Consider the following 55,455-nt stretch of genomic DNA (forward strand, 5'->3'; position numbering starts at 1 on the left):
AATCGGTGATATCTCGGCCTGTACAGCCATTTGCCCGATCACGTTACCGACACCGGTATCGACCAGCATTTGCTTGAAACCGCCGCCGGCGCCAACGATCAGGACGATGGCAGCCGTGGGCGCGAGGCTGTGATCGAGCATCTTCATGATCTGTTGGCGGTTGAAGCCGCGCGCCGAGCCAAAGGTGTAGAACGCCAGCAGCAAGGCGGCGAGCAGCGCAGTGATGGGGTGCCCGATCAGGTCCATCCATTGGCGCACGATGTGCTCAGCAGGCAATACCACATCGGCGAAGGTCTTGAGCAGCATCAGCACCACCGGCAGCAAGACGGTGATCAAGGTGACGCTGAAGCTCGGCAGGTTGGCCTGGTCCGATTCCTTGGCGATCTGGTCCATCAGCTCCTGTGAAGGGTGCCCAGGGATATAGCGCGAGATGAAGTTGCCGAACAGTGGGCCGGCGATGATGGCCGTGGGCAGGGCCACGATCAGGCCGTAGAAGATGGTCTTGCCGATGTCGGCATGGAAGATGCCGATGGCCAGCAACGGCCCCGGGTGCGGCGGTACCAGGCCGTGCACGACGGACAGACCTGCCAGCAAGGGGATGCCGATCTTGATCAGCGACACTCCGGAGCGCCGCGCGACGATGAAGACCAGTGGGATGAGCAGGACGAAGCCAATCTCGAAGAACAGCGGGATGCCCACCAGAAAGGCAGCGAACATCATGGCCCAGTGCACGTTCTTCTTGCCAAAGGCCCGAATGAGGGTCTGAGCGATCTGATCGGCCCCGCCGGAATCGGCCATCAGCTTGCCCAGCATCGTACCCAGTGCGAGCACGATGCCGACGAAGCCGAGCACGCCTCCGAAACCGTCCTGGAACGACTTCATGACCTTGGCTACCGGCATACCAGAGGTCAGGCCGAGGAAGCCGGCAGCCAGGGTGAGGGCAACGAAGGGGTGCACCTTGAAATGAGTGATAAGCAGGATCAGCCCGACGATGGTAACCAGCGCGTCGAGGAGCAGGAAAGTATCAGTAGCCAGTCCGAACATGGTGTATAGGCCTCGGTCTTATCGTTGTTTTTGGCGTAGCTTGTTGGGTAAGTCATTGCATGAATGGGCTAAGACAGCGCTGTCTTGACGGTCCGAAATGCGAGCAGACTCAGGCAGTCTGCGCAACACTGTGCTCGGCGCAGCGCTTGAGCCAGCCGTCGACCGCCTCGGCAAGCGCAACGATCGGCTGAGTGGCGTCCAGCGTCAGGGTGAGCGGTTCATCGTAGGGCGGCTCAAGGGCGGCGAACTGGCTCTGGATGAGGCTGGCCGGCATGAAATGCCCTGGTCGCGCCAGAACCCGTTGCTCAGCTTGGGCAGGGGTGAGCTCAAGAAAGACGAACTTCAGCCCAGGCATCGCGCAGCGCAATGTGTCGCGGTAGCTGCGCTTGAGTGCGGAACAGGTGAGAATCGGCCGCATGCCGGCCTCACTCGTCGCTTGCATCTCCTGGCCCAGGCGTACCAGCCAACCGGCACGGTCATCGTCATCCAAGGGAATACCGGCGCTCATCTTGTCGATATTGGCCTGCGGGTGGAACGCGTCACCTTCGATCAGGTGTCCGCCGCTGTAGGCCGCGATGGCAGACGCAATGCAGCTCTTGCCGCACCCGGCCACACCCATGACCACGATGGCGGGCAGTGGAGAATTCATCTGTACCTCCTGCTGGGTGGGACAGCGCTGTCTTGGGCTCGGGCAGCGCGGTCTCCCCAATGTTTATTGATCTTGTGCTTACGCAGTATGGACGCCGTGCGGCAATCACCTGAGAGCAACCGGCAAACAGCCGTTGCCTACGTCCTGAGACAGCGCTACCTTAGAGGCCGTTCCCAGTCCTTGCAAGTAGTAAAATTACAACATTATGGCCCGCATTGGTTCGCGCACAACTGGTCGTCCCACCCTGGCTGAAGTCGCCAGAATGTCCGGGGTTTCCCCCATCACTGCATCCCGGGCCTTGCGCGGCGTCAGTACCGTGGCCCCTGAACTCGCGGCCAAGGTTGTGGCTGCGGCCACCACCCTTGGCTATGTGGCCAATCCCGCCGCCCGCGCGTTGGCATCTGCCCGCAGCCACTCGGTCGTGGTGCTCATACCGTCGCTGTCCAATCAGTTGTTCATCGACACACTGGAAGCCATCCATGATGTGATGCGCCCACGAGGGCTGGAGGTGCTGATCGGCAACTACCACTACGATACCGCCGAGGAAGAAAACCTCATTCGCAATTACCTGGCCTATCAGCCTTGTGGCATGCTGCTGACCGGTTTCGAACGCACCGACGCTTCGCGTCAGATGCTCGCGGCCAGTGGCGTACCCTGCGTGCACATGATGGAACTGGACGGGGAGGCCGACGCGTTGGCGGTAGGCTTTTCCCAACACCAGGCTGGCCGGGCCGCAGCCCAACACCTGATCGAACGCGGTTGCACCCGGCCTGGATTTATTGCAGCACAGCTGGATCCCCGGGTCATGCAGCGGGCTGAGGGCTTTCGGCTAGCGCTGGCCGAAGCTGGATTGCACGCGCCCGAGCGGGAGGTCCTTACCCCGGCCCCGTCCTCGATCGCACTGGGAGGGGAGTTGTTCAGCCGCCTGATCAGGCAAGCCCCCGAGGTGGATGGCATCTTCTTTTGCAACGATGACCTTGCCCAAGGCGCGGTGCTTCAAGCGCTGCGCCAGGGCATCCGTGTCCCGCAGCAGGTGGCCATGGTCGGCTTCAACGATCTGCCGGCTTCGGCGCACATGGTGCCCAGGCTTACTTCCATTCGCACGCCAAGGGCTGCGGTGGGACGTGTCGCCGCCCAGGCGTTGTTGACGCTGCTCGATGGCAAAGCCGTGACGCCAGCCCGGCAGGACCTGGGGTTTGAGTTGATGGTGCGAGAAAGCTCCTGAGGTTTCACGCGCACCGGTTTCACGCGCACCTGGTGCGAGTGACTCAATTCGGCTCTGATGGTCTGGGCATGGCTTCCAAGGTAGCGATCAGGTCTTTGTGCAGTGTTTGCAGGGTGTCCTGGAGTACCCGACACAAGTTGTCTACAGGATCACCTGCTACAAGCGCCTGCTCGAGTGCTTCGCAGTCGGCGACCAAGTGACGTACCTTAAGCATCTTGGCCCCACCCTTGATGCGGTGAACCAATGCCTTGAGCGTCCCGTCCGGCGGCTGCCCATCCAGGGTGCGCAGCGTTGAAAGGTCTTCGGCCACGCTTTGCGACAATTGCTCGATCAGATGCCTGATCAAATCGTCGTCGTCGCGGGTCAAGTGACGCAGCTCGGCCAGGTTCAAGCCGCCGGGCCGGGCAGGTGCAGGGGCTGCTGGTGGCTTGCGAGCCGCCTGCGGCAGGTGTGCCTTGAGGCCATGCAGGCCGATAGGCTTGAACAGGCAGTCATCCATCCCGCTCGCCAGGCATCGCTCCCGCTCTTCGGCCTGGGCATTGGCGGTTACCCCCAGAATCGTCGCGGGCGACAGTCCTTGCTGGCGCTCTTGAGCACGGATACAGCAGGCCAGCTCATGACCGTCCATCACAGGCATGCTGCAGTCGGTGATCACCACGTCAAAGCGCGTTTCTCGCCACAGCTGCAACGCGATTTCGCCGTTCTGCGCCTGGGTCACCTGATGGCCCAAGGCGCGCAACTGACGTTCAAGCAACAGGAGATTGGCCGGGTAGTCGTCCACGACCAGGATGTGCAACGGGCAAGCATCAAGGCCCGTGGTTGGGTCCTGCCCGTCAGAAATGATCTGGGGCGTACACTGGGGCAGGGCCATGAGGATCTGGACCCTGGTACCCACTCCCTCCACACTCTGCAGTGTCAGCGTACCGCCCATGAGCTCGGCCAGGGCACGGCTGATGACCAGGCCCAGCCCAGTGCCCTGGCGCGCACGGGGCCCGTCGACCTGTACGAATGCATTGAACAGGCGTGCCTGGTCCGCAGGGCTTATGCCGATACCCGAATCGCGCACACAGAGCTCGACGCGCTGGAGTTCGCCCTGTACCGAGGTGCGCATCGCGGTGTGGACTTCACCACGGTCGGTGAACTTGATCGCATTGCTGATCAGGTTCGACAGCACCTGCTTCAGGCGCGCAGCATCTACCTGGACCCAGACCGGTTCGGTGGGTAGGTCACAGGCGAGCTCAAGGCCCTTGAACCTCGCATTGCCTTCGAACACGCGAAGGGTAGCGCGCACCAGGTCCACCAGGTCGGTGGGGATCGGCTGCAAACTGATGTGGCCTGACTCGATCCTGGAAATATCGAGAATATCGCCTATCAACCCTAGCAGCCCCAGTGCCGACTCATGGGCTGTCTCGAGCATGTGGGTATCGCATCGACCGGCGCGACTGTCCTCGAGCGCCAGTTCCAACAAGCCGAGCACGGCGTTCATGGGGGTGCGTATCTCATGGCTCATGGTGGCCAGGAACGTGCTTTTCATGAGGCTGGCCTGCTCGGCTTCATCCTTGGCATGGCGAAGTTGCTCCAGCAAGCCTCGGCTCAGCGCCAGTTGTGTCTGCAGGGCGCGCTCGGCTTCGACCCGCTTCTGGATCAGTTTGCGCAGGTAGCTGTTCCAGAAGACGACACCTGCGATCAGCAACGCGGCAATCACCAGCACCTGGAGCGCCAGTTCTCGGTAGTTGCGCCATGGGCTGTCGCTGACCACGGTGCTCGTCCTCCAGCGATTGATCAGTTGCTCAAGTTCTTCGGGCGCTATACTCAGCAATGCTTTGTCCAGGATCGATTGCAGTTGGGGTTGATCGGCCGCGACGGCAAACGCCGCAACGGCTGGGTCTTCGTCAAGGATGCTCGCGATCTGAAGGCGGTTCTTGAAGACGTGACTGATGTAATAGGCCGCGTTGATATGGCTACTCAACGCGGCATCAGCGCTGCGATTGACAACCGCCTCCATCAGGTCCAGCGGGTTGTCGACTTCGACAAGCCGCGCCCGGGGGTAGCGCTGCTGGAGCATGGCGCGTTGCGGAGAATTGCGAATAAATGCGATTCGTTGCGGTTCAAAGCGCTTGATGCCGGCTTGCGAAGGGTTATCGACGCGGGTAACGAGCACGCGCGGGCTGATCAGGTAGGGCCGTGTGTAGCGCACTTGTTTGGACCGTTCAGCGCCGTAACCCAATGCGCCGATCATCAGTGCGTCGCGCTGGCCCAGACGGTCGATCATGGACTGGGCAGACTCGGCTTGCCTGGTATGAAAATGCAGCCCGGTCCTTAGGGTAATTTGTTTAAGCAGGTCCAGGGTTATGCCACTGGGTCGCTGCTGATCATCGTAGAACGTCAAGGGTGCCAAGGCCGGATTGATCAACACGTCTACCACCGGGTGAGCCTTGATCCAGGCTTGCTCCTCATCTGTCAGTACGCTCAGGTGGCGCTGCAACAAAAGACTGGTATTGCTGTTGCTCCAGCGCTTGAGGATGGCCAGGCGCTCGCTTTCCCCAATCCGGCGCAGTGCCTTGTCGAGCAGTTGACGCAGCGCATCGTTATCGCGTGCCACTGCAAAGGCAAACGCTTCTGGGACGATGGGTGAGAAGTGATCGATCCGCAGGGCACCTCTGAAGGTCTTGCCGATCAGATAGTCTGTGCTGATTGCATCGCCCAGGTAGGCATCGGCTTCGCCCATAGCCACAGCGGCAAGGCCAGCCTGGGTGGAGCGATACAAAACCAGCTGCGCTGCCGGGTAAAGGGCGCGGGCACGATTGGCGGGTAGATAATGATCAACCATGGCCAGACGCAGCCCTGCAAGATCGTGGGCCGGTGCAAGACGCTGGCCTTCGCGCGTGACGATCACCGGCAGGTCATCGGCATACGATGTACTCAGACTCAACCCAGCGTCTGCAGCCTCAAAGCTGTTGGAGCTGCCCAGTACGTCCACACGTCCTTCATGCAGCGCCTCAATGGCCTGATAACGGCTATCGAAACGCTTTACTTCGACGGCTATACCCAACAACTCAGCGATGATGCCGACGTAATCCGCTGTTAGACCTTCGTAGTCACTGGGACTTACGTTGATATCAAATGGTGGATAGTCCGGCCGTGAGGTGCCCAGCACCAGGCGCTTGCGAGCGTCCAGCCACTGGCGCTCGGCCGTTTGCAGATTCAAGGGCTGCGTGGCGCTCACCGAACGGGCCAGCAAACTGCGCGTCTCGCTCGCCAGCGACTGCGCGACAGGCCCTGCCAGTACCATCAGCAGGAGGGTACTGGCCAGCAAACGTTTAATCGTCATGCACCGCTCATCAGTAGACGTGGTTGCGCTTGGCCAGGTCCACCATTTCCACCAGCGACTCGGTCTTGAGCTTATCCATGATCCGGCCACGGTAGGTGCTGATGGTCTTGGCGCTGAGGTTCATGCTACTGCCGATGTTCTTGTTGCTTTCTCCACGGGCCAGACGCCTGAGAACCTCCATTTCGCGGTTAGAAAGGCTCGCTAGGCGCATGGGCTCGCTTTCGAGCGAATTGCTGTTGACCGACATCTGCGGGAACGTCGAATAGCCTTTTACCAGGGCCTTGAGCGCGAACAGCAAGGCGTCGTGATCTTCATCCTTGGTCACGAATGCGCCGATGCCTGCGTCCAGACAGCGGCGTACATACAAGTCGGTCGCCTGGCCAGTGAGCACCATGATCTTGGGCACCTGATCGAGTGATTGCAGGCGCTTGATAACTTCCATTCCGTCCAGCCCAGGCAAACCGATGTCGAGAATCACCACGTCCGGTTTGAGCTCGCGTGCCATTTGCGCGACTTCACTGCCATTGCCCACTTCTGCAACGACATTGAAACGTTCATGTTCGAGCAGCATGCGCAGGGACATACGGACGACGGGGTGGTCGTCCACGATCAGCACATTGGTCATTGGGAAAACTCCTGTTCAGATATGGTCCGCTTCCTGGGACACTCAGGAATACTTCTGTAAGCGGGTTAGTCAGAAGCGCAGCAAGATACGACCATTACCGAACTTTGATAATGCCGAGTATAGAAGTGTTGAATAACCTTGAAGGAGCCGATGAAAAATCCTACAAAAAGGCGGGCGGTTCAGCAGCTTGTGGCCTCGCGTTGGCTGCCGAACCGTATGATCAGGTACAGGCAGTGTGTACTTTGTTTACGCGCAGTGAAGATGCAGGGTGTTCAGCCAACGATTTGCCCACGCGCGCGGGACGAATCGAAAGAACGCCCTGGCAGTTGGGGCATCGACCATGCAAGCGTCCCTGCGCACACCCTCGGCAAAACGTGCATTCGAAGGAGCAGATGAAGGCATCGAGGCTGTCACCGGGCAGGTCGGCATCGCAACACTCGCAGTTGGGGCGTAATTCCAGCATAGGCGTGGTTCCTGTCGGGAGGGTCTGGAGGCAGTGTGCTCCGGGCTGGAACTGGCTCGCAAGCTAGGCGCGGTACAGGTGCGCATGTCCGGCACGGTAAAGGGCCGATTCGGCGAACGGCGTGTCACCCAGCACTCGGCCCACCACAATCAACGCGGTGCGGCGATAACCTTTGAGGGCGGCGCGCTCGACGATGTCGTCCAGTGTGCCTCGCACCCAGTCCTGGTCCGGCCAGGTGGCGCGGTAAACCACGGCAATGGGGCAGTCGCCACCGTAGTGAGGCCGCAGCTGCTCAACGATGCGTGCCAGGTGCTTGACCCCCAGGTGAATGGCTAGCGTCGTGGCATGACGCGCAAGCGCCTCCAGCTGCTCGCCGGCTGGCATGGGCGAGCTGTCTGCGAAGCGGGTAAGGATCACGCTCTGAGCGACGTCGGGCAAGGTCAGTTCGCACCCCAGCAACGCGGCGCTCGCAGCCACGGCGGTGACGCCCGGCACAATCTGATAATCGATGCCAAGACGCTGTAGGTGGCGGATCTGCTCACCGATAGCGCCATAAAGACTCGGATCACCGCTGTGCACGCGTGCGACATCCTTGCCCTGGGCATGGGCGCACGCAATGGCGTCGATGATCTGCTCAAGATGCAGTTCTGCGCTGTTGATCAGGGTGTCGGCGCAGTGACCTTCCAGAACGGCAAGAGGGACCAGGGAACCGGCATAAATGATGACAGGGCAGGTGCGAATCAGGCGCTGCCCCTTGACCGTGATCAGCTCGGGGTCGCCGGGGCCGGCGCCGATGAAATAAACCGTCATGGTATTCCTGAATGATTGACAAGGGTGAGCGGGATCAATGAGCGATGGCGAGGGTCGCAGGGCCCAGGGTTTGACGCGTGATCAGAAGCTTCGTTTCGCCATTGTACTGGTCGGCCATTGCCAGTGCTGCACTCTCTGCCACGCCCCAGCACCCGCTGTGCGCAAAAGCGACGGCTGAGCGGTGGCTCAGATGCGCTTCGAAGCGATTCAAGTGCGGTGCAGGGTAGAACAACAGAGGCAGCGCCAGATGGCTCGCCAATGCATGCAGCCCCGGCTCGTGCGCCTTGAGATCGATGCTGGCGATACCGTGGAGGTACGCAGCGTCCAGGCCCCGCTGAGCGAGGCCTTGTTCGAGCAAGGTCAACAACCTGTCCATCGGGCAACCACCACGGCAGCCAAACCCTGCATAGAACGGCTTCACACCGAGCGGCTGAAGCGACGATACAGGCCTGCGCTGATCAGGCCAAGGGCGAGCCAGAATGCTGCATTGGTAAGCCAGGACGCCACCTGGAACTGGGTCTCCAGGGCTGCTGGAGCCAAACTCTGGTGCACTTCAGGCTGAGGGGCGCCTATGACGTGCGGCAACACCAGGACAATGACGCCCAACACCTTCAATGCCCAATGGCGGGCGAACACCAGCAGTGCGAGGCCTACGGCCGTGGCACCCGCAGCGCCAGCCCACCAAACCTGTCGCTGCGCCAGGTCCGCCGCCGCGGTTCCCGGGAGCTCCGGCGGCAATCCGAGCGTGGGCGCCAGACAGAACACGGCGAAACCAGCAAGGCCCCAGGCAGCACCGCTGGCCGTGGTGCGCGGTTGGCGCAGGCTGTACAAGCCAGCCAGTATCAAGGCGAACCCCACTGCCACCACCAGGTTGCCGCCGGTGGTCGAGAGCGTGCGCTGCCAGCCCTCTTCAGGCGACCAGGCCTCGTCACTGTGCTCATGGGCGGCCTCGGTACCTTGGGCATGCGAATGTGCCGGCGCCGACGCCTCGTATGTCTCCGCTTGCAGGATCAACGGGCTGACCCACAAACTTTGCAGTACGGTCAGCAACAGTGCCGCCAGCAGTCCGCTGAAGCCCGCCGTACGGGCGATGTGCGTGATCATGGGCGGCAACTCAGTGGCAGGGGAAGGCGGCGCTGTGACGGGTGTCATGCGCAGCATTATGAACGGCTTCGATGTGCGAGAAGCCGGCAAAGTAAACCAGGCACAGGCCCAGCAGGCCGGCGCTTGCAGCCACGACAATGCGTTGACTGAGGGATACGGGTGCAACGATGCTGCTAACGTGCGGGCGGGTAGTGACGGGCATTGGCGCCTTCCTCTGCGTGTAGGCGACGGGCAGGCGCGGCAGCTGCGGGCGATACCCGCAGGAGTGCGACAGCGCCCGCCCACCGCGGGGTGTTGATGAACGTCAGGCCGGTCTCCGGGCTTGCGAGGAGGAGGGTATCTCCTGGGCAGCGTCACCTTCCCATGCCGTATCTGCTGGCACAGTGGTAAAGACGCCTCACTCGCTTACCGTTGCGGGGGCAGCACCGGAATAGTCCAGGCCTATAAGGCAAGCCTGCGACGCACCGATTTCCCGTTTCACCCTCTAGGGGCACCTGACGCAATGCGATAGAAAAGCACGCGGCCCGCGTTGCGTCAAATGCACAGGCTACGCTCGATCATTGCTGGGCGAAGGCAATCAGCCGCTCGCCATCGAGCCGATAACGCAGCCACTCCGTTTGCGGTTGCGCCCCCAGTGCGTCATAGAACCCGATGGCCGGCTCGTTCCAATCCAGCACACTCCATTCAAGGCGACCGCAGCCTTTGGCAACCGCCTGCTTGGCAATGTACCTGATCAACTGGCGCCCGGCGCCATCGCCACGGTCGTTGGGCGAGATGTAAAGGTCTTCCAGGTAGATGCCATTGCGCCCGAGCCAGGTCGAGTAATTGTAGAAGTAGATGGCAAAACCAATCGCACGGCCTTCACGTTCGGCCATCAGGCAATGAACGGTGCTGTCGGCGTCGAACAGGCTGCGCTCGATGTCCTGGGTAGTGGCCAGTACCTCTTCTCGGGCGCGTTCGTACTCGGCCAATTCGGTAATGAAGTCCAGAATTTGTTGGGCATCGGTGCGTAGGGCAGGGCGAATTACAAGACTCATCGAGCGCTTATCCTTTGTCGGCTGCGAGTGATACAGCTATGTGTATCTGCAAAATTCTCTATATCTGTACTGCTAGGGGGCAAAGGGCTATGGGCTAGTGTGAACCCTTTCCTGAACCCAGTGGAATACCCGTCATGTTCGCCTCGCTCGACCTCTTGATCGCCTTCGTGCTGTTCGCTTTCGTTTCTTCCATCACCCCCGGGCCCAACAACACCATGCTGTTGGCTTCGGGCGTGAATTTCGGTGTGCGCCGCTCGGTGCCACACGCGCTGGGCGTCAGCGTCGGGTTCATGGTCATGGTCCTTGCCGTCGGCTTGGGTCTGGGAGAGGTCTTCAAGGCCTGGCCTGCGCTCTATACCGTGTTGCGCTATGCCGGAGCGGCCTATCTGCTGTACCTGGCCTGGAAAATTGCCACCTCAGGGCCGGTTGGCACCGCCTCTACGGCAGAGCCAAAGCCGATTGGCTTTTGGGCCGCGGCTGCCTTCCAATGGGTCAACCCAAAGGCTTGGGTGATGGCCATAGGTGCGATAACGACCTACACCCCAGCGCAAGGCTACGTTGCCAACGTGGTGGTCATCGCCGCCGTGTTTGCCTTGGTGAACTTGCCCAGCGTCGGTGTGTGGGTCATGTTCGGCAGTGCCCTTCGTGGCCTGCTGCAAAACCCACGCTGGCTGATGCTGTTCAATGTCCTGATGGCTGCACTGCTGGTCGTTTCGCTCTACCCGCTGCTGTTTGTAGAATCTACGTTCCACCCTTGAGGCAGAAGGCAGCGCCCACCATGCAACTGACACCGTGGTCCCACGATTGTAGCGAAGGGTTCACCCTGCGCGGCTGGCGCAGCGAGCCTACAGGGCGGCCCCTCCTGCACTTTCTGCACGGCAACGGGTTTTGCTCGCTCGCCTACCAACCGCTGCTGATGCAACTGGGACAACACTTCGATCTCTGGCTCAGCGACGTTCAGGGGCACGGAGACAGTGACCACGCAGGCCCATTCCGTGGCTGGAACCGCACGGCAGCGCTGGCGGCTGAAGCTTTCAGCGCGCATGTGGCTGAGTACGCAGATGTACCCCGCCTTGCCATCGGCCACAGCTTCGGCGGGGTGCTCACCGGGTTGTTGCTGGCCAGTGAGCCGCAGTTGTTCGAGCGCGCTGTGCTGCTCGACCCGGTGATTTTCAGTAGGCGCATGCTGTTTTCGATGAAGCTGGCCGCCTGCTTCGGGCTGAACCGGCACCATGCGCTGGCGCGCAAAACGGCCGGCAGGCGCAGCACCTGGCCCGACCGCCACTCAGCCATGATTTCCCTGCAAGGGCGGGGCATCTTCAAAGGCTGGAGCGACGCGGCATTGCAGGCCTATGTGTCGCATGCGATCGCCGAAGGCGAGGGCGGCGTGCTGCTCAAGTGTCGCCCAAGCCGCGAAGTGGACATCTTCAGTACCTATCCGTCCCACCTGTGGTCAAGCCTGTCGCGTATCGGCGTGTCGACGCGTGTGCTGTACGGCAGCCAGACCTACCCTTATGTGCGGGCCTCGGCGTTACGGCTGGCAGCGCTCAACCCTCATGTCAGTGTTCAGGAGGTGGGCGGCGGACACTGTTTCATGCAGGAATACCCTGAGGCTGCGGCGCAGGAGGTGCTGGCTTTCCTTCGACCCAGCGTCCTACCGGTAGAACAGGCTGGACCGTTTCAGGTAGCTAGCCCGTGAGTCGATGCAACGTTAAGGTGGCACCCGGACGTTGAGGAGCGCACGATGAAGACGATTTTGCATACCCATTCCAATCCTGCCGGGCACTGGGTAGGCGATGGCTTTCCGGTGCGAAGCCTGTTCACCTATGACGACGACGTCAGTCGCACCAGCCCGTTTCTGCTTCTCGATTACGCCGGGCCCCACACCTTCGCCCCCACCTCGACGCGTCGCGGCGTAGGGGCTCATCCGCACCGGGGTTTCGAGACAGTCACGATCGTTTACCAAGGCGAACTGGAGCATCGCGACTCAACGGGCGCCGGCGGAGTAATAGGACCGGGTGACGTTCAGTGGATGACCGCTGCAGACGGCATCGTTCATGAAGAGTTTCACTCACCTGGATTCGCCCGCAGCGCAGGCGTTTTGGAGTCAGTGCAACTGTGGGTGAACCTTCCGGCCCGATTCAAGCGCGCTCCGGCCGGCTATCAGACCCTGGGCAGCGCCGATATCCCCACGGTGAATCTGGGTGCGGGCGCGGGCAGCCTGCGTGTGATCGCAGGTGAGTACCAGGGGGTGAGCGGGCCGGCGCGCACGTTTACGCCGATGGACGTGTGGGACCTGGACCTTGAGGCCGGCGCTAAACTGGTGCTCCCTATCCCGGCAGGCCGCACGGCTGCGGTGGTGACCCTGCAAGGCGGTTTGCGGTTGAACCAGGTCAGCGAGGCCGGCCCGTGCTCAGTGACGGTATTGGCCCGTGACGGTGCCGATGTGCTGCTTGAAGCCCTGCAGCCCGCCCGTGTGCTGGTGCTGAGCGGTGAGCCTATCGACGAGCCTGTGGTGGCATACGGTCCCTTCGTGATGAACACGCGGGAAGAAATCATCGAGTCCATCGAAGGCTTTCAGTTGGGGAAGTTCGGCCGTATGCCCTGAACGCGCACCGTCCTGGAGCGCGAAGAACCACCCGTCGCACCGATTCGACACGGCTCGAACTACCCAGCACCGCTCGGGTTCTTCAGCTAAGGTGCAGATGGAACCCCGCACGATCGATAACGCATATCCACATGCGCACCGACAGGTTCCTCTTCCTGTGGCCCTGTGCCTGGCCCCAGGCCTGTCCCACCGCAAGTTAATCCAGAGAGGGCTCTCTGCCATGTCACTGTTAGGCGTATCGACACTGGAACTGCGACAGATGATCGAACAGGCATGCTTGCCAGATCGTTGTGAAATCAACTGTGCCGATGGCTCACACCTGACCATCCGGCTCGGCAATGGTCAGGATCTGACAGAGGCCGTCACGCTTTGCGATGTTCCGCTGAGCAGTCTGAACAGCAGCAGGGACTTGGTTAACCTGGTCGGCCAATTACACGCAATGCGTGACAGTGCTCCCATGCACTCGAAGAAATTAGCCTGACCGCGCGGCGCAAAGCTCGCTTCTAACCTGCCGTCACTGCAACTCAAGCAGAAGATTGAGCCCACCGTCGCCGCACTTGCCCTGGTCTCTGACAACGCCATGGTAACTGCGCCCGTCCCAGATGAACGCGACACTGTGCGCACGGTGCACCTTATTAGGCAGAGGCGGGCAGATGTGCAGACGCAGTGCAGGCCGACCTTGCAGGTTGAGCGGCGCAAGCTGGCACTGGCACTCGACGCTTTGCGCCACGGGACCGAACAGGGTGTCGCGGACGTAGTCGAGTTGCACCGATGCATTTGGAGCGCGGCCTGGCATTCTCATGATCGCTGCTCTCTGATCGAAGTACGTGCTAGGGCATGCAGATTTGTCATGACGATCTCCTGTAGGAAAGGCATTCGAGGAGGTTGCAGGCTGCATGGGAGCCCGGTCCTGCTCCATGCGTTCAATTCGATTGCTTCGTCGTTCAGGCCCCTGCCTTGCGAAACGTCAGGTTGATGCGCCGCGGGCCCATGCGTGGGTGCACGCCAGGCTTGATGGGCAGGACGCCATGAAAGCGTAGACGGTCTTCACCACCCCACACCAGCACATCGCCATGATTCAAGGCAATACGCTGGGTCTTGTCCGCGCGTTGCAAGCCACCCAACAGGAACACGGCAGGCAAACCCAGGGAAAGGGACACGATGGGTTGGCTGAAATCCTGCTCATCACGATCCTGATGCAGGCTCAGACGAATGCCCGGCAGGTAATGATTGATCAGGCACGCATCCGGTACGAAGCCATCGAACCCTGCACGCGCAGCGCACTGCGTGGCCAAGGCCAGAAGCACGGGCGGCATCATCGGCCAGGGTCTGCCGGACAGCGGGTCCACGGGGCTGTATCGGTAACCGCGTTCGTCACTGATCCAACCGAGTGCGCCGCAGTTGGTCAGGCCCACAGCCATGCTCAAACCGCCAGGCGTACGCATGTGCCGCCATGGCGCTGATCGCAGGATCGGGCGAAGCGCATCCAGTACGTGCTCGACGTCATCTAGCGCGACGCCAGGCAACAGTATCGTGCGGGGTGCCAGCTGCTGCGGTTGGGCCCCGAACAGGTCCAGATCGGATTGGATCATCAGTCTGACTATTCCAGTAAGCCTGTTATCCAGCAGAAGAAAGCTGGCGTCTTTGAGCGTTCACTATCAGTCAGTCGCCAAATAATTCAAAACGTTTCTGAACGCCATTCGTCCGTTGATGGTCTTCATCGTGCCGTGGCCGCGGTAGCCGATTGACGATGAGGATTACATATGTCTGAGCATGTACCGGACAACCCCCGCAGGGACTTCCTGCGCAAGACCTTGACCTTGATACCGGTGGTAACGGTGGCCAGTACCGGTATTGGGCTGGGCGCAGCCACCGCCCTGGCCGAGCCGGTACGCCCGCCTGAGCAGCCTGAAGCCAAACCCGCTGACACTGCCTACCATCCTGCGTTCTTCACCCCAGAGGAGTTCGCCTTCGTCCAGGCAGCGGTCAGCCGGCTCATTCCAGCCGACGCGCTAGGGCCTGGTGCCCTCGAGGCCGGCGCTGCGCAGTATATCGACCGTCAGATGGGCACGGCCTACGCCAGCGGCGGGCTCTGGTACATGCAAGGCCCGTTCGAGGCCGATGCGGCACCCGAGCTTGGCTATCAATTGCAACTGACCCCGCAGCAGATCTACCGCTTGGGAATTGCAGGTGTGCACCAATGGTGCCTGGCCAACGGCAACAAGGCGTTTCACGCGCGCAGCCCCGAGCAGCAGGACGAGGTGCTGGCGCAGTTGGAGTCTGGTGAGCTGGCGTTGAAGGAGGTGCCGGCCAAAGCATTTTTCAGCCTGCTGCTGCAGAACACGCGCGAAGGCTTTTTCTGCGACCCGGTGCATGGGGGCAACCAGGGCATGGTCGGCTGGAAACTGATCGGTTTTCCCGGCGCGCGCGCCGACTTCATGGATTGGGCAGAGCGTAACGAGCGCTACCCGTTCCCTCCTGTGTCCATCCGCGGCGAGAGGGCTTGAGCCATGGCCAATGCATTGAAGAAGGTCGACGCAGTGATCGTCGGCTTTGGCTGGACGGGGGCAATCATGGCCAAGGAACTGACCGAGGCCGGCCTGCACGTGGTGGCGCTGGAGCGCGGGCCCATGCAGGACACTTACCCCGATGGCAGCTACCCGCAAGTGATCGACGAACTGACTTACAGCGTGCGCAAGAAGCTGTTCGTGGACCTTTCCAAGGAAACGGTGACCATACGCCATACCGTCAACGATGTAGCGTTGCCGTACCGCCAGCTGGGCGCGTTCCTGCCCGGCAAGGGCGTAGGCGGTGCCGGTTTGCACTGGTCGGGCGTACACTTTCGTGTCGACCCGATGGAGCTGCGCATGCGCAGCCACTACGAAGAACGCTACGGCAAGTCCTTCATCCCCCAGGACATGACCATTCAGGATTTCGGCGTCAGTTACGAAGAGTTGGAACCCTACTTCGACTTCGCCGAGAAGGTGTTCGGCACCTCGGGGCAGGCCTGGACGGTCAAGGGTGAACTGGTCGGGCAGGGCAAGGGCGGCAATCCGTTTGCCCCGGACCGTTCCAATCCGTTCCCGCTGCCCTCGCAGAAGAACGTGGTGTCGGCTCAGGTTTTCCAGAAGGCCACCTCGTCGTTGGGCTACCACCCTTACAACCTGCCCTCGGCCAACACATCCGGCCCTTACACCAACCCGTATGGCGCTCAGATGGGACCGTGCAATTTCTGCGGATTTTGCAGCGGCTACGTGTGCTACATGTACTCCAAGGCATCGCCGAACGTAAACATCCTGCCCGCGCTGCGCCAGGTGGAGCACTTCGAGCTAAGGCCCAATGCCCATGTACTGAAGGTGAACCTGGACGACAGCAAGCAGCGTGCGACCGGGGTGACCTACATCGACGCCCAGGGCCGTGAGATGGAACAGCCGGCCGACCTGGTGATCCTGTCGGCTTTTCAGTTCAACAATGTGCGCCTGATGCTGCTTTCTGGCATCGGCAAGCCCTACGACCCGGTCAAGAACGAAGGGGTGGTCGGGCGCAATTTCGCCTATCAGAACATGGGCACGGTCAAGGCCTTTTTCGACAAGGACTTGCACACCAACAACTTCATCGGCGCCGGTGGCAATGGCGTGGCGATCGACGACTTCAATGCCGACAATTTCGACCATGGCCCTCACGGCTTCGTGGGTGGCTCACCGATGTGGGTCAACCAAGCGGGGACCCGGCCCATCGCAGGTGTAGGCAACCCGCCGGGCACGCCTGCATGGGGCAGCGCCTGGAAAAAGGCCACCGCCGACTATTACACCCACCAGATATCCATGGATGCCCACGGCGCGCACCAGTCCTACCGCGGCAATTACCTGGACCTGGACCCTACCTACCGTGATGCCTATGGCTTGCCGCTGCTGCGCATGACCTTCGATTGGCAGGAAAACGACATCCGAATGAACCAGTTCATGGTCGGCAAGCTGAGCGCCATCGCCAAGGCCATGAACCCCAAGGCCATTGCGGTGCTGGGCAAGCAGGTAAAGGAGCATTTCAATACTGCTACCTACCAGACGACTCACCTCAACGGTGGGGCGATCATGGGGACCGACCCCAAAACCAGCGCTTTGAACCGCTATTTACAGTGTTGGGATGTACACAACGTGTTCGTACCTGGGGCCTCGGCGTTCCCGCAGGGGCTTGGCTACAACCCGACCGGTCTGGTCGCTGCGCTGACCTACTGGTCGGCACGGGCCATTCGTGAACGGTACCTGAAGAATCCCGGCCCCCTGGTGGCGGTGTAAGGAGCGATGAGCATGAACAGAATGTTGATCGCCACTGTGCTGGTGGGTATGGGCATGACGGCGCAGACAACGCAGGCAGCGCAGGCCGAACAGACGCTGGTTAGCCAGGGTGAGTACCTGGCGCGTGCAGGGGACTGTGTGGCTTGCCACACGGCCAAGGACGGCAAGCCCTTTGCGGGTGGGTTGCCGATGGAAACGCCCATTGGCACGATCTACTCGACCAACATCACCCCCTCATCCGAGGGCATCGGTCAGTACAGTTTCGAAGACTTCGACCGAGCCCTTCGCCGTGGGATCCGCAAGGATGGCAGTACACTGTACCCGGCCATGCCGTACCCGTCCTATGCGCGGTTGACCGAACCCGACATGCAGGCGTTGTACGCCTACTTCATGAAGGGCGTAACTCCCGTGCAGGAGCCGAACAAGGACACGGACATTCCTTGGCCCCTGAGCATGCGCTGGCCGTTGTCGATCTGGCGCGGTGTATTCGCCCCGAAGCCTGAACATTGGCAGCCGTTGCCCGAGCGAGATCCGGTGATCGATCGCGGCGCTTACCTGGTCGAAGGCCTGGGCCACTGCGGTGCCTGCCATACCCCAAGGGCCCTGACCATGCAGGAAAAAGCGTTGAGTGCAAAGGAGGGCGATGCTTTCCTGGCCGGCAGCGCGCCGCTCGAAGGCTGGGTGGCGAAGAATCTGCGAGGCGATCACAAGGATGGTCTGGGCAGTTGGAGCGAGGCACAGCTGGTGCAGTTTCTCAAGACTGGCCGCAGCGACACCAGTGCCGTGTTCGGTGGCATGAGCGATGTGGTGGAGCACAGCATGCAGTACATGAGCGACGCCGACCTGACAGCCATAGCGCGCTACTTGAAGACCTTGCCGCCCAGCAATCCGAATGACACGCCCCACGTCTACGATCGGCAAGTGGCGGATGCGCTGTGGAAAGGCGACGACAGCAAGCCAGGGGCTGGGGTATATATCGACAATTGCGCCGCCTGCCACCGCACCGATGGCAAGGGGTACACGCGCGTCTTCCCAGCGCTTGCCGGTAACCCGGTGGTGCAGACCCAGGATGCTACCTCGTTGATTCATTTGGTACTCAAGGGTGGGACCCTGCCCGCGACCCGCACGGCGCCCTCGAACTTCACCATGCCGGCCTATGGCTGGCGCCTGAGCGATCAGGAGGTGACTGACGTGGTCAACTTTATCCGCACCAGCTGGGGTAACCAGGGTGAGCCTATCGAGGTCAAGGCGGTGAAAAAGCTTCGCACAAGCGACATGAAGCAGACATCGGGTGATGATCTCGGACAGGTGACCGAGCACTAGCGCTGCAGGGCTATGCCGCTGCCAGGGGCCCTGTGTTTGCACTGCCCCTGCAGCCTGGAATCCCGAGAGTCAAAGCCCTTCCGGCCGCGATAGACCGCGCAGCGGCCCCCAGATTTTAGCTTCGTATCTTACATCGCTGGGGCTTCTGGGCGGCCCATCACGGCTGGTCCGGCGCCCCGGCTAGGCCGCTTCCACAGGGCCCTCCTACTGTTTGAACCGGCAGTAAACAGCATTCCCGATCAACGGTGGATTGACGCGTATAGGCATTTTTTGTTCTAGTGAAACCGGTTTCATCATGATCACAACAACCATAAGGTCCCATCATGAGCCCAGCACCCGCGCCAGCGCGCGACCGTGTCACCATCAGCGAGGTGGCCCGTGTCGCAGGTGTCTCCAAGGCCACCGTTTCCCGGTACATCGGAGGCGATCGCCAGTTGCTGGCCGATGCCACGGCCCAACGCCTGGGCGAGGTGATCGAGCAGCTTGGCTATCGGCCGAACCAGATGGCGCGCGGGCTCAAGCGCGGGCAGACACGACTGATCGGCATGCTGGTCGCCGATATTCTCAATCCCTATTCGGTCGCAGTCATGCACGGCGTGGAGACGGCTTGTCGCCAGCATGGCTACAGCCTTGTAGTGTGCAACACCAACCGCGATGACGAGCAAGAGCGCCACCATCTGCGCGCGTTGCAGTCCTACAACGTGGAAGGGCTGATCGTGAACACCCTGGGCCACCACCCAGGTGAGTTGCTTACCGTCATGCGTGACCTGCCCATCGTGCTGGTCGACCGGCAGTTACCTGAGATTAACGCCGACCTGGTCGGCCTGGACAACGCTCAAGCGATGCAGCAGGGTGTCGAGCATCTGCACGCTCGGGGTTACCGGGACATTCTCGCCGTCACCGAGCCGCTGGACGGTACCAGCTCGCGAGCCGAGCGGGTCCAGGCATTGACAGCCTGTGTCCAAAGCCGCGCCGACATGCAGTGCGAGGTCGTGCGGACCGGCCCGGGATTGTCACAAGCGCTCATCCGTTTCCTGGGCAGCAACGGCACCCGTCCCAAGGCACTTTTCACCCTCAACGGCGTTGCAACGCTGGCGGTCACCACAGCATTGCGCGAGGCCGGGCATGCGCTGTTCGGTAATGTTGGGGTGATCGCCTTGGACGACCTTGACTGGTACCCCTTGGTAGGCAACGGCATCACGGCCCTGGCGCAGCCCACCGAACGCATCGGCATGGCAGCGTTCGAGCACTTGCTCAGTCGCCTGCACGGTGAACAAGGCGCCGCCCGGCGCATCGATTTCAAAGCGTCGCTGATCATACGAGGTTCCACCCCCCTACGTTGAACATAACGGCGGCTAGCGGCCTATCCGCAATGCCTGACGTTCAAAAATGAAACCGGTTTCATAGGACAATAACAATGCATGCAAATCCTGTTTCCATCAGCCTGTCCAGCTACGGCGCAGACTTCGTCCGACAACGCGGTCAGGAGCAGTTCATCGATCTGCTGGCAAGCGCTGGGGCAAGCCGCGTTGAGTTACGTGAGGAATTGTTCTCATGCCAGCCCGACCCGACTGCCTTGGGTGCATTCATCGCCGGTGCAGGGCTGCAGTGCCTCTATTCCACACCGCTGGAGCTTTGGTGCGCAGAGGGTACGCCCGCGCCCGAACTGGGTGCCAAGCTGCGCATCGCCAAGGCACTTGGGGCTGTAGCGGTGAAGGTGTCTTTGGGGCATTACCGAGCTGGCGTCGACATGCAGGTATTGCGGGCGGTGCTACCCGAGGACGGCCCCGTGTTGCTGGTCGAGAACGACCAGACTGAGCACGGTGGGCGGATCGCGCCGCTCGTGGGCTTTTTCGAACAGGCACACGCGTGCGGCGTGCGGGTCGGCATGACGTTCGACATCGGCAACTGGCAGTGGCTGGACGAGCCGGTGCTGGAAGCCGCCAGCCGGCTTGGGCGGTGGGTTGAGTATGTGCACTGCAAAGCAGTGACTCGCCATGGTGGTGGGCGACTGGCTGCCGCTGCACCTCAGGCGCCCGATCTTGAGCACTGGCAGCAGATCCTGGCCCATTTCACACCTGGGGTCATGCGTGCTGTGGAATACCCGCTGCTTGGCGAAGACTTGCTGACCGTGACGCGCAGCCACGTACATCAACTGTCCGCACTGGGTGCGCGCCACTGCGCACGGGAGCTGAGCCATGCCTGATCATGACGTGCTGTGCTTCGGCGAGACCATGGCCATGTTCGTGGCCGATGATGGGGGGGATCTTGCACAGGTCGGGCGTTTCGGCAAACGCATTGCCGGCGCCGACAGCAATGTCGCCATCGGCTTGTCGCGGCTTGGCTTTGGCGTGCGCTGGATCAGCCGGGTCGGCAACGACTCGCTGGGGCGCTTCGTACTCGACAGTTTGCGCGCAGAGGGGATCGACTGCGCGGATGTGCAGGTTGACCCAACGCATCCGACGGGTTTTCAACTGAAGGCGCGCTGCGATGACGGCAGTGACCCTGTCGTCGAGTATTTCCGGCGTGGCTCTGCAGCCAGCCACATGAGCGCTTCGATGCTGGATCCGGCCTGGTTGCGCGCGGACCACCTGCACGTAACCGGCATTCCGCTGGCGCTGTCGGACGGCTGTCGGGGGCTTGCCCATGCGTTGGTCAGCCAGATGCGCAAAGCCGGTCGCACCCTTTCATTCGACCCCAATCTGCGCCCGACGCTATGGCCCGACAAACAGCGCATGATCACCGAGATCAACGCCATTGCTGCCCAGGCCAATTGGGTGCTGCCGGGGCTGGAGGAGGGCCGCCTGCTCACGGGCAGGCAGACACCTGCCGAGATCGCCGGCTTTTACCTGGACCTTGGTGTGGACCTGGTGGTGATCAAGCTGGGCGAGGCGGGCGCCTACTACCGCAGTGCCAACGAGGAGGGCCAAGTCGCGGCCGTACCTGCGCCCTGCGTGGTCGATACCGTGGGCGCTGGCGATGCCTTCGCCGTCGGTGTGCTCAGCGCCTTGCTTGAAGGCCAGCCCGTCGAGCACGCCGTTGCCCGCGGCAATTGGTGCGGCAGCCGCGCGGTGCAGTCGCGCGGTGATATGGAGGGCTTGCCGCACCGGCAGGACCTGACGGCATACGAATCCCCACAAAACCCTGAAATACGCACGGCCTGAATCACCTGTCGCACAAAAACAACAAGCTCAGGAGAAACTCACCATGAAACGTACAAGCCTGGCGCCACGCCGCTGGTGGTACATCATCCCCATCGTGTTCGTCACCTACAGCCTTGCCTATCTGGACCGTGCCAACTACGGCTTCGCAGCCGCATCGGGCATGGCCGAAGACCTGCACATCACCCCTGTGCTGTCCTCGCTACTGGGTGCGCTGTTCTTTCTGGGCTACTTCTTCTTCCAGGTACCGGGGGCTATCTACGCCCAAAAGCGCAGCGTCAAGAAGCTCATTTTCGTCTGCCTGATCCTGTGGGGTGGGCTGGCCACGCTGACCGGCATGGTCAGCAACGTGTACATGCTGATTGGCATCCGTTTTCTGCTGGGTGTGGTAGAGGCGGCGGTGATGCCGGCCATGCTGGTCTACCTGTGCCACTGGTTCACCCGGGCGGAACGTTCGCGCGCCAATACCTTCCTGATGCTGGGCAATCCAGTGACCATACTGTGGATGTCGGTGGTGTCCGGCTACCTGATCAAGCATTTCGACTGGCGCTGGATGTTCATCATCGAGGGTTTGCCGGCGGTCATCTGGGCGTTTTGCTGGTGGCGCCTGGTCGATGACCGGCCTGCGCAGGTTTCATGGCTGAGCGAGCAGGAGAAGAATGATCTGCAACAGGCGCTGGCGGCGGAGCAGCAGGGCATCAAGCCGGTCAAGAACTACCGAGAGGCGTTCCGCTCGCCGCAGGTGATCATTCTGTCACTGCAGTATTTCTGCTGGAGCATTGGCGTGTACGGCTTTGTGCTGTGGCTGCCCTCGATCCTCAAGCAGGCAGCCAACGTCGACATCGTCGAGGCCGGGTGGCTGGCCTCGGTACCCTACCTGGCAGCAGTGATCGCGATGGTGGGCGTCTCCTGGGCCTCCGATCGGATGCAACGGCGCAAGCGCTTCGTGTGGCCACCGCTGCTGGTGGCAGCGCTCGCGTTCTATGGCTCCTACGCTTTGGGGACCGAGCACTTCTGGCTGTCGTATGCACTGCTGGTGGTCGCCGGGGCCTGCATGTATGCCCCCTACGGCCCGTTTTTCGCGATCGTGCCCGAGATTCTGCCGGCCAACGTGGCCGGTGGCGCCATGGCCTTGATCAACAGCATGGGCGCGCTGGGCTCGTTCGGTGGTTCGTGGCTGGTGGGTTACCTCAATGGTGCCACGGGTAGCCCTGCGGCCTCGTACCTGTTCATGTGCGGCGCGCTGCTGTGCGCCGTCGCCCTGACCGCGGCGCTGAACAACTCAACGACCTCCGGGCGTGCCAAGACACCTTGCCTGCGCCCGGCCATCCCTTCCAGGAACCCGACATGAAAAAACGCATCGTGCTGTACAAGGCGTTGTCCCCCGACTTGCTCGCTCGCCTTCAGGCCGCGGCAGAGGTCACCACCGTCGACCTGGCCCGTCCCGATGGCATGGCGCGCTTGCGTGATGCGCTGCCTGGCGCCCACGGGTTGCTGGGCGCCAGTGTGCGCCTGGATGCCAGCCTGCTTGACCTAGCGCCCGAGCTCGAGGTCATTTCCAGTGTCTCGGTGGGCGTGGACAACTATGACATCGCCGACCTTGATCGACGCGGTATCGTGCTTACCAACACCCCCGATGTGTTGACCGAAACCACGGCCGACACCGGCTTCGCACTGATCCTGGCCACCGCCAGGCGGGTGGTGGAACTGGCCAACTGGGTACGCGACGGTCACTGGCGATCGGGCCTTGGTCCTGCGCAGTTCGGCAGCGACGTGCACGGCAAGACGCTGGGCATCGTCGGCATGGGACGGATCGGTGAGGCGCTGGCGCGGCGAGCGGCCGCTGGTTTCGGCATGCAGGTGATCTACCACAGCCAGCGACCCAAGCCTGACGTCGAGGCCCGCTACGGGGCCAGACGCTTTGCTCTGGACGAGCTATTGGCGCAGGCAGATTTCGTCTGCCTCACCGTCCCGTTGAGCGCAGCTACCGAAGGGCTGATCGGGCGCGGGGAGCTGGCGCTGATGAAGCCTGAGGCCATCCTGATCAATATCTCCCGAGGGCGGGTCGTGGACGAACAGGCACTGATCGATGCCCTTGAAACACGGCGCATCCGCGGCGCGGGCCTGGATGTATTCGTCCAGGAGCCATTGGCGGCCGACTCGCCTTTGCTTCGGCTGGACAACGTAGTGGCCACCCCGCACATAGGTTCGGCCACAGAAGAAACTCGGCAAGCGATGGCGCGTCGCGCCGTGGACAACCTGCTCGCCGCGCTGGCGGGTAGGCGCCCGGCCAACGCGGTCAATGGCTGATAAGCCGCCGCTGAGGGTGGTGGATCAACGGCAGTTGCCGGCTTTTCGGTAGCCCGCCGCCTGGGCTTCTACCTCGGTCGCGAACGCGATCTGGTTCTTGGGCGCGACCTGGTGATAGCCCGGGCACCCGGCAGCCAAGTGATACACGTGGCTGTTGCGGTTGCCCAGCACGGCGCCCACCGGGGCTTGGCTAGCGGCGGAGGTACGGACTGGCGCCGCCAATGACGGCTGCACGCCATCGCCCGTGGGTGTGTAGTTCAGCGTCCATTGGCGTTCGCCCGTGACGAACGGATTGGCGTGGCCCATGATGGCGGAGATGCGTCGGTCGCGCTCTTTTTCCCAGGCTGAGACGGGGTGCTGGCGGTCCCATGCCATCAGCAGTTGTTGCTGTTGGCGCGACATGTTCAGGCGGTAACGATCGAACATGTAGAACGTGGTACGGGCGACCAGGCCTTTGACCTCATCCCTTGGCTCGGCCGCGCGTTGGGCGAAATCCACCTTGGTCGTGCACTGGCCATACTCGCCTTGATTACCACTGACCATGCCATAGTTGAAATTGCTGCGGTCCCCGTTCACCTCACCCACGGCTGGGTAGAGGTTGAAGAGGTCGGCCTCCATGGCGCGGAATACCGGGTCGCTGTCCACGCAATGCTCCCGACCGCCGTTTTTCCAACACTGGCGTTGGTTACCGAAGGTATGGGCTGGCACGATGTGCTCCCACTCGGTGCGCTCGGCGCGGTTTTGCTGTTTTCGGGTCTGGTACCCACACGAAGCCGCGTCGATCCGTCCGCCTGACTTGCCTACCCATGTCCATCGGCAGCCGCAGTACAGCTCGCCCATGGCGCTCTTGCCTTGGTCCATGTAGACCTGCTGCTTTGCCACGACCTTGGCTTCAGCAAAGGTGGAGGGCGGATTAGCCCAGGTATAGCCACTTAGAATCAGCAGTAGATGAAGGGCGTAACGCAATGATTTCATGGGTAAACAGCACACAGATTACAGGGGCGTGCATTGTAGTACTTCTACCCAGAGCAGACAGCACACATTGACCACCACGTGTAGGAAAAGGGGTGGCCAATGGGTTTTATCGCACGCTGAGGCTACTTGAAACCGGTGACTGCATGGGGCACGTAGGGTGCTTCGAGCCGAGCGGTTTCCTCAGCCGTCAGGTGCAGGTCAATAGCGGCCAACGCGTCGTCCAGGTGCGCAGGCTTGGACGCACCTACGATGGGCGAGCTGACCCCTTGCTTACCCAGTACCCAGGCAAGCGCCACCTGCGCCATCGGCACGCCGCGTTCCTGGGCAATCTGTTCGACCACGTCGATGACCCGTCCGTCTTGTTCCTCGCTGTTTTCGAAGAATGACTGTCCGGACAGATCAGTGCGAGTCCGCTCGGTCTGCTGGCCATTGGGGCGTGTCAGGCGACCCCGTGCCATAGGGCTCCAGGGCATCAGCCCGACGCCCTGATCCAGGCACAGCGGAATCATTTCGCGCTCTTCCTCGCGGTACAGCAGGTTCAGGAAGTTCTGCATCGACACGAAACGGCTCCAGCCGTTGCTGGCGGCTACCTGTTGCGCCTTGGCAAATTGCCAGGCGTACATCGACGAAGCGCCGATATAGCGCGCTTTGCCCGCCCTGACCACGTCGTTGAGCGCTTCCATGGTCTCTTCGATGGGCGTGGTGTAGTCCCAGCGATGGATCTGGTAAAGGTCGACGTAGTCGGTGCCCAAACGCGAGAGGCTGGCGTCGATACTGGTCATGATCGCCTTGCGCGACAGCCCTTGCTCGTTGAGACGGCTGGCGCCTTGCCACATATTGGCTGGGTAGAAGACCTTGGTGGCGATCACCGTCTCGTCACGCCGGGTGAACTCCTTGAGCAGTTTGCCGAGGATCACCTCGGAAGTGCCCGCTGAATAGCTGTTGGCCGTGTCGAAAAAGTTGATGCCTTGCTCAACGGCGTGGCGAATGATAGGTCTGCTCGCTTCTTCGCCCAGTGTCCAGGGGTGCGTGCCGGCATCCGGCTCGCCGAAGGTCATGCAGCCCAGGCACAACCTGGAAATGTCCAACCCGGTGGTACCCAGTTTCACGTATTGCATCAGTGTGTCCTCGTCAGCCTTTGAATAGGTGCAGCGTACCCTTGTTGGCCATGCAGGCACATTCCCTGTTGCTGCAAGTGGGACATGCAGGAATTCACAAGCGCAACAGGGGCTTGACCTGCTGGTGCAGGAAATCGGTCACTGCCTTTATGCGCGGCGTGGCGCGCACGTCTTCGTGCACCGCCAGCCAGATCTCGATGCTCATGGTCTGCTCAGGCAGCCCCACCACGATCAACCCTTGCTCATGGGCCATGAAGGCGGGCAGGCAAGCGATGCCGATCCCCCCGGCACAGGCCTGGGCCTGAATGCGCAGGTCGTTGCTCAGCAGGGCGAAGGGTTGCGCGCCCGCCTGGCGGTTGAGCCACTGCTGCTGCGGCGAATGGGCCTGGGAGGCGTCATAACCGATGTATCGCCGTGCCGAACCGCTGGCTTGGTAATCGGCACTGGCATACAAACGGTAGTCCAGGTGACCGAGCAGACTGACCACCAGGGTGGGCTCGGTGGGCCGTGACAAGACGACGCTGATGTCGGCCTCGCGCCTGGCCAAGGATGCCCGGGACTTGCTGCCGACCAACCGCAGCCGCAGTTGGGGGTATTGCTGGTAGAGGTCCCCGAGGCGCCTGGCGATGATGCTGCCCAGCAGGGCGGGCGGCGCCGAAAGGATCACTTCACCTTCTACCGTCTGTTGACCGGCGCTGGCGAAGTGTTCGAGGGCGAAGGACGACGCGGCCATCTGGCCGGCCAACTCACCTACGCGTTCGCCTTCGTCGGTGAGTACATAGGCCCGTGCGCGGCGGTCGACCAGCTTCAGATTCAGCGAAGCTTCGAGGGAGGCGATCCGCCGAGCGACGGTGGCGTGGTCGACTGACAGAACCCTGGCGGCGGCAGACAGCGACCCGGTGGCGCAGAAAGTCGAGAAATGGCGTAGGTCTTCCCAATCGAACATGAGCAGGCTCGGCAGTGGTGGGTTTGAGAGGGGTAGGTGGGGTTTAGGGTACTAGCCCGTGCCGGCCGTTTGGCAAGGCCCGCTTCTGGCAACGGGCTGTACTGGTGCGCCGGCCACGCCACCGCCAGGCACACCATCAGCGCGGTGCTGTCCTCTGTCTCAAGCGCCGCCTTTCATGCGCCGCGCCACCGCATAGAGTCCCAGGCCCAGCAGCGCCATGGCGGCGCCGATGTAGCCTGTACTGGTCCAGCCCAACCCCGCCGTGATAGCCATGCCACCCAGCCATGGGCCCAGGGCGTTGGCCAGGTTGAAGGCGGCATGGTTCGAGGCCGCTGCAAGGCTTGGGGCTTCGTGCGCGATGTCCATCAGGCGGATTTGCAAAGGCGCTGCCAGGGCGATCATGGTGCCCACCAAGCCAATGCCCAACAGCAGGCTCCACAGGTTCGCCGCGGCAAAGGTGAAGAACAGCAGGACCAACACTGACCACGCCAGCACCAGCCCCACGGCGCGGAACTGCAAGCGGTCGAATAATTTGCCGCCCACGATGTTGCCGACGATGCCGCCCAGGCCGAAGGCTGCCAGGCCGAACGGGATCCACTGGGGCGCCACGCGGGTCACCTCAAGCATGGTCGGGGCCAGGTAGCTGAACACGCAGAACATGCCGGCAAAGCCGATGGACGCAATGCCCAGCGCCATCCATACCTGGGGCAGGGTGAAGGCCTTGAGTTCCTTGCGCGGGTCACTGCGCACCTCATCATGACGCTGGGGCACAAAGCGCCACACCATCGCGATGGTGCAAACGGCGATCAGGCCGACCAACACGAACGCCGAACGCCAGCCGAAGTACTGGCCCAGAAATGTGGCGATCGGGTTGCCCAGCAACATGGCCAGGGTAAGCCCCATCATGACCCGGGCCACGGCGCCCGCGCGCTGGTTGTTGGGCACCATGCTGGAGGCTACGACTGCGGCGATGCCGAAGTACGCGCCGTGGGGCAGGCCGCTGATGAAGCGAAACGCGATCAGACCGCCAAACGACGGTGCGAAGGCAGTGGCCAGGTTGCCCAGGGCGTACAGGGCCATCAGCATCAGCAGCATGTGCTTGCGCAGAACCTTGGCGCCCAGAATGGCCAAGGTAGGTGCGCCTACCATCACCCCCAGCGCATAAGCGCTGATAGCGTGACCGACCTGGGGTTCGCTCAGGTTCAGGTTGCTGGCGATATCCGGCATCAGACCCATGATGGCGAACTCGCCGGTACCAATGGCGAAGCTGCCCAATGCCATGGCGGCTTCCATCTTTACGACGGTACTTTTACCGGGCAGTGGGGAGGGTTCTAAAACAGACATCTGGCTCCTTGAAATATGCTGAAACGTTCAAGTGATGATAATGGAGACGCGAACGGTGCGTCGAGGCGCGCTGACTCACTAGCCGATCCAATTAGCGAAGCTATGTGGGCGCGTACAGCGTCGAGCGAGCTGGAGTACAGATGTACTCCAGGCCGCTAGCGATCCAGATATTGACTCTGTCCGGCAAAATCGATGAAGCGCTGGCTGGCCAGCGACAAGTACTCACCCGAGCGCCAGCACAGCCGAAAACTCATCTGCTGGGCAGGCTCGAACGGCACGCCAACGATCCCTGGTGTTCTCAATTGCACAGAGCGCAGCAATGTGGCCACGCCCATGTTGTCCAGGGCGGCCTGGACCACCAACGAGACGAAATTGCTCTGCAATGCCACTTGGTAAGTGATGCCGTGTTCGGCAAAGAAGGCGTCAAGCAGCTGACGCTGTACGAATGTGCGGTCGAACACCACCATGTCAGTGTTGCGCAGATCTTCGGCGGTCAGGCTTGCCTTGTTGGCGTAGGGGTGATCCGGGTGCATGCAGGCCAGCATCTCATCGCTACCCAACAGGATCGACTCCTTGTCCGAGGGCACTCGGCGAGACTCGAGCAGCGCCAGGTCGATTTCCCGTTGCTCAAGGCGTTGGCCAATGTCTTCGGCGCTGCCCTCGAAAACCGTCATGGCGATGCCGGGATAAAGCCGGCGAAAGGCGTTCATCAGCCCGGGCACATAGTGCAGGCCGAACATTGGCGGGATCCCCAGCCTCACTTCGCCGCGCTTGAGGTCGGCCATGTCGCGCAACGCCTGGCGGGCCACGTCCATCTCCCGCAACGCTGATGCGATGCGGGGCAGAAACTGCTCGCCTTCCACCGTCAGCACCACCTTGCGTGTGGTGCGGTTGAACAGACTGACGCCCAGTTCTTCTTCAAGACGCGTCACAGCCATGCTCAGCGCCGGCTGGGCGATGTGCAGGTGCTGAGCGGCCTTGGTGAAGCTGCCCTGGCGGACGATTTCAACGCAACAACGCAGCGCCTTGAGATTCATTTGAGGTATTCCGGAATTGATAACGTTTTGTGATGCTCAGCATCATAACAATATATTTACTATTATTAACGCCAAGGCCTACGATGCGCGGCACTGAGACATCCTGCAACATCTCAGTCACGCAGCCAGCCGGCTGCATCCTCCCTGGATCTTGAGGTAGTACATTAAATGGCCAAGGCCGCCGATGTCGTTGTGCAATGCCTGGAAAACGAAGGTGTCGAGTATGTGTTCGGCATTCCCGGTGAAGAAAACCTCGACCTGCTCGAATCCCTGCGCAAGTCGAAGATCAAGCTGGTACTGACCCGCCATGAACAGTCTGCAGGCTTCATGGCCGCCACCTACGGTCGGCTGACCGGCAAGACCGGCGTCAGCCTGTCCACCCTGGGCCCCGGCGCCACCAACCTGGTCACCGCCAGCGCCTATGCTTATCTCGGCGGCATGCCGATGATGATGATCACCGGGCAGAAGCCGATCAAGAAGTCCAAGCAGGGCCGTTTCCAGATCATCGACGTGTGCGGCATGATGGACCCCATCACCAAGTACACCCACCAGTTCGCCTCGGCCGACAACATCCCGGCCCGCATGCGCGAAGCCTTCCGCCTGGCCGAGGAAGAAAAGCCGGGTGCTGTGCACCTGGAACTGCCTGAAGACATCGCCGCCGAGCAGACCGATGCCCTGCCTATCCCGCGCAGCCTGCACCGTCGCCCGCTGGCCGAGCACGTGGCCATCGACGCAGCCGTGGAAAAATTGCATAAAGCGCGCAGCCCGATTCTGGTGATCGGTGCCGGCGCCAACCGCAAGATGACCGCCAAGGTGCTCAAGCAGCTGATCGACAAGACCGGCATCCCGTTCATCACCACCCAGATGGGTAAGGGCGTGGTCGATGAGCGTCACCCACGCTTCCTGGGCAACGCGGCGTTGTCGTCCGGCGATTTCGTGCACCGTGCGATCGAGGCGGCCGACCTGATCATCAACATCGGTCACGACGTGATCGAGAAGCCACCGTTCTTCATGGTCCGTGGCGGCACCGAAGTCATCCACATCAGCTTCCGCTCCGCCGAAGTCGATGCCGTGTACTTCCCTCAGGTCGAAGTGATCGGTGACATCGCCAACGCCGTGTGGCAGATCAGCGAGCAACTGACCGACACCGCGCACTGGGACTTCACCCGCCTGATGGCGATTCGTGAAGCCAACGAGGCGCAGATCGCCGAAGGCGGCGACGACGACCGCTTCCCGGTCTACCCACAACGCCTGGTGGCCGACATCCGCCGCGTACTGCCTTCCGAGGGCATCGTGGCCCTGGACAATGGCATCTACAAGATCTGGTTCGCTCGTAACTACAAGGCTCACAAGCCCAACACGGTGCTGCTGGACAACGCCCTGGCGACCATGGGTGCCGGCTTGCCATCGGCCATGGCCTCGCATCTGGTCTACCCGGACCGCCCGGTGATCTCGGTATGCGGCGACGGCGGCTTCATGATGAACAGCCAGGAACTGGAAACCGCAGTGCGCTTAGGGATGCACATCACCGTGGTCATTCTGCGTGACGACGGCTACGGCATGATCCGCTGGAAGCAGGCCAACATGGGCTTCACCGACTTCGGCCTGGACTATGGCAACCCGGACTTCGTCAAGTACGCCGAAGCCTACGGCGCCACCGGCCACCGTGTCGAAAGCGCCGAGGGCCTGCTGCCCTTGCTGGAGCACTGCATCACCACCCCAGGCGTTCATGTGATCGACTGCCCGGTCGACTACAGCGAGAACGACCGCATTCTTAACAGCGAGCTGCGCGAGCGGGCGCTGGCGATCTGAAGCGTGCCCATACGCTGCGTCTGATCGCCGAGTCGATCATCCTGCTGCATTGACCAGCTGCAGCAGGATGCGTGGATGTGATCTCAGGCTGTGTACGGCGGCCGCAATGGCCGCCGTCTTGAGCGTCTTCAGTCCTGCGGTTCGAGCAGGCCACGAAGGCTCATCACGATGGTACTCATGTCATAAGGTTTGCGTGTGACCGGAATGTGCTTCAGGTGCGCGGGAATACTGATGCCATCGCCATAACCGGTTGCGAACAGGAAAGGGATGCGCCGACGCATCAATGCCTCGGCCACCGCAATGGACGTACCGCGCCCCAGGTTCACATCGAGAATGGCGGCGTCGGGTGAGTGCCGCTCCAAAACCTGCAAAGCTTCCTGCTCGGAACTGGCCGTGATGACATGCTCGATGTGGGCGTCGTTGAGAATTTGCTCGAGGCCGATGGCAATGACCAACTGATCCTCCAGGATCATCACGCTCAGGCCAGGTCGTGCGGCGAATGGGTCAGAGGAATCGATCATGGGCGCGGCAGCAGCAGGCGCAGGCTCGGACTCGGCAACCGCCAGGTGCCTGGCTGGCAGCGTGAACAAGCCCTGCACCCCATCAGGGTAGTACTCCACGCTACTGGTACCGCCCAGATCGAACGGGATGCTGCGCTCGATGAGTACCGAGCCGAAGCCGCGGCGCCGGGGTACCTGCACCTGCGGGCCGCCGCTTTCCTGCCAGATGATGGCGCAGGCGCCTGCAGCATCGATCGCCCAGCTCACAGACAGCCGCCCCCCTGGACTCGACAGCGCACCGTACTTGGCCGCGTTGGTCGCCAGCTCGTGCAGCACCAGCGCCATCACCGAATAGGCCCTGGCATCGAGAATCACGTTGGGTCCTTGCATGACGATGTCGGCAATAGCCGTGCGGTAAGGCGACAATTCGGCATCGAGCAACATCGCCAGGCGCCCACCGCCATCACCCCGCACGACCTGGTCGTGGGCCAGCGACAGGGCCTGGATGCGGCCCTGCAAGGTGTTCACGTAACCCTTGAGCGTCTGGCCCTCGGCCGTGGGATGGGCAACCAGTGCGCCAATCAGCGACAGGATATTCTTGACCCTGTGGTTGAGCTCTTCGTTGAGCACCCGCTGGCGCACCTCGGCCTTGGAGCGTTCGCTGGCCAGCAGTTCGCTGTTGTGCAGCAACACCTCGACGATGGCCGTACGAATGGCGTCCCCGAACTGTCGATCCTGCTCCGTCCATGGCGCAGACTGCTGGTGCACAGTCTGTTTCCAGATGGAAAAACTCGTGCGCGGCGTCAGCCGGTCGCCCATCGCGCCACTGGTATAGGTCTTGTTGGGGTCGCCCGCCCAGTCGAGGGTCTGCACCACCTCCTTGCGAAAGAACATGATGTAGTCTTGCGGGCGCTGCGAAATGGGGATGAGCAGCACGCCCGACACGTCGCTGAAGTAGGCCTGGGCCGCCGGATGGGCCAGTGAAAGGCTGTTCGATGCCCACGTCCTGGCTTCGGCCACGCTTTCGGCGAAGCGCAGCAGTTCAGGCACGCAAGCTCTAGGCGGAACGGTACCGGCACTCGACCAACGCCCTTGCAGGGAGATGCCGATGCCATCACACGGGATCAGCGACATCAGCCTTGGCAGCCGGTCTTCGAAGAAGCTGTGCATGTCGGCGGCATGGTTGGCATCGCGCAGCATCAGGTCGAGCGTGTCGTGCACCTGCACGGCCGCTTCGAGTTGTTGCCGGCTGCGCACTGTTTCGATGTGCAGGGCGAAGAACTCGCCAAACATCTCGGCCGCCACGCGTCGCCCCATGGTCAGGTTGCGTGATGAGTAGTGATGGCAGGCGATCAACCCCCACAGCGCGCCATTGACGATGATCGAGATGGACATGGTGGCGCCCACGCCCATGTTCTGCAGGTATTCGCAGTGGATGGGAGACACGCTGCGCAGGTGGGCATAGGACAGGTCCAACGGCTCGCCCGAAGGGTCCAGCACAGGCTCCAGGGCCACCGCCTCGAACTGCACGTCAGGGATGACCCTGATCGGATTGCGCAGGTACAAGGCGCGAGCCTGCTGCGGGATGTCCGATGCGGGAAAATACTGCCCCAGGAAGCTCTCGAGCGTGCTGCGCTTGGCCTCGGCAATCACTTTGCCGGCGCCATCGCTTCCCAGTTGGTAGATCATTACCCGATCGTAGCCCAGTACTGCACGCACAAAACGCGCGGCATCGCGGAACAGGCGGTCGGTCTGGTCGATTTCGCGCAGCTGCGCGATCAAAGTGCGCGCAAGCTCGATGGGTTCTGCAACGTTTTGGCCCGCAGGCTCGAACTCCAGGAGAGTGCTGCCCTTGAAGCGGTGCGCCGACACATCTACACGCCGGCCATCGGGCAGGGCGACTGCAAAGCTCAACGCCGGGCGCGATCCTTCGCGGATACGGGCCAGCGCATTGCGCAAGGTATGGGCGAGTTCCCCGCCAATCACGTCATCGAGTTTACTGCCATTGAGCGGCAGCGTGACCCCCAGTAATTTCGGCGCATTGACCGAGTGACGCAGGACCACGGTTGCGGTGGCGTCGCAGGCCAGCAAGCAGCCATGGGGCTGGATGCTGCCGGGAATCTGAATGGGTTCGCGGTCGCAATTACTCAGGTTTACCTGTGGGTCGAGGGTCATTAGCCATGCCTGTAGATGATGTAAAGGCTGCCTGCGCGGCTGCCGCCGTCAGCCTATCAGCACACCCGCGTACGGCATAGCCAGTGAGTGCCCCGGATAGCAGTTTTGTGGGTGTCAGTCGTCTGCACGCGGTGCCAGCGCTTGTGTGTGACTGGCCTCGGTGGTTTCATGCGGCCCTTGATTTTGGAGGTACACGCACATGAGTCGCCCGCTTTTCATCGCCATGGACGGGCCGAAGGGTACTGGCAAGACCACGCTGCTCGAAGCACTCACCCAGGCGTTACGGGCCCGAGGCAACAAAGTGGTCAGGCTGTGCGAGCGCAACAATGATCCACAGCGCGCGCAGACCATGGCGTTGGTCAATCAGCTGGCCAGGCAGCCTTCGCCAACGCTTGAGTGGCAGGTCTGCGAGCGATTGGCCGAAAGCCGCGCCTGGATCACCCGCCACGTACTGCCGCGCCAACCTGGCGACAGCATTGTCCTGATTGACCGTTGGTACCCCTCGGACGCGGCGTTTCGCCGAAACGTGCCATTCGACCAGGTGTTGCGTTTGAACATCGAACGCGGCGTGCAGGTGCCTGACCTGCACATCGCGGTGCTCACCACGGCGCAAACGTCCTGGACGAGGGCTGCGTCCCGCCGTCGGGGCCTGGGCAGCACGGTCATCCATACCTTGGAGGAGCAGATCGCGAGTACCCAGGCGTTCAACCACGCTGCACACGAGCACGGCTGGCTGCTTTGTCAAAATGAAGGCACCGTGGCGGACGCCGTCGATCAGTTGGTGGAGGCCGTCACGCCGCTGCTGCACGCCTGAACCCGTCGTTCAGGCCACTGGGTTCAGAAGCCTTCCAGCACGATCTTGCCCCTGGCCTTGCCGCTCTCGATGACCGCGTGCGCCCGTTTCAGGTTGCTCGCATTGATCGTCCCGAAATGTTCGCCCACCGTCGTCTTGAGCACACCGGTGTCGACCATTTCGCTGATGCGGTTGAGCAGTTGGTGCTGCTTGATCATGTCGTGCGTCTGATAGAGCGAACGGGTAAACATCAGCTCCCAGTGCAGCGACAAGGATTTGCGCTTGAGTGGGACCACATCCAGCTGCGCAGGGTCATCGATCAAGGCAAGCTGCCCTTGCGGGCGCAGTACCTCGATCAGTTGCTCAAGGTAAGTGTCGGTATGGGTCAGGCTGATCACGTGATCGACCGCTGCAACACCGTGTGCGCTGAGCTGGGCGGCCAGTGGGGCCGAGTGGTCGATCACCAGGTGCGCGCCCAGGTCCTTCACCCAGGCTTGCGTCTGGGCCCTGGAAGCCGTAGCGATCACGGTCAGCCCAGTCAACTGGCGGGCCAATTGCACCAGGATCGAACCCACTCCACCGGCCGCGCCGATGATGAGCAGGTGCTGACCCTGACCGCCGTTTTCTTCGAGGCGCAGGCGGTCGAACAGCAGCTCCCACGCAGTGATGGACGTCAATGGCAGCGCAGCGGCGCTGGCAGCATCCAGGCTAGATGGCTTGCGCCCAACGAGGCGCTCGTCCACCCGATGGAATTCGCTGTAGCAGCCGGGGCGGTCGATGGCGCCGGCGTAGAACACCTCATCCCCTGGTTGGAACAGGGTCACCTGCTCGCCCACTTCACGGACGATGCCGACCGCGTCCCAACCCAGCACTTGCGGCTGGTCACCGCCACGGCTGGCGCGAATCTTGGTGTCGACCGGGTTGACTGCGATGGCCTTGACTTCGACCAGCAGGTCTCGCGCACCGGGGGACGGTACGGGCAGGTCTGCATCATAGAGAGATTGAGGGTCTTGCAGGGGCAAGCCAGGCTGCGAGTAAACGACAGATTTCATGGGGGAGGGCTTTGGTTGAAAAGGTACCTGCCTAGGCTATTACTATCGATTGCGCAGAAAAACAGGCTTGAAGAATTAATACTTTCTTTTCAGGAGTGAAAACGCGTTGGTGCTCGATCCGTGAGCATTCAAACCAGAGGCCTGCAACAATTTGAAGTCGTGAAGCGCCCGGCTCAACGGCGATGGGCTGCGGGGCAGCCCTGAACGGTGCATGACGCAACGCTCGCCGTCGGGGAACCCCCAGGTTGTGCGACTTTGGCGCGATCAGAAATCGACCGAGGCACTCAGAGAAAGCGTACGTGGTGCACCGAGTACCAGGTAGTTCGAGCCTGGATACCCGCCAGCGGAGGCCCAATAGTCACGACCGGCCACGTTGTCCAGACGCGCTCGCAGGGTGACGTCCTTCTCGTCTACCTTGAAGCCGTAGCGGGCCCCCAGGTCCAATCGCGTCCACGAAGGAATCTCGAGGTTGTTGGCGTTGTTGATGTACTGACGGCCGGTGTAGACCACGCGGCTGGTCAGGGTCAGGCCGTTCACACCCGGCACGTCCCATTCGCCGCCGATGTTGGCCTGGGTTTTAGGCACGCCGATGGCCTGGTTGCCGTCGTCCTGACCGTTCTGGGTCTTGCTGAGTTCGGCATCGAGCAGGGTGACGCCACCGAGCAGACGCACGCCGGGCGTCGGCTCACCGAACACCGACAACTCGATCCCGCGGTTGCGTTGTTCACCGCCATCTTTGAACACCTGATCCTCGACGATGCCGACCGGCTTGCGCGTCTCGAACACCGCCAGGCTGCCACCCAGGCCACCGCCGTCGTACTTCACGCCCACTTCGGTCTGTTTGGCCACGTAGGGCGCCAGCGAGGCGCCGGCATTGAGCACCGGGGCTCTGGAACCATCAGGCAGGGTCGTGGTGGCGCCGGCCGTATCGCCTTTGGTCAAGCCTTCGATGTAGTTGGCGTAAACCGAGAACTGCTCGTTGATCTGGTACACCGCGCCAGCAACGGGCGTGGTTTCATAGCGGTTGTACTTGGATGTCTTGTCGCCGGAATTGTAATCGTAACCTGTCACGTCGAGCCCTTGTCGACGGGCCCCCAGGGTGATCTGCAACTGGTCGTTGAAGAACCCCAGGGTGTCGGCGATGGCCAGGCTCTGGGTACGGGTCCTGGCGGTCACATGCGGGTCGGACATGTCGCCACTGAAACTGGTGTTGTCGGGTTTGGGAACGTAGACAGGGTCATAGAGATCGTTGGCGAAACCACTGAAATTGCCCGCCCAGGCATTACGGTCCTTGTTGTCGAACATCGAACCGGACAGCACCCACTGATGCGACACCGGACCTGTCTGCAGGGTGTAGCGCATGCCCACCTCACCGGTAGCCACTGTCTCTTCCCGGTAATTATCGAAGCGCGTCGATCGGGTCACGCCGTTGGCGTCGGAGGAGGGGTTGGCCAGCACGTTCTTCTCTTCACCTTTGCGCATGCCGATGGCAGCCCAGGTGGTGAGCGCATCGGAGAGGTCATACTCGGCTCGGAAGGTGCCGAATGTTTGCTTTTCCTTGGAGTACGTCCAGGGCTGGCCGTAGTTCTTGTCGGCATCCGGCGGGCTAGGTACGCGGCCCGTAGGGGTGACGCTGGGCAGCGGGTTATCGATGAAATGGTACTGGTGGCCAATGTCGGCCGAAAGCCGCAGGCGTTCGCCCTGGTAGTCCAGGCCCAGGGCGAACATGTCCAGGGAGCGGTCCTGGTCCTGTACCGACGTTTCCCCGTCGCGCTTGGCCACGTTCATGCGAACGCCAAAACGATCCTGCTCCCCGAAGCGGCGCGCCACGTCAGCCGAAACGGTACCGAAGCCGCGATTTTCAACCCCAGCGGTCAAGCGGGTAAGGGGTTCGTTCGGGGCGCGCTTGGGCAGGATGTTGATGGCGCCGCCAATGCCGGTACCGCCGGGGGCGGCGCCATTAAGGAAGGCGTTGGCCCCGCGGAATACCTCGACCCGTTCGATGAACTCCGCTGCCACGTATTGACGCGGAAGCAGGCCATACAGGCCGTTATAGGCGATGTCGTCGGAATACAGCGGGAAGCCCCGCATGACATACAGTTCCTGGAAGTTGCCGAAACCACGGGCGACCCGCACGGAGGGGTCGTTCTGCAGTATGTCCGCCACGCTGTGCGCCTGCTGATCCTGGATCAGCTGGTTGGTATAGGACGTGGATGTGAAGGGCGTTTCCATGTAGTCCTTGTTGCCCAGGATACCCACGCGCCCGCCCCGGGCCACTTGCCCCCCTTCATACTCAGGAACCAAGCCATCCTTGGAGGCGTCGGCGCTGGCCGAAACTGCGGTTTCTTCAAGCTCCAGGACCGCGCCAGTGGTACCAGCCGTATTCACAGGTTGTGCAACTGGCACCGGGATTTCCAGCGCGTTCTGAGCAAGTGCGAGCGGTGACGCCACGCTTGCGACCAACCCCAGGGGCAACCAGACAACGGTGTGCAGCGCAGGCTTGCGGGCAAAATTCGGGAAGGGCATGTGAGAACCTGATCAAGGAATTGGGACGACAGGGAATTGGCGTGCTACAAAGCGCAGAATTATAGCGAGTGGGAATCGTTATCGCTAAGCTTTTGTTTGCAGCTCCAGCCCAAGTTGTAACCTGGCGCTTGCTCAACAACCTTGAGGGTCTGGACGGTTAACGGTTGCGCGTTGTCTGCAGGGCAGGTGACCAACTGCGATGACCGCAGCGCATGCAGGCAATCACGTCATGCAGCTGATGCTGCACTGGCAGGCCACAGCTAACGCAGCAATACAGGCCTGGATAAGGTGGAGAGTCGTATTCTGGACGGTGCTCGGGCGGCAGCACGGACAAACCTGGCCGAGTGTCTTTGGCCTCGTAAAAATACAGGCTCAGTTCGCCGTCCGTCTCCAGCAAACCCAATCGCACCTGGCCAAGGTGCTCAACCCCTTGTTGACGCAGTTCCATGAACAACTCGTTGGAGGAGATGTTCAGGTTGCGCAACGAGTGAATTTCATATTGGCCGTCCTTGACGACGGTGATCGGGACCCCGTCAATCCAGGCTTCGCACATCTTGCTGCGACGCATCAGATAGATCGTGCCGCGATACAGGAGCAGTAGCGTGACGAACACCAGGGCCACTGGTAACAATGGCACATCTTCGTAGAAGGTCACATCGCCTGCAGCAGAACCCAAGGTCAGGATGACGACGAGTTCGAAGCGCGAGAGCTGCTTGATGCCACGCCTGCCGCTGAACTTCAGAAACAGAAACACGGCGATAAAGGCCGCAACCACGCGCATCATCACTTCCATCAGAAACGTGACGGGCAAGTCACCCAGCAGCATCCTTTGCAGATCGAATGACTCCATCGAGCGCCCTCCGTCGCCACCTTGTGATCAATTGACCTGAGTTCATTAACTACGGTTCAGCCTGGCCTTCGCCATGGGCCAGGCAAGGAAGGGGGGATTTCAGGAAGGGGGCTTGTCGAGCGGGCAAAAGAAAGCCCGCTGCTAGTCGGGCTTAAGTCTTTCTCATGGGGATGAGTTGATAATCCACTCGGCAACGTGAAAATTCGGTGAAATAAAAGTCCCCATTGTGTGGAGTGCTCATTTATGCGGCACAGGCGATGAACGGTCAGATCCTCAGGTAATTTCAGGACAGCCGTGCCCGGGGCCATTCCAAACTTCGGACCAGCGCCTGCAAGCGCTGCTTGTCCTCCTCCAACGGTAATGCCTGTTCGGCCCGCTTGAGCAACAGATCCACATGCGTGATGCAAGCTTGGCCAAACCGATCGGGCGCGATCTGCGCCAGGCTCGCCAAAGCCTTCACCAGGCGGATGTCCACTTCCAGCAAGCCAGCACCGTCCCGTGCAATCAGGGTGAAGAAGTCATCGAACATGTCGTCGACTGTCAACCCGCGCACATGCACGTTCTGCCACTGGCCGTCGGTCGTGGTGTCGGGCGCTTGCCGTGCCCAGGTGGAAAAGCAGCGTACCCCACGGCCTATGACGTCAATGACCGTGCCAGAGTCGTTGGTCGCGGGAGACAATGCGCGTGAGGCGATCTCTGCCAGCACCGAGAGCCCGAAGCGCGGGTCCTGGCCATAGGTGCGCCGTGCACCGAGCGTTACTGCAGCCAGCACCTCATCTTCAAGGTCTGTGGTTTCGGCGGCCTGGCTTGCGCGGACGGCGCGCGCCAGCACCGTACCGTGGTGCACGAAGCTGCCCGGCAGCACCTCCAGGTAGATCACGGCATTGTGCTTGTCAGCTGCGTGGGCGAGGGCACTGACATCGACGTGTTGTACATAGCCGATGTCCTCGCAAAGGACTGGGATTGCCGACGGGGCAACCTGCGTTGCATCGGTGTAGGGCTGCGCACCCAGGTAAGGCCACTGCGCACGGCGCTTGAGCGCTGCAATGGCCGCGTCTTCCACCCGATCGATAGTTTCCCCAACGCGGCCAAGCTTGGACAAGTGGTCGATCCAGCGCAGCAGGGTGTACACGATCAGTACGATCATCACCAGGGTCACTGCAAACAGCACCACACGGCCCTGAGCGCCGTAAATTCCCGTACTCAGGGCAATGATGCCCACCAGGCTGAACAGGAAAGAGCCGATGAACGTCGCCAGGGCATTCTGAGTCGTGGCGTCCTCCATCACCAGGCTGGTCGCACGAGGCGTGACGCCGCTGCTGGCGGCGCTGTAGGCCGACACCATGGTGCTGAGCGAAAACGTGGTGACGGCCAGCATGCTGGAGGCGATGATGCCCAGGATCTTGTCGACCGAGTCGGCCCCGACTTTCGCCGGCAACGACGCTGGCACCATGTCGCGCAAGGCGATGGCCAGCAGCGCGGTGAGTACGCCGATCAGGGAAAACAGGCTGGCGCGAAACCACAGCCTTTTCGTCGTTTGCGCAAGTGCCCAACGCCAGCGAGCGATCATGGTGGTTATTCTTCCTCAATAGATAGGCCGTATGCAGGCTGGAGCGCTGCGGCATCGCCACGATTGAGTCCTAGCCCGTGCAGATAGTTTCGCGACCCTGGGTTGAGTTTTGCAATCGATACGGAACGACCGCGGCGCGTCGGCATCCTTATACAAGGCGCTGGATTTGTATAAGTGCACGCGCTCGACATTTTCCATCAAGCCCGATGCAGGCCGCGCCTGCCGGATGGAGTACCTGCCATGAACCTAGAGCAACTGAAGCAACTGGCCACTGCCGGCACTGTCAATGAACTCGAATTGCTGTCGCTCGAAGGCGGCTTTTACGTCCTGCGTGCGTTGACGGCCGACGGGCCGCAGACGTTCAGCGATGCCCAAGGGCAGGCAGTGCGACTGCGGTCAATGACGGAGGTGCGCGAGCTGCTGGCCGATGTACCGCCTGTGCCGTGCATGCTGGTGCAGCATGTGGTGCATGACGAGATGTGCGGTCAGCGCGATGGCCCGCTGGCGCCGCTGCGCGTGCCCGTGACGCTAGCAGAGCAGTGGTAGTACCACCCGATGCAAAGGGTAGACGAGAGCCGCCTGCACGCTTGGCAAGCCCTGTCGCAGTTCTTCCTGGACACCGAACTGACCGAGGCGAGCCTGGCGTGGGTGGCAAGTGTCATGACCCAGAGCCCCTATACACTCGATCAACTGCACAGCATCTTGTGGCATGAACTGTATCCGGCCTTGCAGTGGAATCTCAGGTCCATGGCCGGCGAGTGGGCAGGCTGGACGGACGAGTTCTTGATCGAACACGTCAGGGTGCGGTCGTTCGAGCCGGCAGTTCCGCGCAGCGGGGCGGTGGGTGATGAGATCGCCCGGTGCTGGGAACGGGCGCTGGCGAGACTCCGCGTTCAGGGGCTAGGCCGCCCCAAGTAACCGCAGCAGTTGCGCATGCTCCCAAGTGCTCATCAACGCCACCGGGTTGGTGCCGTAAGGGTGGTGAGTATCGAACTGGTAAGCACGGCCATCGGGGCTGGAGCAGCGGATGCAGTGATCCAGCGCACCCTCCTCATTGCACAAGGTAAGCATCCACCCGTCCGCCTGCACAGTCATGGACCCACACGCGATGTCTGCCCAGCGTGGCTCGCTCTCACGCTGTAAATCCCGAATCCCGAGGGCGATATCACGCAGTATCTGGTAGACCTCTCGAGGTGCAAGCGAAGGTGTCGCCACGCTGATTGTCCATTATCGATTAAGTTGAAAGTCAGTCGGCACAGGGTACCTGATCCAGACGGTAGGCTTGGAGACTATGACACCTGCTATGTGCAGGACGCCTTTTTTGATAGCCTCCTATCTTTTTGGAGGAATTGTATGACAGCCGATAGCCGAGCAAAACTGGTCGCTCGCTATGGTACCGAAGAGGTATCGCCGCTCAGCCAATGCAATGCCGTGATCGAGCAGTTGCTCGACCATCGCAGCGTCCGTGCATTTGCGGACCGACCGCTGCCTGAGGGGACATTGGACGCCTTGATCGCCGCTGCTCAATCTGCGTCTACGTCCTCCAACCTTCAGGTCTGGAGCGTGGTGGCCGTTCAGGATCCCGGCCGCAAGCAGCGGTTGTCGGCTCTGGCGGGCAATCAGGCTTACATCCACCAAGCGCCGCTGTTTCTCGTCTGGCTTGCCGACTTGTCACGGGTGTCGCGCATTGGCGAGCAGCATGACGTGGCGCTCGAAGCACTGCCTTACCTGGAAAGCTTGTTGCTAGGCACCATCGATGCAGCCCTCGCAGCGCAGAATGCGGTCGTCGCCTTGGAGTCTCTGGGACTTGGGAGCGTTTACATCGGCGGTATTCGTAACGACATCGAAGGGGTGGCCGCGGAGTTGGACTTGCCCGCGCATGTCTATCCCGTGTTTGGATTGTGTGTCGGCTATCCCTCTGCCGACCGGCCCGCCAAGGTCAAGCCGCGGCTACCGCAGGAGGCCGTCCTGCATCATGAGACGTACTCGACCGCTCAGGAGCAAAGCTTGCTGGCCCGTTACGACGAGCGCCTGGGGGCGTTCTACCACCGTGAAGGCATGAAGACGTCGGGGTGGTCGGAGCAGGTCGTCAGCCGGCTGCGAAGCGTTGCCAGCTTGCATGGGCGGGGAGCGTTGCTCGATGAGCTGAAGCGGATGGGGTTTGGGTTGCGGTGAGGCGGCATTTATCTGCCGATCACTACGCATCTTTGGTTAGGAAACCCTTATGAATAGCTATCTTCAAGAAGTCGTAGAATTGCACCAACTGATCGAAGCACGGTTTGCGCGAGGCGAGGGTTCGGTTGACACGATGATGCAGCGGTTCGAACCCGATTTCTCGATGGTTTCACCCGCAGGGCTGCAAATCGGGCTGCGGGATGTGGAGCAGCTATTTGAGCGCAACGCGGGCAGTCTGCCGGGGCTGAACATTGAGCTAAAGGACTTGGAAACCCTGCATCAATGGGCCGACGGGGCGCTGGTCAGGTATCGGGAGATACATAGCGCCGAGGGTAAGGACGATACGGTACGGGTATCGACGGCACTGTTGGTGCTGGAGGCGGGGCGGGTGAAATGGCGTCATTTGCATGAGACCTGGGCGGTATGAGTGCTCGCGGTGGCTAGCCATATTTGCTTTTTTGAAGGGGGCTAGGCGGCAGTAAGATGGTTGCTGCCGCTTGGTCTAACCCGCTGCGGTCTGTCAACCGGATGGGTTGGGTTTATCCAGATAACGGCTAACGCGCTTGGCAAGCAGGTATTCAGCCAGATCTTTCGCAGGAAAATAAGCGAGTAGCAGCAAGCCTCCACCGATCCCAATGCTAATCAGCCCGGCCCAAAATTCGCCTATAAGTAAAGGCGACAAGAAACAAAGCATAGCTGTGATCCACAAGCTGACGGCCACGATCGCTCCAACCCAGGCGATGACACCCTCAAAATGACCAACTGCGACTTTGTAATTGTCATCTGCAGGGTCCCATACTACAAACTTCGATAGGCTACGCAGCTGCGCGTGACTCCAGCGTCCAGTGCTGTCCAGTCTGAGCATGTACTGCATCAGCGAGCGGCTGGCGCTAATCCCAGAGGCCAATCGGAACATTTCAATATCGAGCGCTTCATCCAGATATCGAGTGAGCTCGTCATCACAGGCCGCAGACCTCGCGGTCTTGAGCCGAGCCATGCGCTTGCGAACAAAATGCTTGTCATGCCAATCCCAAACTTTGGTGAGCCGATTAACCCACTTGGCGCCTTGATAAAGTATCGGCGCAACTGCAATCAACCAAGAGGCGCCGCTGCTAAAAAAGGCGCGCAACTCTGGCTTTCTTTTGTTCACGAATCGTCCTGTCGCCGGGATCCAGCGCGGCGCCGCCTTGTAAAGCGCTTAGCCGTACACGGAGGTAAGCGTGGCTCGGGGTCTAGAGTTACTGGAGAATGCGCTAGGGGCGTGTGTGATCTCAGGTGCTCCTCGGTTTGTCCCTAACAATGATGGCGCTCAAAGAGCGTGAGCGCTGGGGGCAGGGCGCGTGTCCCTGGAGACAGTTTCCGACTGACCTTTCCCAAGGGCCAAGCATCGGATATTCAAGTAGCGTTATTTCGGTGCGTGGCCGTCGCTGTGATAATGCGCTCAATCATAAGGGCCTCCTCATGCTGACCATTTCCAATTCCGTACAACTGCCGGACGCTGAAATCGAACTGACCTACGTACGCGCCCAGGGCGCGGGTGGGCAGAACGTCAACAAGGTGTCGAGCGCTGTGCACTTGCGATTCGACATTCCCGCATCTTCATTGCCTGAGTTCTACAAAGGCCGACTGCTGGCATTACGAGACAGCCGGATCACCAGCGACGGCGTCTTGATCATCAAGGCTCAGCAGTACCGCACTCAGGAGCAGAACCGAAATGACGCGTTGACGCGTCTCGCCGAATTGATCGCGAGTGCAGGCAAGGTCGAGAAAAAGCGTCGGCCTACCAAGCCGACGCTCGGCTCCAAAACGCGCCGCCTGGAGGGGAAGGCCAGGCGTAGCGGTATCAAAGCAGGCAGGGGGAAGGTGAAGGTTTAGCTTGGCTAACTCTCATAGCCGGTTGCGAGTGCAGGGTTGAAGCGGAGTTGGCGCATGGCCAAGCGCCTGGGTGGTTGGATTTTCTGAAGGACGGATGATGGGCATGAGCAATGCTATCCCGTGTCCTAACTGCACCCGCTTCGAGCACTTTCAGATGGCCAAGCACTCGCTGATCAGGCCGCAAGCCAAGGCGCACATGCAAAAAGCGTTGCAAGTGGAGAGTGCCCGCTTATCCAAACTTTTCATGCCTCGGCCGCTCATGGAGGCAAGACCGCTGGGAATCCAAACCTTGCTCGATGCCGATGAAAATCTCATCGAGCATATCTGAATAGCGCTCTGACGAAGCTTTTTTCTTCCACATATCGTGCGCGGTGATATGCCCCACCCCGGCATAGGGCGTTCACAGCTGGACGCCTCTGTGATACTGCCATCTTGGTGAAGATGAGCATGGCGTCCGCTGTGCTGGCAACCGCCCAGCCTTACTCGCCGTTTGGGATCTATAAGGGTATTTCCAGCTGCGTTTGACCTCGGCACAGACCGCGCCGCGGTTCCCTCAGGGGCAGCTTTTCGCAGGCACTGGACCGAGCGCAATCACACCATGCTAACCCTGCTGGCGATCGATCGTAATACCCATCGTAGACGAGCAAGTTGAGCAGCACATGAGAGCTCTGGCAAGATCATGATGCTTTACATACATTGCGTATGATAATAGGGTGATAATCATACGCAATGTATGTAAGCGTGCGCTGGCGCATGACTGCGCGAGGGCCTTTTCGATAAGGAGAGTCGAATATGTTCAGTTCCTACCGCGAGTTGTTCCAGGCCAAAGGGGCCATGGGCTTTGCCCTGGCTGGCCTGTTGGCTCGGTTACCATTGCCCATGACCGGTATCGGAATTATCACCATGCTGTCTCAGATTTCCGGCAGTTACGGCTTGGCCGGTGCAGTGGCAGCCACTTTCGTGCTGACCTATGCACTGATGTCGCCACAGATCTCGCGCTTGGTCGACCGCCACGGCCAGCGTCGGGTGTTGCCAGCTGCCGCTGCGTTCAGCGTACTGGGCATCCTCTGGCTGCTGGCCTGCAGCTACTGGCGACTGGCGGAGTGGACGCTGTTCGTCGGCGCCGCGCTTGCCGGCTTCATGCCGAGCATGTCCGCGATGGTGCGCGCGCGCTGGACCACGATCTACCGAGGCAAATCGCAATTGCAGACTGCCTATTCTCTTGAAACGGTTCTCGACGAGGTCACGTTCATCGCCGGACCACCGATTTCGGTAGGTCTGAGCGTGGCGGTACTGCCGCAGGCCGGGCCATTGGCTGCCGCTGTGCTCTTGGCCATCGGCGTATTCGCCTTGGCGATACAAGTCAGCACCGAACCGCCTGTCGAAGCACACGATGTAGCCGGGCAGGGCAGCGATTCGGTGTTCAAACTGGCTGACGTGCGTCTGCTGGCTTTGTTGATGGTCGCCATGGGCGTAATCGTGGGTACCGTCGACATCGTGAGCGTGGCCTTCGCCGAGCAGATGGGCATGCCTGCCGCAGCCAGTGTGGTGCTGTCGTGCTATGCCATCGGTTCTTGCGCCGCCGGGCTGATGTTCGGTGCACTGAAACTCGAGACACCGCTACACAAACTGCTACTGCTAGGCGGCCTGGCTACCGCAGCGACAACGTTGCCGTTGCTGCTGGCGGGAAACATCATCGGGCTGGCTGGCGCCGTGTTGGTCGCGGGTCTGTTTTTCGCCCCAACCATGATCGTGGCAATGTCGCTGGTAGAACGCATCGTGCCCGAACGTAAGCTTACCGAAGGGATGACCTGGCTGCTCGCCGGCCTGAACGTTGGTGTGGCCGGGGGCGCCGCGGCATCGGGTCAGGTGGTCGATGCGTTGGGCGCCAAGGCCGGATTCAACGTCGCCTTGGCCGCAGGGGCCGCTGTCCTTCTGGTCGCGCTATGGAGCTTCCAGCGCATGCGCGTCCGGGCTCAGCAGGTCTCATTTTTGGTTTGAATGTCTTCAGTCGAGCAGTTTGTGGCCTGCCACCGTCGGCGCGCGGCTAGGCTAAAGGCTTGAATGAGCCCAGTCTGTCCAGGACAATTCGTGCTATCAGCCTGCATACGTTTACACCCGATCATGCCATTGGCGAGAAGGAATAGTTGAATGGTCCGTCGCACCCGCGCCGCGATGCAAGAAACCCGCGCACTGTTATTGGCAACCGCCCGCCAGATGTTCACCGAAGTAGGGTATGCACACACCTCTATGGATGACTTGACCGCACGGGCAGGCTTGACCAGAGGGGCGTTGTATCATCACTTCGGTGATAAGAAGGGTTTGCTTGCAGCGGTGGTAGAGCAGCTCGATGCGGAGATGGACGTGCGGCTGCGTGCGATTACCGACACTGCTGAGGATGACTGGGAAGGTTTTCGCCAGCGTTGTCGAGCCTATCTGGAAATGGCGCTGGAACCTGAGATTCAGCGTATCGTACTGCGCGACGCCAGAGCAGTATTTGGGGGTGGCTCGCCAGAGGCGCAACGACATTGCATGGAGTCTTTACGCCAGTTGATCGAACGGCTGGTGCTGCAAGGCGTATTCATCGACATCCACGCCCAGGCGCTAGCCGCTTTGATATATGGCAGTTTGGCGGAGGCGACGGTGTGGATCGCAGAGACAGAGGAGGGCGAACAGCGACTGGCGCAGGCGACTCAAGCGTTCGAGTCGCTGTTGCGCGGGGTCTTGAAATAACGCTTAGACCCATGGCCACTCCAAAACGCGTCGCCTGGAGGGAACGTCCAGGCGTCGCAGTATCAAGGCCGGTGGCGTTCAAGCTTATGTTCGCTGCCAGCGGCAAGGCATGTTCAATACTGGTCGGAGCGCACCCATTTACCTATACCCACGTTTCTCCAGGTGGGCGCTACAGCACTGGAGAGTGCGCCTGAGCGCGTTCGGGATGTATCAACGTTGTCAATGTCTGCGAAAGACACCGTTACGCGCTGGTCTTTGTAATTCAAACTCCTGAGCACGAATGTGCCGTTTTTCTCATCGATGCTCTCCAATATGCCTTGAGCCGCTAGTGGATTTCCGCCTCCCGTGGTTGTCTTGCGCCAGACCAAGAGATAGCGATTGAGCGACTGCTTGAGCTCAGCTGTGACCTGGGCACGCATGACATAATCGTTGACATAGGCTTCACACGCTTGTTGCACAGGGCGGGTAATGTTCCTGATTTGCCGCTCACGGTCGTAGAAATCCTGATAAGGATCTGCCTTGGACGACGCTGAATCGTAGATCACATTTCGGCGACGCAGGTGCTCAGAGATATCATTTGAAGCCAGCTCGGCCGCTGCAGCGTCAGCAATGGCGTCAGTGCCATTTTCACCTGATGTTGCTGTGCTTGCATCTTGGGTCACTGATTCAAGGGCTTTGTCCAAGGTACTCGCGGCCGCGTCTTGCATCTTGTAACAGGCTCCACAGGCAGCTTCGTAGACGATGAAGGCAGCTTCATGAGCATTTTCATCATCGTTCACCAACGCTGCATCCAGTGCTTTACGGGCTTTGTCTCGGGCAACGATAGGCGCGCCCAGTTCAAGAGCGGCAACAAAAACGCCCCAGACAAGCGCGTATACCTGGGCATCCCGCAGCGCTCGCACGACATCCGGAGCCGTGGCGACATGCTTGTTTTCAGTGATGACAGCGAGCCGTTGTTGCACCGAGTCATAGGTTTGGCAATCACGAATACTTGAGAACAGCGCATCCAGTTCTGTAGCCATAGTCCGAATCCTTGTGACCGTGGGGTGGGCGTGTGCCGAAACTTCCGTTTGCTGGCGCGCCTATGTTCAGGCTGGGGCTCGAAAGGCTGCTACTGGCATTTGTGAGAGTTGACTGCTTGCAAGCTAGGTGTTCGGGCAGGTTGCGGATGTACACGGAGCTGCACCAATCCCGATATGAGTGGGAAGCCCAGGCAGTCTCAGACTACGTGTTGCGTGTCACTGGCGGGCGAGTAGGGCCGCTTCATTGAAAGGCCTTCGTTGTGATGTGCAATGATGGATACGAACCAGCGGCGACGCTGAGCTTGTCATGCCAGTCAGCACTGATCGTGATCCAGCCCCAGCAGCCTTATACATGATTTAACATAATACACATTATGCGCATCCTCGTATGAAGCAATAGGAGCGCTGGTGGATAGATTGGAAGCTTGATAGCGCTGCAATTTTCGCGGGCGCGAAAAAAATCGACCTACTCAGCTGGCACTAGGTGTTGCTAGTAGCAACACCTAGCGTTATCGCTGGCATGCTAATGCCTTGGACCTCAGCCGTTCGCCAGATCCTGGGCGGAAACAACACGGGTCATCTCGGTCAGGACCTTGTCAAGATGCGGTGCCAGCTCAAAAACTTCAGATCGTAAAACCTTGAGCGAATCAGCTTCGTAGCCGTAGCGAGCTTTGGTGAATAGCACTGAACACGCCTGGATCCTTGCCTCCAGAGGAAAATCAGGTTCGACGCTTTCGGAAACGGCATCTAGCTGTTGCTTCAATACAGGCGGGATTTGCTCGTACAGCTTGGCCAGGTCGTGCTTGTCACCCTTAACGTGCTTGCTGAGACGAACGAAGCTCGGACAGTCAGGGTCGGTTTCGACAAGAAATGACTTCAAATATTGCTCCGATGCCAGGCCAGCATTCATGGCCGCAGGCAGTAGCAAATCACTGTTTCCACGCAATCCCTCTTGCTCAAGCAACAAAGCAGCATTGAGGAAATCCCGAGCCTCCCTCACAACCTGAAAACTAGGCAAATCGGCCTTGTAAATGGGGGTACAAACGAACGAAAACTCACTACCCGAATGGGTTGCTCCGTCGATGAGATAGCGGTGAGTTTGCCCACCATAAACGGCATCAACATGCGTGTAAGAGTCGGTGGTCACAGGCATGACGATAGTGATCCGAAAGCGATGAAGGACACGCTCAATCGCAACAGAATGATCGCCAAGCAACAGTTCCGGCGGGGGCTTAATGCCGCTGGCGTGAAACGTTAGATCAGCCTTCCCTTGGTAAATCATGCATACTTCCTTATAAGAAAATGTGATAGCTATACTAAATATTCATTTAGTTTAGTTATATATGATTGGAGCTCCGGTACCAGACCGCTCCCCTGCAAGCGAGCCAAATTTTTCGAGTCAGTACCAAACGACCTGCTGCACAGATCGAACTTACTCTAGGAGTGCGAGCCACATAAAGCCGCTGGTAACCGGTGCCTGCCCCTCGCTGCGCGAGTGTCCGTCGCCGATCACCATCGGCTCTTCCCAAAACGCGTTCAAGTCGTGACGCGCTATCCGAGCCACTGGCCGTCGTCGGCATCGAACACTCAAAAAGCTGTCAATACCTGAATACAGGAATATGAATATTACTATTCAGATACACGCCCTATTTCACTGACAGGACCGTCAGGCTCGAGATGTCTGCAGGATCAATGGACTCGCAGCTCGAGTGGAAAAGGAATAGACGCCCTGGTATCGATGACTGCGGGATGCCAATGGAAAAGCCAGCCACCAAGGCTGAAAAATGAATCGTCTGAGCTTCGAAATCTCCGCAGGTTGGAAAGTGCTGCTCGAAATCAACCTCCTTCCCTACCAGCTCTGATGCATCCAGCCAGAGGTTGCTGGGATCAGAACATGATATTTTTTCAAGTTTTAGCCCTTCAGGCGCAGCAAGCGCCGAGTAGGCATGCAGCTTATGCTGAGCAGAGTTGATAGCATTGGTCGAAGCCATCTAATGATCTCCCTAATAGATCATGGGTGGTTTAGGTCTAGGGGAGGTGCAACTCCCCTAGCCTTCTCTAATCGGCTGATCCGCCGACTTTTACAGAAAAGTTGAAGGATGGATCGTAAGGCCGCGCAATATCAATACCGAGCTTGCGCAATCTTGCTCGATGCGTCTTTACCGCGCTTTTCTCCAGGTCGAACGAAACGCCCTCCATCCACTTCACGACGTATACAAGCGTTGCGTTGGCGGCTGTCTCGTTGGGGGCGATAGATTGTGAGATTAAAGCTGTGTGGATATCCATAAGCCGCAAAGGCATGTACGGCTACCCTCCCCTTATTGGTATGGATTTTCATACTTCCACGACTGGCGTTTATCGTCAAGAAGTTTGGATGTCCATACCAAAGTGGGGGTGTAACAGCACCCCCACCCTGGCCCGCCTTCGGCGGTCCTGCAAAGTGAGCGTGTTGCTCGAGAAGATCAACGTCAAAAGCCCCTCCGGGGGCCCTCCGGGAGCTCTCGGCGAGGCCAGGGGTGCGGGGAGAAAAGCGCTCCCCACACCCCAGGCGGAGAGTAATTAGGCGGGGTGTGGTAAAGGGTTCGCTGCGCTCCGGGACTCCGTTTATCGCGACGGTGGAGCGCTGTCACGATAAGCCGGGGTCGCGGCCCTTGACCATTCAAGATCGGCGGCGTTAGCCGTTGGTAAACAGCGGAAGCGGACGCGGGAGGCATTGCCGCCGGGGTTCGCGCTACGCTAACCCCCTTCGGCAAAGCCTCCTCCGACCGGTACCGAAAGTTTGCCCAGGGCGAAACTGCCGGCGGGCTTTTTGGTACCGGAATTATTGGTCTTTGTTGAGGCTGTGCACGACAGAACAAAGCATCGCAATAGCAGTTCCGACACAAACGGTGATGACGAACCAGAACTCTACCGAACTCAGGTGGGTTAGTGGCTCAAAAGCAAGTTGATACAAGGTAGGCATTTTCAAATCTCCATGGCCGCTTGGCCTGTTTTTTCAAGTAGCAGTGCCGCAGCAGAGCGAGCACCTTCGATAGTCCTTTTTGCTACTTCTAGCTGGGCAGTGAGTTGCGCAACCTGATCACGCAAATCATGAATAGCTGTGCGCTGACCTAAGTACGCGAGAGCAGCGGTTTCAACGGCACCGGAAGCAGTTTTTCTGCCCGTTGCAGCCTTGAGAGCATCAACCGTGGCGGCGTCCATGTCGAGAATCTTAACTAGCATTTAGTACCATTCCTTGTCATCGATAACTAACCAGGCGATGACTAATAGTACCATTCTACATCGATAGAAGCTAGCTTTTGGTACCAAATATTTATCCTGCAGAACGACCTGGTTCACGCTTTCGGTACCACTATAGATCGTCGATCAACTCGGCTATCGCTCGAAGCTTGCTTATCAGCAAGTCCAGTTCAGCGGATTCAGCGTCCAACTGGCGAACCCTAGAACGCAACTTCCGCAGATCGGCCACGACGTTGCCGTAAGAGTCTATCAGGGATTCAACGGCGTGCTCAGCATCGGGATTGCCGGTGTAGGCCTTGGCGTCGCGTACGGCGCGTTCTGAAAGCATGAGTGGGATTCGCATAATCGTCCCTATGTTACGCGACGCCTGGAGCCGTGGGCATCTTCCAGACGTCGCTCAACATAAGGACTTCCATTATGCGCACCCAGGCATTTCCTGCTCGATACCAACCCGGGGTACATTTGAAGCCACGAATCGCTTACAGCGTCCTCTCGTAAGATCGTTTAAGGAAACCGTCCTCCCATGTCCCACCATCCATCAGCAGACCACATCATCGACCTTTACGACCGCCATGCATTTACTTGGCACCAAAAGCGCGCCAATCACTTCACTGATCGCAAATGGATTGCGCATTTCGGGAACATGCTAAAGCCGTCAGCACGTGTTCTGGATCTGGGCCGCGGCTCTGGCCAACCTGTAGCGCGACACCTGGTCGAAATCGGCGCCTGCGTTGTGGGTGTTGATTCGTCCAAACAGATGCTGATCCTGTGCAGTGCACAGTTTCCTGAGCAGCAATGGATTCACGCAGACATGCGCACACTTACATTGGGCTGTCAGTTCGACGCAATCATTGCTTGGAACAGCTTTTTCCACCTAAAGCCCACCGATCAGCGCCTGATGTTCCCGATTTTTCGTCGCCATGCGGCCCCAGGGGCGTTGCTCATGTTTACAAGTGGGCCCTCCCATGGCGAAGCCTTGGGTACATTCGAGGGCGAGACGTTGTATCACGCCAGCTTGAGTACCAATGAATACGTCGATCAGTTACACGCCAACGGGTTCGAGGTGCTTGATCACGTTGTTGAAGATCCGGATTCCGGGGGACTGACAGCATGGCTAGGGCGTCTCCTACCCTAACTCAATATTCTTCTCAGTAATAACTAAACTAAATATTCATTTAGTTTAGTTATATAATTGACCTAAGTTGTCGTCGCCTATTCATCCCTTCCGTACCAGGTTTTCATCGGGTGATGCGTGCCGACCGAGCCCGCCATTCCATCCCTCGCCGAATTCCCGGCCCTCATCCAGATAACTTAAATCCGCCTCTGGAACCTATCCTCGCCGTGCACAGTCTTTGCCAAAGATACCCCAGCATCACCACTCGCCCGCCGCCCATACCCTGGCCCATGCCAGCGATGGCTACGTGGCCCTCTCGAGAGCACGTCCTTGGAAAATCCTAGGCAATCCGCCCCGCATCGCTCGCTTGACTGGTTGAACTTCTTCCTTGCCGATGTACGTGACGGACTTGGACCATACCTTGCCATCTATCTGCTCGCCGTTCATCAATGGCAGCCCGCGAGCATAGGGCTGGTCATGACGATTGCCGGTGTTACTGCCCTGCTCGCTCAGACGCCCGCCGGCGCCCTGATTGACCGTACGCCCGCCAAACGTGCCGTTGTGGTCATAGCGGCAGTCCTGGTAACTGGGAGCTGTCTGTTGCTGCCTTTCATCACATCATTCACCTGGGTTGCCGTAACGCAAACCATCAGCGCCTTGGCCGGCTCCGTGTTCGCGCCGGCGATCGCAGCCATCTCTCTGGGGCTGACCGGACCGAAGGCGTTCACACGACGCGTGGGACGCAACGAGACCTTCAACCATGCTGGAAATGCTTTCTCTGCACTACTGGCCGGTGGCCTCGCCTACCTGTATGGGCCGGTGGTGGTGTTCTACCTGATGGCTGCACTGACCGTGGCCAGCATCATCGCGGTAGCCTGCGTCCCGGGCGCTGAGATTGACCATCACGTGGCTCGAGGCCTGACCCATAGCCCGAACGATCAGGACAATCCGGCGGGCTTGGCGCTGCTGTTGCATAACCGCACATTGCTGCTCTTCGCGATCTGCTGCGCCTTGTTCCATCTGGCCAATGCGGCCATGCTGCCGTTGGTAAGCCAGAAACTCTCTCAAGTCGACCTGCGCCTGGCCACGCCATTGACCTCGGCTTGCATCGTGGCAGCCCAGCTGGTCATGGTGCCCATGGCGCTGCTGGTCGGGGCGCGTGCCGAACAATGGGGGCGCAAGCCGTTCATGCTCGTGGGGTTCCTGATACTTCCACTGCGCGGCGCGCTCTACACCTTGTCTGACAACCCCTTCTGGCTCGTAGGCGTGCAGCTACTCGATGGCATTGGCGCGGGCATTTTCGGGGCGTTGTTCCCGATCATCGTCAAGGACCTCACCGAGGGTACCGGGCGGTTCAACGTAAGCCTTGGCGCGCTCACCGCCGTGTTCGGCCTTGGTGCTGCGCTGAGCCCTGGTCTGGCGGGGTTCGTCGTCCAAGCGGCGGGTTACAATGCCGCGTTCCTGACGCTGGCCGGGATCGCAGCCTGCGCATTTGTTCTTGTGCTGGTCGCCCTCCCCGAAACGCACCCACGCCAGGGCGATGCGCCCTCCTCTTCTATGCCGTCAGCCGCCGGAAACTGAACCCTTGATGCACCTGAGCCAAACATCGTTGATCATCTGGATCGTCTCGGCCCTGGCCACTGCTGGCGTCATACTCAGACCCTTCAAGGTGCCCGAATTCATCTGGGCCCTAGGCGGTGCCACCGTACTCGTGCTGTTTGGGCTGATTGCCCCGATGAACGCTTTGGCGGCGGTGGTCAAGGGGAGCGACGTCTACCTGTTTTTGGTCGGCATGATGGTTCTGGCCGAAGTGGCCCGCCAGGAGGGGCTTTTCGATTGGGTGGCCCGTTATGCCGTAGGCCATGCCCAAGGGTCTGGTCAACGGCTGTTCAATCTGGTTTTCCTGGTCGGTACCCTGGTGACCGTTTTTCTCTCGAACGATGCCACTGCCGTGGTTCTGACGCCAGCAGTGTATGCCGCCTGCAAGGCCGCCAAGGCTGAGCCTCTGCCCTACCTGTTCATCTGTGCATTCATCGCCAATGCCGCAAGCTTCGTTCTGCCCATTTCCAATCCCGCCAACCTGGTGGTATTCGGCAGCCAGATGCCTCCTCTGCTGGACTGGTTAAAGCAGTTCACCTTGCCTTCGTTGGCAGCCATCGCGGCGACCTATGTCATTTTGCGTATCACCCAACGCCGTCAGATCTGCCAGCCGCTTGCGTTGACCGTGCAAATACAGCCTCTTCCAGCCGGTGCGCGCCTGTGTGCATGGGGCATTGCGCTGACTGCCTGCGTGCTGCTGGGTGCATCGGCGCTTGACGTACCACTAGGCCTACCTACCTTCAGCGCTGGTATCGCGACCACCGCGCTGATCCATTTGCGCCAGCGGCGCAGCCCGATGCCAGTTTTGCGACACGTTGCCTGGAGTGTGCTGCCATTGGTTGCGGGCTTGTTCGTGTTGGTCGAAGCTGTGGCTCAGACAGGCGCGATCGAACAGCTGGCGCATGCGCTCATGACCCTGGAGCAGACGTCTCAGACCGCTGCCAGCTGGACCGCGGGGGTGGGTGTAGCCGTGGCTAGCAACTTGATGAACAACCTGCCGAGTGGGCTGATTGC

At 60.4% G+C, this 55,455-nt stretch carries 56 protein-coding genes and 1 riboswitch (2 of these 57 only partly in view); of the genes, 26 read left to right on the forward strand and 30 right to left on the reverse strand.

What is annotated here, in order from left to right:
- Both B2S33_RS18190 and B2S33_RS18195 read right to left on the reverse strand, forming a co-directional pair.
- A protein-coding gene (locus B2S33_RS18190; RefSeq protein ID WP_027914937.1) for a GntP family permease crosses the window boundary here: on the reverse strand, positions 1–1,044 show its 5' portion. Its footprint begins 309 nt before the window's first position; only the first 1,044 of its 1,353 coding nucleotides appear in the window; its start codon is at positions 1,042–1,044; its stop codon lies beyond the left edge, outside the window.
- A 109-nt stretch (positions 1,045–1,153) separates the two neighbouring features.
- A complete protein-coding gene (locus B2S33_RS18195; protein WP_049695920.1) occupies positions 1,154–1,693 on the reverse strand; it encodes a gluconokinase in 540 nt (179 codons plus the stop codon).
- Between the two features lie 205 nt (positions 1,694–1,898).
- Here B2S33_RS18195 and B2S33_RS18200 point away from each other — a divergent pair, with 205 nt between their 5' ends.
- Positions 1,899–2,918: a LacI family DNA-binding transcriptional regulator gene (locus tag B2S33_RS18200; RefSeq protein WP_088523473.1), complete on the forward strand. Its 1,020-nt coding sequence runs from the start codon at positions 1,899–1,901 to the stop codon at positions 2,916–2,918.
- A gap of 43 nt (positions 2,919–2,961) precedes the next feature.
- Here B2S33_RS18200 and B2S33_RS18205 read toward each other — a convergent pair whose 3' ends face one another.
- From B2S33_RS18205 to B2S33_RS18240, 8 genes are all read right to left on the reverse strand, one after another.
- Positions 2,962–6,243, reverse strand: coding sequence for a transporter substrate-binding domain-containing protein (locus tag B2S33_RS18205; protein ID WP_028687459.1), 3,282 nt, complete (start codon positions 6,241–6,243; stop codon positions 2,962–2,964).
- Positions 6,244–6,259: 16 nt separating this feature from the next.
- Positions 6,260–6,874 carry a response regulator transcription factor gene (locus B2S33_RS18210; RefSeq protein ID WP_027914941.1) on the reverse strand — a complete coding sequence of 205 codons (615 nt, stop codon included), beginning with the start codon at positions 6,872–6,874 and terminating at the stop codon, positions 6,260–6,262.
- 220 nt (positions 6,875–7,094) lie between these two features.
- The gene (locus B2S33_RS18215; protein ID WP_081783955.1) at positions 7,095–7,337 is read right to left on the reverse strand and encodes a DUF1272 domain-containing protein; all 243 of its coding nucleotides are present in this window, start codon (positions 7,335–7,337) and stop codon (positions 7,095–7,097) included.
- 63 nt (positions 7,338–7,400) lie between these two features.
- On the reverse strand, positions 7,401–8,147 hold the full coding sequence (gene cobM / locus B2S33_RS18220; RefSeq protein ID WP_028687458.1) for a precorrin-4 C(11)-methyltransferase: 747 nt from the start codon (positions 8,145–8,147) through the stop codon (positions 7,401–7,403).
- Positions 8,148–8,181: 34 nt separating this feature from the next.
- Positions 8,182–8,568: a cobalamin biosynthesis protein gene (locus B2S33_RS18225; protein ID WP_104926243.1), complete on the reverse strand. Its 387-nt coding sequence runs from the start codon at positions 8,566–8,568 to the stop codon at positions 8,182–8,184.
- The gene (locus B2S33_RS18230) at positions 8,565–9,251 is read right to left on the reverse strand and encodes a CbtA family protein (RefSeq protein WP_028687456.1); all 687 of its coding nucleotides are present in this window, start codon (positions 9,249–9,251) and stop codon (positions 8,565–8,567) included. The genes B2S33_RS18225 and B2S33_RS18230 overlap by 4 nt, the downstream gene beginning before the upstream one ends.
- Before the next feature lie 10 nt (positions 9,252–9,261).
- Positions 9,262–9,453: a CbtB domain-containing protein gene (locus B2S33_RS18235; RefSeq protein WP_027914945.1), complete on the reverse strand. Its 192-nt coding sequence runs from the start codon at positions 9,451–9,453 to the stop codon at positions 9,262–9,264.
- An 88-nt stretch (positions 9,454–9,541) separates the two neighbouring features.
- Positions 9,542–9,764, reverse strand: a riboswitch (cobalamin riboswitch).
- 44 nt (positions 9,765–9,808) lie between these two features.
- The gene (locus tag B2S33_RS18240; protein WP_288650777.1) at positions 9,809–10,288 is read right to left on the reverse strand and encodes a GNAT family N-acetyltransferase; all 480 of its coding nucleotides are present in this window, start codon (positions 10,286–10,288) and stop codon (positions 9,809–9,811) included.
- Positions 10,289–10,422: 134 nt separating this feature from the next.
- Here B2S33_RS18240 and B2S33_RS18245 point away from each other — a divergent pair, with 134 nt between their 5' ends.
- The 4 genes from B2S33_RS18245 to B2S33_RS18260 all read left to right on the forward strand — a co-directional run bounded on the left by B2S33_RS18245 (position 10,423) and on the right by B2S33_RS18260 (position 13,377).
- Positions 10,423–11,046 carry a LysE family translocator gene (locus B2S33_RS18245; protein ID WP_033695049.1) on the forward strand — a complete coding sequence of 208 codons (624 nt, stop codon included), beginning with the start codon at positions 10,423–10,425 and terminating at the stop codon, positions 11,044–11,046.
- A 20-nt stretch (positions 11,047–11,066) separates the two neighbouring features.
- Positions 11,067–11,987, forward strand: coding sequence for an alpha/beta fold hydrolase (locus B2S33_RS18250; protein ID WP_088523472.1), 921 nt, complete (start codon positions 11,067–11,069; stop codon positions 11,985–11,987).
- 45 nt (positions 11,988–12,032) lie between these two features.
- Positions 12,033–12,896 carry a pirin family protein gene (locus tag B2S33_RS18255; protein WP_110606445.1) on the forward strand — a complete coding sequence of 288 codons (864 nt, stop codon included), beginning with the start codon at positions 12,033–12,035 and terminating at the stop codon, positions 12,894–12,896.
- Between the two features lie 220 nt (positions 12,897–13,116).
- Positions 13,117–13,377 carry a DUF1652 domain-containing protein gene (locus B2S33_RS18260; protein WP_027914949.1) on the forward strand — a complete coding sequence of 87 codons (261 nt, stop codon included), beginning with the start codon at positions 13,117–13,119 and terminating at the stop codon, positions 13,375–13,377.
- Positions 13,378–13,410: 33 nt separating this feature from the next.
- Here B2S33_RS18260 and B2S33_RS18265 read toward each other — a convergent pair whose 3' ends face one another.
- Together B2S33_RS18265 and alkB are read right to left on the reverse strand one after the other, a co-directional pair.
- Complete coding sequence (locus tag B2S33_RS18265) at positions 13,411–13,698, reverse strand: hypothetical protein (RefSeq protein ID WP_049695925.1); 288 nt, start codon at positions 13,696–13,698, stop codon at positions 13,411–13,413.
- A gap of 142 nt (positions 13,699–13,840) precedes the next feature.
- Positions 13,841–14,488, reverse strand: coding sequence for a DNA oxidative demethylase AlkB (gene alkB / locus B2S33_RS18270; protein WP_288650780.1), 648 nt, complete (start codon positions 14,486–14,488; stop codon positions 13,841–13,843).
- 171 nt (positions 14,489–14,659) lie between these two features.
- On the opposite strand from alkB, the gene B2S33_RS18275 reads away from it, so the two are divergent.
- The 8 genes from B2S33_RS18275 to B2S33_RS18310 all read left to right on the forward strand — a co-directional run bounded on the left by B2S33_RS18275 (position 14,660) and on the right by B2S33_RS18310 (position 23,985).
- Positions 14,660–15,403 carry a gluconate 2-dehydrogenase subunit 3 family protein gene (locus B2S33_RS18275; RefSeq protein ID WP_027914952.1) on the forward strand — a complete coding sequence of 248 codons (744 nt, stop codon included), beginning with the start codon at positions 14,660–14,662 and terminating at the stop codon, positions 15,401–15,403.
- A 3-nt stretch (positions 15,404–15,406) separates the two neighbouring features.
- Complete coding sequence (locus B2S33_RS18280) at positions 15,407–17,191, forward strand: GMC family oxidoreductase (RefSeq protein WP_145279999.1); 1,785 nt, start codon at positions 15,407–15,409, stop codon at positions 17,189–17,191.
- A gap of 48 nt (positions 17,192–17,239) precedes the next feature.
- On the forward strand, positions 17,240–18,514 hold the full coding sequence (locus tag B2S33_RS18285; RefSeq protein ID WP_371259673.1) for a c-type cytochrome: 1,275 nt from the start codon (positions 17,240–17,242) through the stop codon (positions 18,512–18,514).
- Positions 18,515–18,837: 323 nt separating this feature from the next.
- Positions 18,838–19,857 carry a LacI family DNA-binding transcriptional regulator gene (locus B2S33_RS18290; protein WP_288650783.1) on the forward strand — a complete coding sequence of 340 codons (1,020 nt, stop codon included), beginning with the start codon at positions 18,838–18,840 and terminating at the stop codon, positions 19,855–19,857.
- 74 nt (positions 19,858–19,931) lie between these two features.
- Positions 19,932–20,720, forward strand: a complete 789-nt coding sequence (locus B2S33_RS18295; protein WP_028687447.1) for a sugar phosphate isomerase/epimerase family protein — start codon at positions 19,932–19,934, stop codon at positions 20,718–20,720.
- Complete coding sequence (locus B2S33_RS18300; protein WP_280076880.1) at positions 20,713–21,678, forward strand: sugar kinase; 966 nt, start codon at positions 20,713–20,715, stop codon at positions 21,676–21,678. The genes B2S33_RS18295 and B2S33_RS18300 overlap by 8 nt, the downstream gene beginning before the upstream one ends.
- Before the next feature lie 43 nt (positions 21,679–21,721).
- Positions 21,722–23,026, forward strand: a complete 1,305-nt coding sequence (locus B2S33_RS18305; RefSeq protein WP_028687445.1) for an MFS transporter — start codon at positions 21,722–21,724, stop codon at positions 23,024–23,026.
- Positions 23,023–23,985, forward strand: a complete 963-nt coding sequence (locus tag B2S33_RS18310; RefSeq protein WP_288650785.1) for a 2-hydroxyacid dehydrogenase — start codon at positions 23,023–23,025, stop codon at positions 23,983–23,985. The genes B2S33_RS18305 and B2S33_RS18310 overlap by 4 nt, the downstream gene beginning before the upstream one ends.
- A 24-nt stretch (positions 23,986–24,009) precedes the next feature.
- Here the strand turns inward: B2S33_RS18310 and B2S33_RS18315 are convergent, their stop codons facing one another.
- The 5 genes from B2S33_RS18315 to B2S33_RS18335 form a co-directional block, all read right to left on the reverse strand.
- Positions 24,010–24,960: an endonuclease gene (locus B2S33_RS18315; RefSeq protein WP_242810511.1), complete on the reverse strand. Its 951-nt coding sequence runs from the start codon at positions 24,958–24,960 to the stop codon at positions 24,010–24,012.
- A 122-nt stretch (positions 24,961–25,082) separates the two neighbouring features.
- Entirely contained in the window at positions 25,083–26,078 is a 996-nt protein-coding gene (locus B2S33_RS18320) for an aldo/keto reductase (protein ID WP_288650787.1), read from the reverse strand.
- 94 nt (positions 26,079–26,172) lie between these two features.
- Positions 26,173–27,024, reverse strand: a complete 852-nt coding sequence (locus tag B2S33_RS18325) for a LysR family transcriptional regulator (RefSeq protein ID WP_242810510.1) — start codon at positions 27,022–27,024, stop codon at positions 26,173–26,175.
- A 159-nt stretch (positions 27,025–27,183) separates the two neighbouring features.
- Positions 27,184–28,368: an MFS transporter gene (locus B2S33_RS18330; RefSeq protein ID WP_027914962.1), complete on the reverse strand. Its 1,185-nt coding sequence runs from the start codon at positions 28,366–28,368 to the stop codon at positions 27,184–27,186.
- 155 nt (positions 28,369–28,523) lie between these two features.
- Positions 28,524–29,405, reverse strand: coding sequence for a LysR family transcriptional regulator (locus B2S33_RS18335; protein WP_128610469.1), 882 nt, complete (start codon positions 29,403–29,405; stop codon positions 28,524–28,526).
- A 168-nt stretch (positions 29,406–29,573) separates the two neighbouring features.
- On the opposite strand from B2S33_RS18335, the gene B2S33_RS18340 reads away from it, so the two are divergent.
- Positions 29,574–31,217, forward strand: a complete 1,644-nt coding sequence (locus B2S33_RS18340) for an acetolactate synthase large subunit (RefSeq protein WP_027914964.1) — start codon at positions 29,574–29,576, stop codon at positions 31,215–31,217.
- 128 nt (positions 31,218–31,345) lie between these two features.
- Here B2S33_RS18340 and B2S33_RS18345 read toward each other — a convergent pair whose 3' ends face one another.
- Positions 31,346–33,892 carry an HWE histidine kinase domain-containing protein gene (locus B2S33_RS18345; protein WP_242810509.1) on the reverse strand — a complete coding sequence of 849 codons (2,547 nt, stop codon included), beginning with the start codon at positions 33,890–33,892 and terminating at the stop codon, positions 31,346–31,348.
- 199 nt (positions 33,893–34,091) lie between these two features.
- Here B2S33_RS18345 and B2S33_RS18350 point away from each other — a divergent pair, with 199 nt between their 5' ends.
- Positions 34,092–34,706, forward strand: a complete 615-nt coding sequence (locus B2S33_RS18350; protein ID WP_197873817.1) for a dTMP kinase — start codon at positions 34,092–34,094, stop codon at positions 34,704–34,706.
- 23 nt (positions 34,707–34,729) lie between these two features.
- Here the strand turns inward: B2S33_RS18350 and B2S33_RS18355 are convergent, their stop codons facing one another.
- From B2S33_RS18355 to B2S33_RS18370, 4 genes are all read right to left on the reverse strand, one after another.
- Complete coding sequence (locus B2S33_RS18355) at positions 34,730–35,737, reverse strand: zinc-binding alcohol dehydrogenase family protein (RefSeq protein WP_145279985.1); 1,008 nt, start codon at positions 35,735–35,737, stop codon at positions 34,730–34,732.
- A gap of 264 nt (positions 35,738–36,001) precedes the next feature.
- Positions 36,002–38,263 carry a TonB-dependent receptor gene (locus B2S33_RS18360; protein ID WP_145279983.1) on the reverse strand — a complete coding sequence of 754 codons (2,262 nt, stop codon included), beginning with the start codon at positions 38,261–38,263 and terminating at the stop codon, positions 36,002–36,004.
- A 157-nt stretch (positions 38,264–38,420) separates the two neighbouring features.
- The gene (locus tag B2S33_RS18365; protein WP_288502593.1) at positions 38,421–39,113 is read right to left on the reverse strand and encodes a DUF421 domain-containing protein; all 693 of its coding nucleotides are present in this window, start codon (positions 39,111–39,113) and stop codon (positions 38,421–38,423) included.
- Between the two features lie 283 nt (positions 39,114–39,396).
- Positions 39,397–40,683: a DUF2254 domain-containing protein gene (locus B2S33_RS18370; RefSeq protein ID WP_288650792.1), complete on the reverse strand. Its 1,287-nt coding sequence runs from the start codon at positions 40,681–40,683 to the stop codon at positions 39,397–39,399.
- Between the two features lie 240 nt (positions 40,684–40,923).
- Here B2S33_RS18370 and B2S33_RS18375 point away from each other — a divergent pair, with 240 nt between their 5' ends.
- Both B2S33_RS18375 and B2S33_RS18380 read left to right on the forward strand, forming a co-directional pair.
- Positions 40,924–41,229, forward strand: a complete 306-nt coding sequence (locus B2S33_RS18375) for a DUF6482 family protein (RefSeq protein ID WP_027914971.1) — start codon at positions 40,924–40,926, stop codon at positions 41,227–41,229.
- 9 nt (positions 41,230–41,238) lie between these two features.
- Positions 41,239–41,601 (forward strand): DUF7079 family protein, encoded by a 363-nt coding sequence (locus B2S33_RS18380; protein WP_027914972.1) that lies wholly within the window; start codon positions 41,239–41,241, stop codon positions 41,599–41,601.
- On the opposite strand, the gene B2S33_RS18385 is transcribed toward B2S33_RS18380, so the two are convergent.
- Positions 41,584–41,898 carry a DUF7693 family protein gene (locus tag B2S33_RS18385; RefSeq protein WP_145279978.1) on the reverse strand — a complete coding sequence of 105 codons (315 nt, stop codon included), beginning with the start codon at positions 41,896–41,898 and terminating at the stop codon, positions 41,584–41,586. The genes B2S33_RS18380 and B2S33_RS18385 overlap by 18 nt on opposite strands.
- A 138-nt stretch (positions 41,899–42,036) precedes the next feature.
- Here B2S33_RS18385 and B2S33_RS18390 point away from each other — a divergent pair, with 138 nt between their 5' ends.
- On the forward strand, positions 42,037–42,858 hold the full coding sequence (locus B2S33_RS18390) for an NADPH-dependent oxidoreductase (RefSeq protein ID WP_288650794.1): 822 nt from the start codon (positions 42,037–42,039) through the stop codon (positions 42,856–42,858).
- 49 nt (positions 42,859–42,907) lie between these two features.
- Positions 42,908–43,285: a nuclear transport factor 2 family protein gene (locus B2S33_RS18395; RefSeq protein WP_145279974.1), complete on the forward strand. Its 378-nt coding sequence runs from the start codon at positions 42,908–42,910 to the stop codon at positions 43,283–43,285.
- Between the two features lie 93 nt (positions 43,286–43,378).
- Here B2S33_RS18395 and B2S33_RS18400 read toward each other — a convergent pair whose 3' ends face one another.
- Positions 43,379–44,008, reverse strand: coding sequence for a hypothetical protein (locus tag B2S33_RS18400; RefSeq protein WP_242810504.1), 630 nt, complete (start codon positions 44,006–44,008; stop codon positions 43,379–43,381).
- Between the two features lie 311 nt (positions 44,009–44,319).
- Here B2S33_RS18400 and arfB point away from each other — a divergent pair, with 311 nt between their 5' ends.
- From arfB to B2S33_RS18420, 4 genes are all read left to right on the forward strand, one after another.
- Positions 44,320–44,733: an alternative ribosome rescue aminoacyl-tRNA hydrolase ArfB gene (arfB, locus tag B2S33_RS18405; RefSeq protein WP_145279970.1), complete on the forward strand. Its 414-nt coding sequence runs from the start codon at positions 44,320–44,322 to the stop codon at positions 44,731–44,733.
- Between the two features lie 103 nt (positions 44,734–44,836).
- Positions 44,837–45,061, forward strand: a complete 225-nt coding sequence (locus tag B2S33_RS18410) for a hypothetical protein (protein ID WP_178102870.1) — start codon at positions 44,837–44,839, stop codon at positions 45,059–45,061.
- A 464-nt stretch (positions 45,062–45,525) separates the two neighbouring features.
- Entirely contained in the window at positions 45,526–46,734 is a 1,209-nt protein-coding gene (locus B2S33_RS18415; protein WP_280076886.1) for an MFS transporter, read from the forward strand.
- Positions 46,735–46,884: 150 nt separating this feature from the next.
- Positions 46,885–47,466, forward strand: a complete 582-nt coding sequence (locus tag B2S33_RS18420; protein WP_028687560.1) for a TetR/AcrR family transcriptional regulator — start codon at positions 46,885–46,887, stop codon at positions 47,464–47,466.
- A gap of 113 nt (positions 47,467–47,579) precedes the next feature.
- On the opposite strand, the gene B2S33_RS18425 is transcribed toward B2S33_RS18420, so the two are convergent.
- The 6 genes from B2S33_RS18425 to B2S33_RS18445 all read right to left on the reverse strand — a co-directional run bounded on the left by B2S33_RS18425 (position 47,580) and on the right by B2S33_RS18445 (position 52,056).
- A complete protein-coding gene (locus B2S33_RS18425) occupies positions 47,580–48,488 on the reverse strand; it encodes a hypothetical protein (protein WP_288650798.1) in 909 nt (302 codons plus the stop codon).
- A gap of 538 nt (positions 48,489–49,026) precedes the next feature.
- Positions 49,027–49,770 (reverse strand): hypothetical protein, encoded by a 744-nt coding sequence (locus tag B2S33_RS18430; RefSeq protein ID WP_288650799.1) that lies wholly within the window; start codon positions 49,768–49,770, stop codon positions 49,027–49,029.
- A 364-nt stretch (positions 49,771–50,134) separates the two neighbouring features.
- Positions 50,135–50,479: a hypothetical protein gene (locus B2S33_RS18435; RefSeq protein WP_288650800.1), complete on the reverse strand. Its 345-nt coding sequence runs from the start codon at positions 50,477–50,479 to the stop codon at positions 50,135–50,137.
- A 67-nt stretch (positions 50,480–50,546) separates the two neighbouring features.
- Positions 50,547–50,789 carry a phage/plasmid replication domain-containing protein gene (locus B2S33_RS21685; protein ID WP_367597494.1) on the reverse strand — a complete coding sequence of 81 codons (243 nt, stop codon included), beginning with the start codon at positions 50,787–50,789 and terminating at the stop codon, positions 50,547–50,549.
- A 663-nt stretch (positions 50,790–51,452) separates the two neighbouring features.
- Positions 51,453–51,710 (reverse strand): hypothetical protein, encoded by a 258-nt coding sequence (locus B2S33_RS18440; RefSeq protein WP_288650801.1) that lies wholly within the window; start codon positions 51,708–51,710, stop codon positions 51,453–51,455.
- A 130-nt stretch (positions 51,711–51,840) separates the two neighbouring features.
- On the reverse strand, positions 51,841–52,056 hold the full coding sequence (locus B2S33_RS18445) for a hypothetical protein (RefSeq protein WP_288650803.1): 216 nt from the start codon (positions 52,054–52,056) through the stop codon (positions 51,841–51,843).
- 195 nt (positions 52,057–52,251) lie between these two features.
- On the opposite strand from B2S33_RS18445, the gene B2S33_RS18450 reads away from it, so the two are divergent.
- The 3 genes from B2S33_RS18450 to B2S33_RS18460 form a co-directional block, all read left to right on the forward strand.
- The gene (locus B2S33_RS18450) at positions 52,252–52,863 is read left to right on the forward strand and encodes a class I SAM-dependent DNA methyltransferase (protein WP_288650805.1); all 612 of its coding nucleotides are present in this window, start codon (positions 52,252–52,254) and stop codon (positions 52,861–52,863) included.
- Between the two features lie 309 nt (positions 52,864–53,172).
- The gene (locus B2S33_RS18455) at positions 53,173–54,423 is read left to right on the forward strand and encodes an MFS transporter (protein ID WP_104926215.1); all 1,251 of its coding nucleotides are present in this window, start codon (positions 53,173–53,175) and stop codon (positions 54,421–54,423) included.
- Positions 54,424–54,430: 7 nt separating this feature from the next.
- Positions 54,431–55,455, forward strand: the 5' portion of a protein-coding gene (locus B2S33_RS18460) for an arsenic transporter (protein WP_028687536.1). 229 nt of this gene lie beyond the right edge of the window; only the first 1,025 of its 1,254 coding nucleotides appear in the window; the start codon lies at positions 54,431–54,433; its stop codon lies off the right edge, out of view.

It is taken from the genome of Pseudomonas sp. UBA5568, from assembly GCF_002425525.1.
GTDB lineage: Bacteria > Pseudomonadota > Gammaproteobacteria > Pseudomonadales > Pseudomonadaceae > Aquipseudomonas > Aquipseudomonas fulva.

What these genes read in the sequence shown, in the direction of transcription:
- B2S33_RS18410 (WP_178102870.1), top strand. Translation starts at nt 44,837, where the DNA reads ATGAGCAATGCTATCCCGTGTCCTAACTGCACCCGCTTCGAGCACTTT.
- cobM (WP_028687458.1), bottom strand. Translation starts at nt 8,147, where the DNA reads ATGACGGTTTATTTCATCGGCGCCGGCCCCGGCGACCCCGAGCTGATC.
- B2S33_RS18370 (WP_288650792.1), bottom strand. Translation starts at nt 40,683, where the DNA reads ATGATCGCTCGCTGGCGTTGGGCACTTGCGCAAACGACGAAAAGGCTG.
- B2S33_RS18305 (WP_028687445.1), top strand. Translation starts at nt 21,722, where the DNA reads ATGAAACGTACAAGCCTGGCGCCACGCCGCTGGTGGTACATCATCCCC.
- B2S33_RS18450 (WP_288650805.1), top strand. Translation starts at nt 52,252, where the DNA reads ATGTCCCACCATCCATCAGCAGACCACATCATCGACCTTTACGACCGC.
- B2S33_RS21685 (WP_367597494.1), bottom strand. Translation starts at nt 50,789, where the DNA reads ATGCCTTTGCGGCTTATGGATATCCACACAGCTTTAATCTCACAATCT.
- B2S33_RS18240 (WP_288650777.1), bottom strand. Translation starts at nt 10,288, where the DNA reads ATGAGTCTTGTAATTCGCCCTGCCCTACGCACCGATGCCCAACAAATT.
- B2S33_RS18350 (WP_197873817.1), top strand. Translation starts at nt 34,092, where the DNA reads ATGAGTCGCCCGCTTTTCATCGCCATGGACGGGCCGAAGGGTACTGGC.
- B2S33_RS18280 (WP_145279999.1), top strand. Translation starts at nt 15,407, where the DNA reads ATGGCCAATGCATTGAAGAAGGTCGACGCAGTGATCGTCGGCTTTGGC.
- B2S33_RS18285 (WP_371259673.1), top strand. Translation starts at nt 17,240, where the DNA reads ATGGGCATGACGGCGCAGACAACGCAGGCAGCGCAGGCCGAACAGACG.
- B2S33_RS18430 (WP_288650799.1), bottom strand. Translation starts at nt 49,770, where the DNA reads ATGATTTACCAAGGGAAGGCTGATCTAACGTTTCACGCCAGCGGCATT.
- B2S33_RS18330 (WP_027914962.1), bottom strand. Translation starts at nt 28,368, where the DNA reads ATGTCTGTTTTAGAACCCTCCCCACTGCCCGGTAAAAGTACCGTCGTA.
- B2S33_RS18200 (WP_088523473.1), top strand. Translation starts at nt 1,899, where the DNA reads ATGGCCCGCATTGGTTCGCGCACAACTGGTCGTCCCACCCTGGCTGAA.
- B2S33_RS18325 (WP_242810510.1), bottom strand. Translation starts at nt 27,024, where the DNA reads ATGTTCGATTGGGAAGACCTACGCCATTTCTCGACTTTCTGCGCCACC.
- B2S33_RS18440 (WP_288650801.1), bottom strand. Translation starts at nt 51,710, where the DNA reads ATGCTAGTTAAGATTCTCGACATGGACGCCGCCACGGTTGATGCTCTC.
- B2S33_RS18300 (WP_280076880.1), top strand. Translation starts at nt 20,713, where the DNA reads ATGCCTGATCATGACGTGCTGTGCTTCGGCGAGACCATGGCCATGTTC.
- B2S33_RS18420 (WP_028687560.1), top strand. Translation starts at nt 46,885, where the DNA reads ATGGTCCGTCGCACCCGCGCCGCGATGCAAGAAACCCGCGCACTGTTA.
- B2S33_RS18320 (WP_288650787.1), bottom strand. Translation starts at nt 26,078, where the DNA reads ATGCAATACGTGAAACTGGGTACCACCGGGTTGGACATTTCCAGGTTG.
- B2S33_RS18255 (WP_110606445.1), top strand. Translation starts at nt 12,033, where the DNA reads ATGAAGACGATTTTGCATACCCATTCCAATCCTGCCGGGCACTGGGTA.
- arfB (WP_145279970.1), top strand. Translation starts at nt 44,320, where the DNA reads ATGCTGACCATTTCCAATTCCGTACAACTGCCGGACGCTGAAATCGAA.
- B2S33_RS18230 (WP_028687456.1), bottom strand. Translation starts at nt 9,251, where the DNA reads ATGATCACGCACATCGCCCGTACGGCGGGCTTCAGCGGACTGCTGGCG.
- B2S33_RS18290 (WP_288650783.1), top strand. Translation starts at nt 18,838, where the DNA reads ATGAGCCCAGCACCCGCGCCAGCGCGCGACCGTGTCACCATCAGCGAG.
- B2S33_RS18435 (WP_288650800.1), bottom strand. Translation starts at nt 50,479, where the DNA reads ATGGCTTCGACCAATGCTATCAACTCTGCTCAGCATAAGCTGCATGCC.
- B2S33_RS18250 (WP_088523472.1), top strand. Translation starts at nt 11,067, where the DNA reads ATGCAACTGACACCGTGGTCCCACGATTGTAGCGAAGGGTTCACCCTG.
- B2S33_RS18375 (WP_027914971.1), top strand. Translation starts at nt 40,924, where the DNA reads ATGAACCTAGAGCAACTGAAGCAACTGGCCACTGCCGGCACTGTCAAT.
- B2S33_RS18395 (WP_145279974.1), top strand. Translation starts at nt 42,908, where the DNA reads ATGAATAGCTATCTTCAAGAAGTCGTAGAATTGCACCAACTGATCGAA.
- B2S33_RS18210 (WP_027914941.1), bottom strand. Translation starts at nt 6,874, where the DNA reads ATGACCAATGTGCTGATCGTGGACGACCACCCCGTCGTCCGTATGTCC.
- B2S33_RS18340 (WP_027914964.1), top strand. Translation starts at nt 29,574, where the DNA reads ATGGCCAAGGCCGCCGATGTCGTTGTGCAATGCCTGGAAAACGAAGGT.
- B2S33_RS18365 (WP_288502593.1), bottom strand. Translation starts at nt 39,113, where the DNA reads ATGGAGTCATTCGATCTGCAAAGGATGCTGCTGGGTGACTTGCCCGTC.
- B2S33_RS18260 (WP_027914949.1), top strand. Translation starts at nt 13,117, where the DNA reads ATGTCACTGTTAGGCGTATCGACACTGGAACTGCGACAGATGATCGAA.
- B2S33_RS18310 (WP_288650785.1), top strand. Translation starts at nt 23,023, where the DNA reads ATGAAAAAACGCATCGTGCTGTACAAGGCGTTGTCCCCCGACTTGCTC.
- B2S33_RS18335 (WP_128610469.1), bottom strand. Translation starts at nt 29,405, where the DNA reads ATGAATCTCAAGGCGCTGCGTTGTTGCGTTGAAATCGTCCGCCAGGGC.
- B2S33_RS18265 (WP_049695925.1), bottom strand. Translation starts at nt 13,698, where the DNA reads ATGAGAATGCCAGGCCGCGCTCCAAATGCATCGGTGCAACTCGACTAC.
- B2S33_RS18245 (WP_033695049.1), top strand. Translation starts at nt 10,423, where the DNA reads ATGTTCGCCTCGCTCGACCTCTTGATCGCCTTCGTGCTGTTCGCTTTC.
- B2S33_RS18195 (WP_049695920.1), bottom strand. Translation starts at nt 1,693, where the DNA reads ATGAATTCTCCACTGCCCGCCATCGTGGTCATGGGTGTGGCCGGGTGC.
- B2S33_RS18215 (WP_081783955.1), bottom strand. Translation starts at nt 7,337, where the DNA reads ATGCTGGAATTACGCCCCAACTGCGAGTGTTGCGATGCCGACCTGCCC.
- B2S33_RS18360 (WP_145279983.1), bottom strand. Translation starts at nt 38,263, where the DNA reads ATGCCCTTCCCGAATTTTGCCCGCAAGCCTGCGCTGCACACCGTTGTC.
- B2S33_RS18345 (WP_242810509.1), bottom strand. Translation starts at nt 33,892, where the DNA reads ATGACCCTCGACCCACAGGTAAACCTGAGTAATTGCGACCGCGAACCC.
- B2S33_RS18235 (WP_027914945.1), bottom strand. Translation starts at nt 9,453, where the DNA reads ATGCCCGTCACTACCCGCCCGCACGTTAGCAGCATCGTTGCACCCGTA.
- B2S33_RS18295 (WP_028687447.1), top strand. Translation starts at nt 19,932, where the DNA reads ATGCATGCAAATCCTGTTTCCATCAGCCTGTCCAGCTACGGCGCAGAC.
- B2S33_RS18355 (WP_145279985.1), bottom strand. Translation starts at nt 35,737, where the DNA reads ATGAAATCTGTCGTTTACTCGCAGCCTGGCTTGCCCCTGCAAGACCCT.
- B2S33_RS18415 (WP_280076886.1), top strand. Translation starts at nt 45,526, where the DNA reads ATGTTCAGTTCCTACCGCGAGTTGTTCCAGGCCAAAGGGGCCATGGGC.
- alkB (WP_288650780.1), bottom strand. Translation starts at nt 14,488, where the DNA reads ATGATCCAATCCGATCTGGACCTGTTCGGGGCCCAACCGCAGCAGCTG.
- B2S33_RS18390 (WP_288650794.1), top strand. Translation starts at nt 42,037, where the DNA reads ATGACAGCCGATAGCCGAGCAAAACTGGTCGCTCGCTATGGTACCGAA.
- B2S33_RS18380 (WP_027914972.1), top strand. Translation starts at nt 41,239, where the DNA reads ATGCAAAGGGTAGACGAGAGCCGCCTGCACGCTTGGCAAGCCCTGTCG.
- B2S33_RS18445 (WP_288650803.1), bottom strand. Translation starts at nt 52,056, where the DNA reads ATGCTTTCAGAACGCGCCGTACGCGACGCCAAGGCCTACACCGGCAAT.
- B2S33_RS18425 (WP_288650798.1), bottom strand. Translation starts at nt 48,488, where the DNA reads ATGGCTACAGAACTGGATGCGCTGTTCTCAAGTATTCGTGATTGCCAA.
- B2S33_RS18315 (WP_242810511.1), bottom strand. Translation starts at nt 24,960, where the DNA reads ATGAAATCATTGCGTTACGCCCTTCATCTACTGCTGATTCTAAGTGGC.
- B2S33_RS18275 (WP_027914952.1), top strand. Translation starts at nt 14,660, where the DNA reads ATGTCTGAGCATGTACCGGACAACCCCCGCAGGGACTTCCTGCGCAAG.